Raw genomic sequence first — 57,305 nt, 5'->3', positions numbered from 1 at the left:
GATCTCCTGGCCCCGGAGCTCGCGCCAACGCGCGGGCGTCGCACTGCGCAGATCTTCACCGTTGAAACGCAATGTACCGTCGACTATGCGGCCCGGCTCGTCCAGCAAGCCCATCAGCGAAAAGCCGGTAATGCTCTTGCCCGATCCCGATTCGCCTACCAGTCCCAGGATCTCGCCCTGCGCCAACGTCAGGTCCACGCCATCCACCGCTTTCACCACGCCGTTACGCGTGAAGAAATGCGTCTTCAGGCCTTGCACCTCCAGGATGGGCGCCGAACTGGACGAGGACTTATCCACAGATGTCTGCATCGCGCCGGCCTCAGTTCGCATGGCGCGGGTTGAGCACATCGCGCAGGTGATCTCCCACCAGGTTGATGGCGATGATGGCCAGCGCCAGCGCAATGCCCGGGAAGAAGGAAATCCAGTATTGGCCGGACAACAGGTATTCGAAGCCGTTGTAGATCAGCATGCCAAGCGACGGCTCGGTCACGGGCACGCCCACGCCCAGGAACGACAATGTGGCCTCCAGCGCAATCGCGTGCGCCAGGTCAATGGTGGCGATGACGATCAAGGGCGGCATGCAATTGGGCAGCACGTGGCGAAACAGCACGCGCCCCCAGGAAAGCGACATGCAGCGCGCTGCTTCCACGTATTCCTTGCCGCGCTCGACCAGCGCGGCGCCGCGTGCGGCGCGCGCGAAATACGCCCACTGCACCACGATCAGCGCGATGATCACCTTATCCACACCTTTGCCCAGGATCGCCAGCAGCATCAATGCGACCAGGATGGCGGGAAACGACAACTGGATATCCACAACCCGCATCAGCAAGGCGTCGATCCGCCCGCCAAAATACGCCGCCACCAAACCCACCGTAGCCCCGATTCCGAACGCTGCCAACACCGACACACTGGCCACAAGCAGACTGGTGCGCATGCCATACAGAATGGCCGAAAACAGATCGCGTGCCAGGCCGTCCGTACCCAGCCAGTAGCGCATGCTGCCATCGCCGCTCTCGGTGCCCGGTTTGAGTTTGGAGTCCATGATGTCCAGCGTCGCCAGGTCGTAGGGATTCTGCGGCGCAATCCATGGCGCAAGCAGTGCCGCCCCCACTATCACGACCAGCATGACCAGGCCCAGCGTCGCCAGCTTGCTGGCGAAGAAGTCCGACAGAAAGCGGCGCCAAGGCGTCTGCTCCTTGGCCTGGACCGGCGGCGAGGCCGCAGTGGCAGGTGTGTTCATCGGCGGCTATCCAAGCGTACGCGGGGGTCCAGCACCGTGTAGATGATGTCCACCACCAGATTCAACATGACCAGGAAGAACACGATCAGCAGGAGATACGCCACCACCACCGGACGGTCCAGGTTGATGATGGAATCGATCAGCAGCTTGCCCATGCCTGGCCAGGAAAAAACCGTTTCGGTAACGACTGCGAAAGCCATCACCTGGCCGAACTCCAGCCCCGCCACCGTCACCACGGGAATCAGGATGTTCTTGAGCAGGTGCACGCCGAGCACGCGCTTTTCAGACAGGCCCTTGGCGCGCGCGAACTTGATGTAGTCCATCGGCAGGGCTTCCCGGGTGGCCGCCCGCGTCACGCGGATGATCATCGCGCACTTGGCGAACGCAATCGTCGCCGCGGGCAACGCCAGGCTGAGCCAGCCGTCGAAGGTCAGCACGCTGAGCTGCAGCGACCCGATACTGACGGTCTGTCCGCGTCCGCCCGCCGGCACCCAGCCCAGGATCACCGCGAACACCATGATGAGCATCAGGCCTACCCAGAAATTGGGCAGCGAGAATCCCAGCACCGAGCCCGTCATGATGGCCCGTGAACCGACCGCCTTGGGCTTGAGGCCTGCCAGGATGCCAAGCGGAACGCCGATCAGCACCGATAGCAGCATGGCCACACAGGCCAGCTCCACGGTAGCCGGCATGCGTTCCAGGATCAGCCTCATGGCCGGTTCGCCCGTCAGGAAGCTGTTGCCAAAATCCCCACGCACCGCCTGGCCCATGAAGATCAGGTACTGCCGCCACAATGGCAGGTCCAGCCCCAACGATTCGCGCACCGCTGCGCGCTGCGCTTCGGTCGCCTCGGGGCTCGCCAGCATAGAGACCGGATCGCCCACCATGTAGATACCGGCAAAGACCAACGCCGACATGACGAGCATGACGACGATGGTCTGCAGCAGCCTTCTTACGATCGTTGCAAGCACTAGAACCTTACTTCTTCAGCGTTGCAAACTGCGCAAGCGTGACCTGGTCGGGCCGGCCTTGATAGCGGATGTCGCTCTTCATAGCCCACACCGACAGTTCGAAATGCACGGGCAGCATGGCGTAGTCGTCCATGGCGATATTGCTGGCCTTGGACAACAGATCCGCGCGCTTGGCGTCATCCATGGTCGACGACGCTTCCTTCACCAGCGCGTCCATCTTGGGATTCGAATAGCGGCTGCGGTTGGTGGTGCCCAGACCCGCTTCCGGGTTACGCGTCACCAGCAGCGAAGTCAGCGCGTTGGACATCTCGCCGCTGGTCACGGACCAACCCGCCAGATAGGCCGAGAACGCGTAGCTGTCCCGGTTCTTGAAGAACACCGGGGGCGCCATCGCATCCACGCTGGTCTTCACGCCGATGCGGGTCCACATCGATGCAATCGCCTGCGCCACCTTCGAATCATTGACGTAACGTCCCGACGGCGAGCCCAGTGTGATGGAAAATCCGTTGGGATAGCCTGCCTCCTTCAGCAGCGCCTTGGCTTTCTCCACGTCGGCCTTGGGCGCCTTGGAATGTTCCTTGCTGGAACCGAACATCGGGTAGGGCAGCAGATTGCCCGCGGGCAGCGCCACGCCCCCCATCACACGCTCGACCAATGCATCGCGGTTGATGGCCAGGGACAGGGCCTCGCGCACCCGCTTGTCCTTCATCGGGTTTTTCTCCGTGCCCTGCACGCCGGGCGAGGGCTCGGCGAACTGGTCCAGCGCCACATACACGACGCGCACCGATGGCGTTTCCTCTACATATAGCTTCTTGTCGCCTTTCAGCTTGGGCAGGTCATCGGTCGGAGGATCCTCGATCATATCGACGTCCCCGGCAAGCAGGGCCGCCACGCGCGCGGCGGCATTACTGATCGGGCGGTAGACCACGCGATCCCATTCGGGCTTCTTGCCCCAATAGTTGTCATTGCGCGCCAGCACGAATTCAGCGCCACGCTTCCATGACACAAACTTATAAGGACCGGTGCCGATCAAACCGTCGCCGCTATTGAGTTCCGTGGTCGTCTTGCCTTCCGCGGCGGGGCCGGACGCAGCTTTCTTCGACATGATGGGCAATTGCGCCAGGTTGACCAGCAGATTAGGCGCCACGTCCTTCGTGGTGATGCGCACAGTGCTGGGATCCACGGCTTCGGTTTTCTCGACCGAACCCAAGTACAGCGTAAATGGCGAAGGGCTGTTCGGTACCTTCGGCACACGCGCATAAGTGAAGACCACGTCTTCCGCCGTGAACGGCGTGCCGTCGGAGAACTTCACATTGGGACGCAGCTTGAAAGTCCAGACCTTGCCGTCCACGGTCCAGGACTCGGCAAGCGCGGGCTGCGGTTTTAGCTGCGAATCCGTAGCGACCAGCGTGTCGAAAATGGTCTGGGAGATCTGCGTATTGGGCGTGAGCGCGTGATACTGCGGATCCATGGAGGACGGTTCGGTCTTCAAGGCGATCACCAGATCGCGGGCCATAGCCGAACTGAATGTGCCGAAGGCCAACATTACCGCGGCCGAGCCGCAGGCCAAGACACGCGAAAACCGAGATGCCATTGTGATCTCCCAGGATTGTTTCGGGTTTTGAACCTCCGGGCCACATTAACCAGCAAACAAGGGACGGCGCAACAGTTATATTCCCTTATTGTTCTCGCCTTGCCTTGCCCGAAATATGTCCGCCTACGCCCCCATTGCCGCCATTGCAACCGCCCCCGGAAGAGGCGGTATCGGCGTCGTTCGCATTTCCGGCGCGGACCTCTCCGAACTGGTGCGGCGCCTGTTCCAGCGGGAACTCACACCGCGCCATGCGCATTACCTGCCATTCAAATCGGGCGCTGGCGAATTGCTGGACGAAGGCATCGCCATTTACTTTCGCGCGCCGCATTCCTATACCGGCGAAGACGTGCTTGAACTGCAGGGACACGGCGGGCCCGCCGTGCTGCGCCGCGTGCTGGAAAGCTGTCTCGCCGCCGGCCGCGACCTCGGCATCCGGCTGGCCGAGCCCGGCGAATTCACGCGCCGCGCCTTTTTGAACGACCGCATGGACCTGGCCCAGGCCGAAGCCGTGGCCGACTTGATCGAGGCCTCGTCGACGGCCGCCGCGCGCGGCGCCATGGCGTCGCTGTCGGGGGAATTTTCGGCACGTGTCAATGATCTGTCGGATCGCATCATCCATTTGCGCATGCTGGTAGAGGCCACCCTGGATTTCCCTGAGGAAGAAATCGACTTCCTGGAAAAGTATCAGGCCCGCCCCACCCTGGAAGCGCTGACCGCGGATCTCTCCAAGCTGATCGCGCAAGCCCGTCAGGGCGTAATCCTGCGCGAAGGCCTGCACGTGGTTCTGGCCGGACAACCCAACGTGGGCAAGTCCAGCCTGCTCAACGCGCTGGCCGGCGACGACATTGCCATCGTCACTCCGATTGCGGGCACGACCCGCGACAAGGTCGTCCAGGAAATCCATATCGACGGCGTCCCCCTCCACATTGTCGACACGGCAGGTCTGCGGGAAACAGAGGACACCGTGGAGAGCATAGGTATCGCACGCACGTGGCAGGAAATCGAGCGCGCCGACGTTATCCTTCATTTGCAGGATGCCACCCAGCCAGGCGACGAGCTCGACGCCCAGATCACCGCGCGCCTGCCGCCGCGCACGCCGGTCCTGAAGGTTTTCAACAAGGTGGACTTGTTATCCACACCCTTCGCCGCCGGCCCTCAGGAACTCGGCATATCCGCCAAGCGCGGCGCAGGCCTGGACGCGTTGCGCGCCGAATTGCTGCGCATCGCCGGCTGGAACCCCGGGGGCGAATCTCCCTGGCTGGCGCGCGAGCGGCATCTGCATGCCTTGCAGGACGCGGCGGAACACCTCGAATTTGCCGGCGCGCACGCGCAACAAGACGACCGGGTACTGGATCTGTTTGCGGAAGAACTACGGCTGGCGCACGACAGCCTGTCGAGCATTACGGGCAAGTTCACCAGCGACGATCTGCTGGGGGAGATTTTCTCGAGCTTCTGTATCGGGAAATAGCGTGCAATGCAGCGTGCTGCGCCGCCGCAGCTGCATCTGGAAGTTCAAGGTTTGCGCGTCGCTTCCACCAGGCATTCAGACAAGCGGTCGAAATGCAGCAGCGCGGCCTGGCTGAGCTCCACCTGCTTGCGGCGCGCATCCTCGGTATCGACAAGCAACACCCAGCCTTTTTCCCGCATCGACTTCAGTCGGGCGTGCAGGGTCGCAGGCGAACCGATGCTATCGACTGCCATGACATCGCGCACGGACAGCCGGCGCTCTTCCTGTGACGCGCGTGCGATCAACGTAAGTATGCGTTCTTCCATGGGGTCGAGCGACGGCAAGGAAGGCAGGCCGCGCAGTGCGTCGGCCAGGCGCAAAAAGCGCATGTAAATGTCGGCGGGCCTCTTTTTTTCTTTCATGGATAATGGACGCAGCGACCGATAAGCGGCGGGATTAGAGGTATGGAGAACATTCTAGATCAGGGCAAATGGGCTCTGGTGACAGTGGTGCTGTTCCTTGGCAGTCTGGCAGTCAATGAGTGGGTGTTCACCAACCTGGAGTTTGTGCGCGGCATTAACTGGATCTATCTGCCGGCAGGCGTGCGCCTGATATGCACGTTGCTGTTCGGACTGCCTGCAGCGCTAGGGCTGTTGGCCGGTTCCTGGATCGCCTGCTTTTTCTATTACTTTCCCGACGACGTACTCCGTTCCGTGGCCGGCGGCATCATGGCGGCCACCGCGCCGTATCTCGCCTACCGTTGGGCCAGGTCGACACTGCGGCTGCAACCCGACCTTGGCAATCTCACGGCCTGGCGCCTTCTGATCTGCGCGCTGGTCTATGCGTTGATGAACTCCACGATTCATCATCTCTGGTTCTTTCTCCAGGGAGAAAGGGCAGCGCTGGCGGACGGCTTCATAGCTATGCTGACCGGAGACATTACGGGATCCTTGTTCGTGTTGTACACGCTCAAGATGATCGCTGCGTTGGGCCGTACGATGTTGCGACGACGGCCCGCCTGACGGCATGAGGTTCTCGCGTACGCGAACTCAGCCCGTCACGGCGGCAGAGCTGTCTTCAGACTCAGTGGTCTCCTGGGCGACAGCATGGGGTACCGAACCGGCGTTGACCAATACACGCTCGACACGCTCGGCCAGCGCGCGCATTTCCCTGGCTCTCTTGCCATGCAGCACCCTGCCAAATGCGTTCAGGTTGAGCGCCATGGTTCTCAACTCCGCCTGCTCGCTTTCCGACAAGGCGATACCGCCGTCGCGGCGCTGCTCTACCCGCGCAAGAACGCCCGAACATGCCTCATGGAATCTTGCGTACTCGGTCCATAAGTTTTCGGGCTCGCCATGGGCCGGAAACGACGTATTAGGTGCCATTGACACTCCTGGTATGGGATCACTCAGCCAGTTTCTTCGGTGATCGCTCATCATCTTCGGGGTATACACGCAAACGATTAGTTATAAATTTTATAACTAATTGATAAAACAATCTTGCCGCTCGCCCCGCGGCTTATATTCCGGTATTCCTTCCGGCGGTCACTTCCGCATCATTCAGGATTCGGCATGGTCCCAGACATACGCCTCGCCACCCCCGACGATCTGGCCGACATCGAGCGAATCGTCGCCCAAGCCTACGGACACTACGTCAAGCGCATCGGTGCAATACCCGGCCCGATGCGGGACGATTACGCCACCCGTGTCGCGCAAGGCGTGGTCCATGTGCTGCAGGCCCAAGGGGTGGTGCAGGCCGTCCTGGTGCTGATTCCCGAGGCAGATTACATGCTGCTCGACAATATCGCGGTTGCGCCTTCGGCGCAGGGCAAAGGCTACGGCCGAGACTTGCTGCGGTTCGCCGAAAGCGCGGCTCGCCTGGCGGGCTATGCCAGCATCCGCCTCTACACGCAGGAAAAAATGACCGAGAACATCGCTATCTACACGCGGTACGGATATGTGGAAACCCATCGAGCCGAAGAGATAGGCTTGAAGCGCGTCTTCATGAAAAAAGCCCTTTAAATAAGGGCTTTTTAATCATTCCGATAAGATGCGAGTATTTATTCACATAAATAGAACCTGATCACGGCTCGCGCGTCCCAGCCATCACGCGCTGCGCGCGGCGGTTGCTGGCCAGCGACTTCGCGTAGACGGAATCGGGCCGTATCCGATGCGCGATCACATAGCCTGTTATGCAAGCCAGCATCAACGGCAGCATGACTTCATAGCTGAGCGTCATCTCGAAAATCATCAGGATCGACATCAAGGGCGCATACGTGGTCGCAGCCAGCAACGCGCCCATGCCCACCACGGCGTAACTGGACACCGCTGACAGGTCGCCCGCTGGAAACAAGGCCTGCAAGCCCGTGCCGTACAGGGCTCCAAGTGCCGCCCCCACGAACAGCGTGGGCGTAAATACACCGCCGACCGCACCTGATCCCACACTTGCCGCGGTAGCCAACGTTTTCAAAAGCAGGATGGCGGCCACGGCCTGCCAGGCCCACTGCGTGTGCAACATGCTGTTGACTACGCTATACCCATTGCCCCAGACCTCGGGGTTCACCACCGACAAAGCGCCGACGATCAATCCGCCCAGTGCCATGCGGGCCCATAGCGGCGCGGGCACACGGGCGAATGCGGCCCGCGCCGTATCGAGAAAGCGCAGGAACTGTGGCGCCGCCAGGCCGGCGATCACACCGAGCCCCAGGTAATTGATGACCTCCCATCCCGACACGAACGTGAAAGGGGGCATGTGAAAAACGGCGTCGTAATGCAGGATCTGGCGCGTCACGATATTGGCGACGACCGACGATACAACCAACGGTACCAGCGTGGCCGATGCAATCGCTCCGTAGACGATCTCTGAAATGAACAAGGCGCCAGCGATGGGCGCGTTGTACGCGGCCGTGATTCCCGCAGTGGCACCGCAGGCAACCAATAAGCGCAAATGCCGGGGCGGCAGGACCAGATAGCGACCAGTCAGGGATGACAACATCGCCGCCAATTGCACCATGGGGCCTTCACGGCCGATGGAAGCGCCGGAGCCGATGGAAAAGATCGATGACAGGCTGCGCGCGACCGTCTGGCGAAAGCCGATGACTCCGCGCCCGACTGAAATTGCCTCCATATAGTCCGCTGCGCCGCGCCTGGGTAGCCACTTGGCCGCCATTTGGAGGATCACGCCGGCAATGGCGCCGCCGATGGCAGGCATCAAAAAGCGTTCCCAAGGATTCAGGCCTCGCGCCAGCGACACCATGCCGTGAGGCACGTCTTCTCCTCCCAGCAAAGTTTGCGTCCAGCCAAGCATTTCGCGGAAGACCACGGTGGCCAGCGCCCCCAACAAGCCCATCAGCGCCGCCGCGCAGAGCGTGGCCGGCAAATTGTCCGCCAGCAGACGGGTTCTGAGCCAGATCGCCCAGCCCGATTTCTTGATTCTGATTTCTGTCGCCATGGCGGGATTCTACGGCGGAAGCTGCTCACTTTTTGTTCAGTTCCCAGTCAAGAATCGCTGCGCACATCCCCTGGAATCCCCCTTTCCGCGAACGCCCTACAGGCCCTCTGAAGGCGTCCTGGAAGGCAAAAAAGCGGGTAGGCAGCAGGGCATTTTTCGGGGTAAAAGTGCCGGTTTTGGGACCGGTCAGGCAGAAAGGGCCTGTGGATAACTCCTAAGGAGACGCCTTGTGCACATTTTGTGGAGGCAAGTTGAACAAGCAGGGGTTTTGGCCAGGGTCCAAAATCTTGTCCAACTTCAGCTTTTTTCCCACACAGAGTTCTTGCACAGGCAAAAACGCTTCCAAGTGGATGAAAAAAAAGAGGTTTTCAAGGTTAAGGTAGTTATCCACAGGCCTTATTAATCATTAGTCTTTATATAAAGAGAAATTAAGGAAAAGCCAAACATGCTCTCCCATTCCGCCCAGCCATCCCCCCCCGGACTCCGTCCATGCGCATCCTCCTGATAGAAGACGAAGCCGAACTTGCTCGCTGGCTTTCAAGAAGCCTGGCCAGGCACGCGGGTTTCGTTGTTGAATGGGCTGATGACGGGCTGGTCGCCGAAAGACGGCTGGCAATGGAAGAATTCGACGCGGTCATCCTGGATCTCGGACTTCCGGGCATGGATGGCCATACTTTGCTCGCGAAGATTCGCGCGCGGGACGACCGTACGCCGGTCCTGGTCTTGACCGCGCGCGATTCGCTAGCCGAAAAAATCGGCACGTTGCATCAGGGAGCGGACGACTTCCTGCCAAAACCATTTGTTGTGGAAGAGTTGGAAGCGCGATTGATCGCACTCATCCGACGTAGCCGCGGACGGGAACATCCGCGGCTCACGCTGGGAAACCTGGTTTTCGAGACTTCTGCTCAAAAATTCACGGTTGGCGGACAGCCCTTGCAGTTATCCCCACGTGAACACTCGGTCCTGCGCGTACTGATCCAGAAAAGCGGCGAACCCATCAACAAGCAGCAGATCCTGGATCGCATCCTGACCGACGATGCGGACATAAACCTGGAAGCCATCGAGGTCGTAGTGCACCGGTTGCGCAAGAAATTGGCGGATACCGGTGTGCAAATCGTGACCATGCGGGGCATGGGCTACTGCCTGGAGAACCTTGTTGACAACTAGAAGTGCGGAAAAAAATGGATTTTTCGCGGCGAAAAGACGCAATCGCACCCTGAAAACCCAACTTCTCTGGTGGCTGATTCCGACGTTGGTTTTCGTGATGATGGGAGCCTTGTGGCTGTCGAACCATCAGTTGCGCAATCAGGTCGACACTGCCTATGACCGGTCGCTCGCTGGAGCGCTGCGCGCCATCGACCACAACATATCCACAGCCAGCGGTGGATTAGCCATGGAGCAGCCATACCTGATGCTGGAATTTTTCGAGCTGACGGCCAATGGCAGCGTGTTCTACCGAGTCGCTACCGAGGACGGGCTGGCGGAAATCGGCAGCCCGGGGCTGCCCATGCCCGCCGACCCGCTCGTTTCCGGTGAACCACGCTTTTTCTATGCCGACTACCAGGGAACGCCTGTGCGGGTCGCAGCACTGGCGCGGACCATGGATCCGCCGCTCTATGCAAATAAAGGGGGACGGGTGATTGTGCAGGTGGCCGAGGGCCTGGATACCCGTCAGGCCTTCCTGCACCAGGTGCTTGTTCGTTCCGTGGAGCGGGATCTTGCCGTGATCCTGATCAGCGTCCTGGTGATCATCCTGGGGGTTTTCATGGCCTTGCGCCCCCTGGCCAGGTTGCGCCAGGAGGTGGAAGGGCGTTCTGCGGACGATTTAAGCCCCGTAGGCGCTTCGGACATGCCAGGGGAGGTCCTACCCCTAGTTGCGGCCGTAAACCTCCACATGGCCCGTTTTGCGGCCCAGGCGAGGGTCCAGAGTCAGTTCCTGGACGACGCATCGCACCAGTTGCGCACCCCTTTGTCGGTTTTGCGGACCCAGACGGCCTACGCCTTGCGCGAAACAGACCCCCAGGAGGTCCGTACAGCCCTTCTGGCGATGCAAGAAGGGTTGGACAGGGCCGTACGCACCACCAACCAGATGCTCGCTCTGGCGCGCGCTAAAGACGCCTCCTTGGCCGAAGGCGGGTTCAACCCGGAACCTGTGGACCTGGTCGAGCTGGCCGACGCCGTCATCCGCAGCCTGCTTCCCACGGCCCGTGCCCGCCAGCTCGATGTCGGTCTGGAGGCCGAAACACGGCCTGTGGTCGTCCAAGGAGCGGAGTGGCTACTGAGGGAGGCTGTCAGCAATCTGGTCGACAATGCCATCCGTTACACATCCCCAGCGGGGGAAGTGACGGTGAAGGTCCTCATCGAGCCTGGGCTGGCGAGGCTGGTGGTCGAGGACAGCGGCCCCGGCATGTCGGCGGAAGACATCGCCCGCGCCTGCATTCGTTTTCGCCGGGGCGCCGCGGGCAAGAACAAGCCTGGCGCCGGCCTGGGGCTCGCCATCGTGGGGACCATCGCCGAGATCCTCGGGGCGCGGCTGGTACTGGAGAACCGCGTGCCCCTGCCGGGCTTGAGGGCGGCATTGGTGTTTACCCTGGAAAGCGGGTCCGATGCTGCGACGCACCAGGAAAACGGCGGTTTTTGAAAGCTTTTGGAAAGCTTGGGTTTTGTACGGTTGCGTCCACTGGGGGCGTTATTGCGCAAAGAACCGTCTTAGCAGAGCTTCCAGCCATACCTAGACCTATAAATCTCGGAGACGCAAAAAATGCAGACTCGTCTGAAACTTCGCCTGGCCGCCTTCGCGGCGCTGGGCGCGATTACCCTGAACCTGGGCGCCGCTCACGCGGCCGAAGAGCCGCGCCGCCCGGAATGCATCGCGCCTGCCCAGCCCGGCGGCGGTTTCGACCTGACCTGCCGTCTGGCCACCGAAGGCCTGAAGCAAAGCGGTGCGCTCAAGACCTCCATGCGCATCGTCTACATGCCCGGCGGGATCGGTGCCGTGGCCTACAACAACATCGTGGCGCAACACCCGAACGAGCCGGGCACCATCGTGGCCTTCTCGGGCGGTTCGCTGTTGAACCTGGCCCAGGGCAAGTTCGGCAAGTACAACGTCAATGACGTGCGCTGGCTGGCCGCGATCGGTACTGACTACGGCGTGGCAGTGGTCCGCAACGATTCTCCGTACACGGACCTGAAGAGCCTGATGGAAGCTTTTAAACAGGATCCGACCAAGATCGTTCTCGGCGCCGGTGGCACCGTGGGCAGCCAGGACTGGATGAAGGCCGCATTGACCGCGAAGGCTGCAGGCGTGGACTTCAAGAAGATGCGCTTCGTGGCCTTTGAAGGCGGCGGCGAGGCCGTGACGGCTTTGCGCGGCGGCCACATCCAGGCCTACATGGGCGATGCGGCGGAAGCGTTCACCATGCTGGAAGGCGGCGCCCCTATCCGCGTGCTGGCTGTGTTCAACGATCAGCGCCTGCCTGGCAAGCTGGGCACCGTGCCCACCGCGAAGGAGCAGGGTTACGACATCGTCTGGCCCATCATCCGCGGCTTCTATGTGGGCCCGAAGGTGTCGGACAGCGACTACCAGTTCTGGGTCGACGCTTTCAACAAGACCACGGCTTCGCCCGAGTTCGACAAGCTGCGCCAGCAGCAAGGCCTGTTTCCCTTCAACAAGACGGGTCCCGAGCTCGACGCCTACGTGAAGAACCAGGTCAAGGTCTACGGCGAACTGGCCGACTCCTTCGGCCTGGTCAAGAAGTAAGCCGCAAGGCGTTTCTCCCTGTTGCGCCAATCAGGATTCCCCGCCGCCGGCATTGCCGCGGCGGCAGGGGAGTGCTGCGCCGCGCGATACGACTACAACGGAAAAGTGATCATGAACGATCGAATACTGGGCGTGGCGGCGCTTGCGCTGGCCGCCTTCATGACCGCGGCGGGTTGGGGAATCGAAGCCCCCTTCGCCTATGAGCCGGTGGGCCCGCGCGCCTTTCCGCTGCTGCTGGCGCTGATCATCGGCCTGTGCGGCTTATGGCTCATCTACAAGGGCGGTCATCAGGTCGAGGCCAATCCTCCCGGCGCAAACGCCCGCATCGCGCTGATGATGGGGTTCGCCGTGGCGTATGCCTTCCTGTTCCAGTGGCTGGGTTTCGTGATCGCAACCACCCTGATGACGATATTCGTGGGCCGCCTGTTCGGAGGCGGCTGGATCAAATGCGCGATTGGCGGCGCCGTCATGAGCGTTTTGTTTTTCTTGCTGTTCGACAAGGTGCTGGACGTCGTCCTGCCTACCGGTTTGCTGGAGACCCTGATATGAGCGGCATCCTTGATCACTTGGCGATCGGTTTTGGCGTAGCCTTTTCGCTGACAAATATCCTGGTGGCATTGATCGGTTCGTTCATCGGAACCATGGTGGGCGTGCTGCCCGGCCTGGGACCGGTCAACGGCGTGGCCATGCTGATACCGATCGCCTTCGCCATGAACCTGCCGCCGGAGACTGCGCTGATTCTGTTGGCGGCCGTGTACGTAGGCGCTGAGTATGGCGGCCGCATCACCGCGATCCTGCTTAATGTGCCGGGCGAGGCCAGTGCCATCATGACGACACTGGACGGGTATCCGCTTGCGCGCCAGGGCCTGGCCAGCGTGGCACTGTCGCTGTCGGCATGGTCGGCCTTCTTCGGCGCCATCGTGTCGGTGTTGGGCATCATCCTGCTCGCGCCTTTGCTGGCCAAATGGGCGCTCGCCTTTGGCCCTGCCGAGTATTTCGTGCTGATGATTTTTGCGTTCTGCTGCCTGACCAGCCTGCTGGGCAAGCAGCCCGTCAAGGGTGTGCTGGCGGCGATGATCGGCCTGTCGATTTCGGTCGTGGGCGTGGACGCGAACTCGGGCGTGTATCGCTATACCTTCGAGTCTGTGCACCTGGCCGACGGTATCGAATTCGTGGTCGTGGTGATCGCGCTGTTTGCAGTCAGCGAAATGCTGGAAATGCTTGAGAAAGTGATGTCCGGCCACAGCGTCGAGGTCAAGCCCAGTGGTCGCAAACTTTTCAACCTGAAGGAAATGGCGCTCACCTGGTGGAGCGTGGTGCGCAGTTCGCTGGTGGGCTTTGGCGTGGGCGTATTGCCTGGCGCCGGCGCAAGCGTGGCTGCAGCCGTGGCGTATTCGCAGGAAAAGCGCATCATCGAGGCCAAGGATCCCGAAGCCAAGTTCGGCAAGGGCGATATGCGTGGTCTGGTGGCGCCGGAAGCTGCTGCTACCGCTTCGGCCATAGGTTCGTTCGTCCCGATGCTTACGCTGGGCGTACCGGGCTCGGGTACTACTGCCGTGATGATGGGCGCGCTGACGCTCTACAACATCACACCGGGCCCGGTCCTATTCGATTCCAAGCCCGAGCTCGTGTGGGGTTTGATCGCTTCGTTGTTCGTGGCGAACGTATTGTTGTTCATCATGAACGTGCCGCTCGTACGGTTCTTCTCCAAAGTGTTGTCGGTGCCGGGATGGCTGATGGTGCCTGGCATCCTCTGCATCAGCTATATCGGCGTTTACGCCATTAACGCGGGCACGTTCGACCTGCTGCTGGTGGCCGGCATCGGTGCCCTGGGATATTTCTTGCGCAAGTTCGGTGTCCCGATGGCACCGCTGGTGCTGGGCGTGGTGTTGGGCAACATGATGGAGCAGAACCTGCGTCGCGCCTTGTCCATGACCGACGGCGACGTGGCAGTGCTGTTTGCCAGCCCGGTGTCGATCGCGATGTGGGTGGGGGCGGCCGCTGTCGTGATCCTGCCGCAAATCATGCGCCGCGTGCGCGCAGCGAAAAAGCTTGCCGCTGGTCCGGTCTGATCCGATGGCGGCGCGGCTGTTGTAAAGGGCAGCAGTCGGCCGCGGGATCTGAACCGGATATTGCAAAGGGCGCCTTATGGGCGCCCTTTTTTTATTCATGAATCCATACGGATTGCCGAACTCTTAAATGCGAGTATTTATTCATGTTTTTGAATAAAACCCCTTGAATATAGGGGTGGCGAGATTTTTCAAGAATTCTAAAACTCTCAGACCCGGGCCAGCCGTTCCAGCGCGGCATCGAGCGTTGCATCCTTTTTGGCGAAGCAGAAACGCACGATGCGATGGTTGGATTCGGCCGCGTCGGGCTGACGGTAAAACGCGGACACCGGAATTACCGTGACGCCGTGATTCACCGTGAGGTCGCGCGCGAAGTCGGCTTCGTTCTGCCTGGATATCTGGCTGTAGTCGGCCAGCAGGAAGAACGTGCCAGGACTGGGCAAGGGCCGGAAGCGGGTCTTGGCGAGGCCTTGCGCCAGGCGGTCGCGCTTGGCTTCATAAAAAGCCGGTAAATCCAGGTAAGGCTTGGGATCACGCATGAACTCCGCCAGTGCAAACTGCATGGGCGAGGGTACGGTGAACACCATGAACTGATGCACTTTGCGCAGTTCGGCGCTCAGCTGGCGCGGCGCGCAGCAGTAGCCGATTTTCCAGCCTGTAGTGTGATAGGTCTTGCCGAAGGAAGAGATCACGAAGGCATGTTCGGCCAGCAGCGGGCGGCGCGCCACGCTGGCATGGGGTTTGCCGTCGAACACGATGTGTTCGTAGACCTCGTCTGACACCAGCAGCACGCCAGTGTCGCGGACAATGGCTTCGAGCGCGTCCAGGTCGCTGTCGTCAAGCACCGCGCCCGTTGGGTTGTGCGGAAAATTCAGCATCAGCAGGCGCGTCTTGGACGTGATGGCATCGCGTACGCGCTGCCAGTCGATGCGGTAGTAGGGATCGGCTTCGGTGGGCGCGCGCAGGGGCACTGGCACCGCCGTTCCGCCCGCGAGGCGGATTGCCGGCAGATAGGAGTCGTAGCAGGGCTCGATGACCACCACTTCGTCGCCGCTGCCCACGGCGGCCAGCACGGTTGCCATCAGCGCTTCGGTAGCGCCGCTGGTGACGGTGATCTCGGTTTCGGGATCGTAGGCGTGGCCGTAGAGTTCCCGCGTCTTGGCGGCAATGGCCTCGCGCAGCGGCGCGACGCCGGGCATATAGGGATACTGGTTGTGGCCGTCGGCCATCGCTTTGGATACCAGCGCGCACAAGGCGGGATCGGGGTCGAAGTCGGGGAAGCCCTGGCCCAGGTTGATGGCTTTGTGCTCGATGGCCAAGCGGCTCATCACGGTAAAGATGGTGGTGCCAACGTCGGGAAGTTTGGATCGGATCATGGTGGACGCGAGAGGAAACGTTGCTAGCAGAGAGAGTTTCCGTAAGTATCCCACTAACTCATAATTCGGTTTTCTCATGAGCTTAAGGCACGGCGGTATCGTGGTTCAGAACATGTTGTGGAGGGTTTTGGGCGGTCTGGCGATCGCATTGGCAGGGGCGTTGCTGGCCGTTTGGGCGCATATTCCGCTGCCTTGGATGCTGGGGGCATTGCTCGTGACCGCGGCGACACGCATCGCTGGCTTGGGCACTGCCTGCCCCCGGCCCGCGCGCAATGCCGGCCAATGGGTGATCGGCACGTCCTTGGGTCTGTATTTCACGCCACAGGTTATCGGCCACATTGGCAGCAATGCAGGACCCATCGTCGCCGGCATGTTGTTCGCGCTAGGCCTGGCGTTCATGGGCACAGCGATTCTTCGTCGCTACACGGACGCGGATTTCAAGACGGCGTGGTTTTCGTCGGCCATAGGCGGGGCCAGCGAGATGGCGAACCTGGCCGAGCGCCATGGGGCGCGCATCGATCGCGTGGCCACGGCGCACAGTGTGCGCGTACTCATGGTGGTGGTGACGGTGCCCTTCATCTTCCAATGGTGGGGCGTTGCGGGCCTGGATCCCACCGTACCCGGACCCAAGGTCGTCCATGGCTGGGGGCTGGCGGCGCTGGTCGGCCTGACCTGCATCGGCGGCATGGCCTTCATGAAACTGCGCCTGCCCAATCCCTGGGTGCTGGGCCCGATGTTGGCCGCCATGGTGCTTACCGCCAATGGCATCGAGTTGTCGGCACTGCCGGATTACGTACCGAAGGTGGGCCAGCTGCTGATTGGCTGGTCGCTGGGGGATCGCTATCGCCCGGATTTCTTTCGGGCCGCTCCGCGGTTCATCGCTGCGGTGGCCGGCTTCACGGTGGCCGCCCTGGCCCTGGCTTTCGGACTGGGCGCGTTGCTGTCACTGTGGTCTGCAGCCCCCATTCCAACCCTGATTCTCGGCACCACGCCGGGCGGTATTGCCGAGATGGCCATCACGGCCAAAGTGCTCCAGCTAGGGGTGCCGGTAGTCACCGCATTCCACGTCACGCGCATGGTTTTCGTGGTGATAGTGACGGGGCCGATCTACGCTTTTCTGGCGTCGCGGCAGAGGGATGCGGCCTAGCGAAACGAGATCCAGTATTAAAAATACGACATTGGGGTAAACAACTATATGAGTCTGTAATGTGTGCTGAGTATGCTGATTACGCAGTTGATTCAAGCAGCGCGCGGACTCGTTCTGCAGCTAGGCGGCAGGCGGGAACGCAGCAGCAACGCAGGTACTACTACCGGTCGTTCAGTTCTCACGGCGTCCTTGATTCATTGCATTTCGAGTTAATTACAGGACGCTAGAAAAAATGGCTCAGAAGGGCAAAGTTAAGTGGTTTAACGCTGACAAGGGTTACGGTTTCATCACGCCGGACGTTGGTGGCACCGATGTTTTCGCACACTTTTCCGCCATCCAGGGCCGCGGCTATCGCAGCCTGAACGAAGGCCAGGAAGTCGAATTCGAAGTCAAGGATGGTCCGAAAGGACCTCAAGCGGCCGAAATTCGCCCGCTCTAAATCGGGAAATCCCAATTTCCCGTCCGCCAGGTTCGACCTGGCTACAACGCCCCAAGACTCCACAGTCTGGGGCGTTGTTTCATTTGGCGGCGGTAGCGTTTCCTGCACCGCCGGATGAATAGTTAGTATCCACTAACATGTTTTTCAGCCGTGGATAAGTTTGTGGATAATTATTCCTCGGCATGAGTATTTTAATGCTCAGCAATGAAGCAATTTGCGCATCCGGGCTGGGTTTTGCACAGTTATCCCACCTTCATTGGAACGGTTTCCGAATAGGGTCGTCGGCCTTCCATTCACCTTTCCCTTCAAGACCGGTTGTGCTCAAAGATGCCCTTTCCCCAGGGAATACAGGCATTTAACGGGGTTTTCGAGCGCTTGTAGCTCCGAGTCTGAGGCCGGTCTTGATTATTCGCTTCGGTAGCTTCGGCCTTATTGGGGCCCTAAGACCCGTGGTTGTTCACAAAGATATCCCCATACCGGTTATGCACAGAATTACGCCGTTTGGCGCCCAATTCGACCCCGCCAGCCTGTGGATAGAAATGGGGATAGGCTCGGAAGGATGGGGTGCTTGGGCGGGATTGCCGGTTTGAGGTCCACTTGCCGGAGGGAAGCGCGCGGTGCCCTCCACAACATAAGGCTTGTCTTTAGCTCGGCGCGGATGCGGATCTCGGCGGGCAAGTTGTCCACAGATGGCCTGATGGGACGCGGGCGATCTCACCCATAAGGATGATGGCGTGGTTTCCCGTGGCGGAGCAAGATAGTTGTCCGGTCAAATAATCCATGCAGCGGTACGCGGGATGTGCGTAGGGGCGGCCCGCAAGACGAACATGCGTGGATAGCTCTGTGGACAATTCACCGGTTTAATATTTAGCCGCGATTTGATCCTATTTGGTCGCTAGAGTTCCCGGCCCGTTTCAGAATGGCCGCGCCGTGTCAGCCCGTTTTAAATACTCCACGTAAACCAGCGCAGATCTTATCCACAAAGTTTTCCACGGTCTGTGGCGATGGTTTTAGCGGAACACCGTAGCGCGGAGCTTCCCGTTGTGGCCAGCTTGCCAGATAGCTGTAATCGATCGGCGCCATAGGGAAGCTTGTTGTGCAATTGTGGTTTTTCATGAATCTTTGCATTCAACATGCCAGCCGGGGTTGCGCTGCTTTTCTCGCCCATGTTGTGCGGCGCTAATCAACTTATCCCCAGAGTTGTTCCACGTGAAACGCCTGGCTACGAAGTGGGGTGTAGGCCAGCGATGCTTGTTGATAACGCTGTGCAGAATTCGAGTGGCTCCAACCGGACGAAAGTTGATGGCGTTTGGTGGCTTGCTCTCTAGCGGCACTCCGCCTTCCTTCTCCTTATTTAGACCCCTCGGGTCGTTTGTCGCCACGCTGTCCGCGCAAGGGGATAACAGTGTTTTTGAGATGCGTTGAGGTTGACGATTTCAGGTTTCCGCCAGTTTTGTGAACATTGGCCAAGCAGAGATAGCTGTCTCACCCGTCGGCTTTTGCGGAATTTTGGCAATCTCCGGGTGCGCTTGGGTTTCTGCTCCGGAACACTTATTTGATTGTTTCCCGGCCACCTCCCGATGCTCGTCATACCGCCTGTTTCACGTGAAACTCAAAAAGAGCTCTTGTGTTGGGTAAGGGGTAAGGTAGGGGCGTGAAAATCGTTTTTTTTGTGGATGAATCTTCATAAAACTGCAATTCCGTGTTTCGCGGACGAGTAGGTGGGCAGCATAGTCCAGTCAAGTTTCGCGTCGGGATATGTCGCGGGAATCCTTCGCCTCGCTGCTGCTCGCGCGATATTTCCGAATCTTCGTGCCCCCGTGCCGCGGTGTTCCACGTGAAACATGATTGTCGCGGGGGCAACGTGAGTGTGAAATCGCCGCGTTTCTAAGTACAGGATGTTCCACGTGAAACGTGCGGAAGGCAGACATGCTCGATGTTTCACGTGGAACATTGCAAGCGAAGTCAGATCCACCTGGGATGGGCATTAACAGGACCCACTAATTCCTCACGTCCGCGAGAGGAGTATGGCCCTTGCAGGACTTCGTAGCGGTGGCAGGGCGGAAGATTCACGTGGTGGTTCAGCATATTGATGCTGGTTATTCCCGGCATTCCCTCCGAGTAGCGAAGGTTGCCGCTGACCAAACCTTTACCTCTCGCGATGAGCACGAACTGCTTTTGGGGGCATATCAGGCATCAGGGTGCGCAGTTTCCACGTGGTAGTCGGGGCTGCGAGTGATCGTAGGAATCGGTGGGGGATGTTTCACGTGAAACACCGCGTGGGCTCTGTGCAGGGCGCTGCGGAGAGCCTGCGAGGGAATGCACGGGATATTGGCCTACCGTGGGAACTCGCCCTCGGGCGGTTCCCAAGGGGTTAAAGGAAGCGGTCTTCAAGCGATGTTCCACGTGAAACATGCAATCGAAAGCGGGGGCAATTGCCGACATATTCACGGGTAGGGAGCGTTTAGCCTCAGGGATATGCGGCAAATCGGACCTTTCCCGCTTTCATGTTGCGCCGAAGCATGTTTCACGTGAAACATGGCAGGCCTGCCTCTATAATGAGCACCGAACGCTCTCTTACCTCCCCCCATCATGGACTATCCCCGCGAATTCGATGTCATCGTCGTCGGTGGCGGCCACGCCGGCACCGAAGCAGCGTTGGCTGCTGCCCGCACTGGCGCGCAGACGCTGCTGTTGACGCACAACATCGAAACCCTAGGCCAAATGTCTTGCAATCCCTCGATCGGTGGGATTGGCAAGGGCCATCTTGTCAAAGAAGTCGACGCTCTGGGCGGCGCCATGGCTTTGGCTACGGATGAAGCGGGTATCCAATTCCGCATCCTGAACGGCTCCAAGGGGCCTGCGGTCCGTGCTACCCGCGCCCAAGCGGATCGAGTGCTGTACCGCAAGGCGATCCGCGGCCGCCTGGAAAATCAACCGAACCTCTTGTTGTTCCAACAGGCAGTCGAAGATCTGATGGTGGAAGGTGACCGCGTGGTCGGCGCGGTAACCCAGATTGGTCTGAAGTTTCGCGCGAAGTCCGTGGTACTTACCGCTGGCACGTTCTTGAATGGCCTGATTCACGTGGGGCTGCAGAACTATTCGGGCGGCCGTGCGGGCGATCCTCCCGCCGTCTCACTAGGCCAGCGCCTGAAGGAGCTCAAGCTGCCGCAGGGGCGTCTGAAGACAGGAACGCCACCGCGGATCGATGGCCGTTCGATCAACTACAGCATCCTCGAAGAGCAGCCTGGCGACCTCGATCCGATCCCCGTGTTTTCGTATATGGGCAACGTGGGGATGCACCCGCGCCAGCTGCCCTGCTGGATTACGCACACAAACGCCCGGACCCACGACATCATTCGCGGCGGGCTGGACCGTTCGCCGATGTACAGCGGTGTGATCGAAGGAGTGGGGCCGCGCTACTGTCCGTCCATCGAAGACAAGATCCATCGCTTTGCCGACAAAGAATCGCATCAAGTGTTCCTGGAGCCCGAAGGGCTGGACACCCATGAGGTCTACCCAAACGGCGTGTCCACCAGCCTGCCGTTCGATGTGCAGCTGGCCCTGATCCATTCTTTGCCTGGCCTGGAAAATGCGCACATCTTGCGCCCTGGGTACGCCATTGAATATGACTACTTCGATCCACGTGGATTGAAGAGCACGCTCGAAACCAAGGCCATCGCTGGCTTGTATTTCGCGGGACAGATCAACGGCACCACAGGCTATGAAGAAGCGGCTGCTCAAGGATTGCTGGCCGGTGTCAATGCCGCGTTGTTTTCCCAAGACCGCGAGCAGTGGACGCCGCGTCGTGACGAAGCTTATCTGGGGGTGCTGGTAGACGACCTGGTTACGCGAGGCGTGACCGAGCCGTACCGGATGTTTACTTCGCGGGCTGAATACCGGTTGAGCCTGCGCGAAGATAATGCAGATCTGCGTCTGACAGAGATCGGCCGTCGGCTGGGAATCGTCGACGATGCACGGTGGGACGCTTTCAACCGCAAGCGCGACGCCGTGGCTGCTGAAGTCGAACGCCTGAAATCATCCTGGGTCAATCCGCGTGTGCTACCCGCGGAAGTTGCTGAACCTCTGTTGGGCAAGGCGATTGAACGTGAGTACTCACTTGCAGATCTGCTCAAACGCCCGAATGTTTCGTATGAAGCCTTGATGGCTGCGCGTAACACCGACGGTTCGCTGCTGGCCGGTCCCGGTGTCGTGCAAGATGACGTGCTGGCCGAGCAGGTCGAGATCCAGGTGAAGTACGCGGGCTACATCGACCGCCAACAGGTCGAAGTGCAGAAGCAGATAGCGCATGAACAGCAGGCGATTCCCACCGATGTCGATTACGACGCGGTGACCAGCCTGTCGTTCGAAGTCCGCCAGAAGCTCAAAGCGCACCGCCCGGAAACCATCGGCCAGGCCGCGCGTATCTCGGGCGTAACCCCCGCTGCAATTTCATTGCTGCTGATCCATCTGAAGCGCCTGCACTACGGCTCGCGCAAACAAGCGGCATGAGCGCGCTCACCGACACGGCCGGCGCGGACATGGCCGGCCGCCTGTCTCGCGCATGCGAGCAATTGGGGCTGGAGGCCGATGCCGCCGCGCTGGCCAAGCTGCTGAATTATCTGGCCCAGATGCAGCGTTGGAACCGGACCTACAACCTCACCGCCATCCGCGATCCTCAACAGATGCTGATCCAGCACCTGTTCGACAGCATGGCCGCCGTAGGACCGTTCAGCGAGGCGCTGGGCGCGTCCGAGATGCCAGCCAAGGTCTACGACGTCGGATCGGGTGGCGGGCTGCCTGGCGTCGTCCTGGCGATCATGCGGCCGCATTGGTCCGTGACCTGCGTGGACGCGGTCGAAAAGAAGACAGCATTCGTGCGGCAGATGAGCGGCGTACTGGCTTTGCCCAACCTGCAGGCCTGCCACGCCCGTATCGAAACGCTCGCGCCCGCGGACTGCAATATTGTGACATCGCGCGCCTTTGCATCCTTGGACGATTTTGCGCAACTCGCAGGTCGCCATGTACGCAACGATGGTACCCTCGTCGCCATGAAGGGCAAGGTCCCCGAGGACGAAATTCAGGCGCTGCATGCGCGCGGAGAATGGCAAGTCGATCACATCCAGCCGTTGCGCGTGCCTGAATTGCAGGCCGAGCGCTGCCTTATCTGGATGCGCCGTAGTCAAGGAACCCTATGAAGAACATACCCCCCAGCACCACCGCCCGCATTTTCTGCATTGCCAACCAGAAGGGCGGTGTGGGCAAGACGACGACCGCCATCAACCTGGCGGCGGGCCTTGCCACGCACAACCAACGTGTGCTGCTGGTGGATCTGGACCCGCAAGGCAATGCGACGATGGGTAGCGGCATCGACAAGAACTCGCTGGAGTCGAACCTGTACCAGGTGCTGATCGGCGAATCCAGCATCGAGCAGGCCCGTGTCAAATCCGAATCGGGCGGTTACGACGTGCTGCCCGCCAACCGCGAACTGTCCGGCGCCGAGATCGATCTGGTGCAGATGGAGCAGCGCGAGCGGCAATTGAAGGCCGCGATCGACACCGTCGCTACCCAGTACGACTTCGTGCTGATCGATTGCCCGCCCACGCTGTCTTTGCTGACCTTGAACGGCCTGGCCGCTGCCCACGGCGTCATCATTCCGATGCAGTGCGAATACTTCGCGCTGGAAGGCCTGTCCGACCTGGTCAACACCATCAAGCGCGTGCACCGCAACATCAATGATGACCTCCGCGTCATCGGCCTGCTGCGCGTGATGTTCGATCCGCGCATGACCTTGCAACAGCAGGTGTCCGCGCAGCTCGAGGCGCACTTCGGCGACAAGGTCTTCAAGACCGTCGTGCCGCGTAACGTGCGCCTGGCCGAAGCGCCCAGCTATGGCATGCCTGGCGTGGTGTACGACCGGGGCTCGCGCGGCGCGCAGGCCTATATCTCGTTTGGCGCCGAAATGATCGAACGCGTGAAGAAGGACCTGAAGTAGGCCTCGACCATGTCCGTTGTCACGCTCTTTTCCCAGACTGAACCGCAAGCCTCCGGCACGCCGCGCGTTGATGCGCGCGACAGCCTGCGCGCGCGTCTGGAAGAAGCAGCGCTGAACGCGACGGCGGTCGCCTCGCAGGTGCTCTATGATGGTTGGCTGGTGCGGTTCGCGCCTTCGCTGGCCAAGCGCGTGCGCAGTATCAATGTGCTGGGGTTATCCACACGTCCTTTGGACGAGCGGCTGGCGTATTGTTCATCGTTGTATGCGCGTCATGGCTTGCCCATGGTGTTGCGCATTACCTCCATCGGCCCCGATTTTTCCCTCGACGCCGAACTGGAGTCCCGCGGTTATATCCTTACCGGCGAGACCCGAGTCATGTTTACGCCGCTCGCTCCCAGGCCCGGCGCCCGGAGCGATCTGCTTTTCAATATTGTCGATACCGCGCGCTTTGCGGCGGCGGTCGGGGCGATGCGCAACTCGGAATCCGGGCACATCGCCGAACATGGGGCGCGCCTGCAAGGCCTGGCTGTGGATATCTCGCCGGTGCTGGCAACGGACGCGATGGGGCAGTGCGTCGCTGCGGGCCTGGCCGTCCGCGACGGCGACCTGCTGGGCCTGTTCGACATCGTTACGGATCCAGGGCAGCGGCGTAAAGGCTACGCCGCCGCGCTGATTGAACACTTGTTGGCAATAGGCGCCGCCGGTGGCGCCACGACCGCCTATTTGCAGGTGGAGCCGGAGAACACAGCCGCGCGCGCCTTGTATGGCCGCTACGGTTTCAAAGACTGTTACGCGTATTGGTATCGCCTGCCCGCCGAGCAGACGGACGCCGCCTGAGCCTGGCTCGGGATACAAAAACAGAAGGAAAGAGGATTTAACTATGGCCACCAAGAAACCCAAGGGATTGGGCCGCGGACTGGACGCCTTGCTCGGCGCGGACGCGCCTGCCATCGATAACATCGGCAAGGCCACCGCCAAGCCCGAGGGTCCGCCGTCCACCTTGCCCGTCTCGAAGATGCGCGCAGGCAAATATCAGCCGCGCACGCGCATGGACGAGGGCGCATTGGGCGAATTGGCCGAATCGATCCGCACGCAAGGCATCATGCAACCCATTCTTGTGCGGGCACTGGGCGAAGCCGCGCCCGGCCACTATGAAATCATCGCCGGTGAACGGCGCTTTCGCGCGGCCCAGCTGGCTGGCTTGAAGGAAGTGCCGGTGCTGGTGCGTGAAGTGGCCGACGAGAACGCAGCCATCATGGCGCTGATCGAGAACATCCAGCGCGAAGACTTGAATCCGCTTGAAGAGGCGCAGGGCGTGCGCCGTCTGCTGGACGAATTCGGTTTGACGCACGAGCAGGCCGCGCAGGCGATCGGGCGCTCGCGCTCGGCCACCAGTAACCTATTGCGCCTCTTGAACCTGGCCGCGGCCGTGCAGACCATGTTGTTGGCGGGCGATGTAGACATGGGCCATGCGCGCGCACTGCTCGCCGTGGATGCCGCCACGCAGATCCAGCTGGCCAACCAGATCATCGCGCGCCGCCTGTCGGTGCGCGAAGCCGAAAAGCTGGTCGCCAAGACCGCCAAGGAAGTGGAGTCCTCCGCGGTCTCCAAAAAGAAGACCAATGGGGTCTCGCGCGATCTGACACGCCTGGAAGAAGCCCTGTCCGACCACCTGGGCACGCGCGTCGCGCTGAAGGTGGGTGCGAAGGAAAAGGGCCAGATCGTCATTGATTTCCACGGCTGGGAACACCTGAATTCCCTGCTTGAGCGCCAGGGCCTGTCCGGGGTGGTGGATGCCTGACCGCGCGCTGCCTGTCATCGCGGTACTGGCGACGGGCGGCACGATTGCCGGCGCCCAGGCCAACGCGACTGCCGCTGGCTACAAGGCAGGTTCATTCTCGGTCAACGACTTGCTGGACGCCGTGCCGCAACTGGCCGGCCTTGCCGAGATCCGAGCCGAACAGGTCGCCAACGTCGGCAGCCAGAATATGACGCATGCCGTGTGGCGCGCGTTGGCGCAACGCGTGGACGCGTTGTGCCGAGACGCTTCGGTGGCCGGCATTGTCATTACCCATGGCACCGATACGCTTGAGGAAACGGCGTACTTCCTGAGCCTGGTGATACCCCATGACAAGCCCGTGGTGCTTGTGGGCGCCATGCGTCCCGCCACGGCGCTGGGCGCCGAGGGGCCTGCCAATCTGTACAACGCCGTGGCGCTGGCGCGCCACCCCGACGCGCGGGGCCGCGGACCGCTTGTCGTCATGAACGAAGACGTGCATTACGCCCGCGAGATCCAGAAAATCGCCAGCGCGGGGCTGTGCGCCTTCGCATCGCCCAATCGGGGCCGCGCGGGCGTCATGCATGGCGGAGTTCCGTTCTTCTATTCGCGCAACACCACTACGCACACCGACAAAAGCGAGTTTTCACTCGCATTGCTGGAAAAGGCCGGCTGGCCCCGCGTCGATATCGTCTATGCGTACGCCAATCTGCAGGCCGACCTGATTGATTTCCTCGCCGATACCGCGGACGGCATCGTGCTTGCCGGAGTGGGCGACGGCAATGCCACCGATCTCGCCATTGAAGGCCTTGGCCGCGCCGCGGCCAACGGCGTGGCAGTCGTGCGCTCCAGCCGCACTGGCAGCGGGTTTGTGGCGCGCGACGTCGAGCTGGACGACGCCCGTCTGGGATTCGTCGCCGCACGCGACTTGAACCCCCAGAAAGCCCGCATCCTGTTGATGCTGGGCTTGTCGCTTACCCGCGATCCGGCTGCCCTGCAGGATCTGTTCGACCGCTATTGATGCGCGGCGGCTGAATCGCCCCCGCCTTGCTGGGCCAGCCCGAGGCTGGTCCTGAGCATGTCATAGACCTGGCGCGTCAGCGGATTGATCAGGTCAGGTCTTATCCACAGGAAGTACGTCACGTCGGGCAGCGGCGGCAATCCTTCTTTCTCGCCCAGTACCCGCATCTCCGGCCCCAGCAACTCCACGCTGCGCGCCGTCACCCCCAAACCCGCGCGTAAGGCGGCTTTGATTCCCACCAGCGTCGGCGCCACGTAATTGGTGTGCCAGCGCACGCGCGCCTGTTCCAGGGCCGTGAGCGCCAGGCGGCGGAAGATACTCGGTTCGTCGGCCAGCACGAGCGGCACCGGCGCATGCATGTCGTGCACATAGTCCGCGGATGCCAGCCAGACCGTGGGCGAGGTGCGCAGCGCCACGCCTTCGAAGTCCTGGTCGAACCGGGTGGATATCGTGAGATCGAGTTCTCCCGCGCGCAGGGCATCCATCAGGAAGGGGCTGCGGTCCGTGCGGATTTCGAGTTTCACGCGCGGTGCCGACCGCGCGATGTGCGTAAGCAGGGTAGGCAGGATGGAGTCCGCCACGTCCAGCGGTGCGCCCAGCCTCAGGTCGCCCTCCAGCGGCCCGTCCTGCAGGGCGCGCAACGCTTCGTCGTTGATGGCCAGCATATGCCGCGCGTACTCGACCAGTCGGCGTCCGTGCGACGACAGCACCTTGTTGCGGCCCTGCTTTTCGAACAGCGGCTGGCCGATCAGGGATTCCAGCCGCTGCATCTGCTGCGTCACCGCCGACTGCGTCTTGTGGAGACGGTTGGCGGCTTCGGAGAACGTCTCGTGCCGCGCGATGGCGGTGAGGGTGCGAAGCAGGTCCAGATCCAGGTTGCGCATGAGGGTGTGGAAAACATTAGCGATGCTAATGGAATTTTAAGGCAATTTAAATTGTTCCCGGCGAGCGGGGCGGATACATTCAATCCCATATGTCATGAAAATAGGGAAAATTCAAAGTGACCACTACGCATCCCCATCAGGCCGGTATCGCCCAGGCCATCGGAAATATTAAAAAAACTGTAGGAAATAAGGGCCTGAACCGAGACAGCCTCAAGGCCGTGCTGGACGAACTGATAGGCTTGGCCAGCCACACCGATTGGTGGGCGGCGGATCGCTACCCGGCGCCGGAAGACGGAGAGCGCCAGGCGCGCTACCTGATCGCCGAAGATGCCGACAAAAGCTACGCCCTCTATCTGAACGTGATGCGTCCCGGCAAGCAGATCGTCCCCCACAATCACACGACCTGGGCCTGTATCGCGGCCGTTGAAGGCGTGGAATACAACTACGTCTACGACCGTAGCGACGATGGTTCCGTGCCTGGCGTGGGCCGGCTGGAAAAGACCGGCACCGTGGTGGTCGGCCCCGGCACGGGTATTGCGCTCATGCCGGACGATATCCATGCGGTTGAAATTCAGGGCGACAGCGTCATCCGCCACCTGCACATGTATGGTCGCGCGCTGGAAACGCTGACCGAACGTCTGGCATTCGATCTGGACGCCGGCACCTGCAAAGTCATGCCGATCGGCGTGCAGACGCGCCGCTGATCATGGACAAGCCCTATCGGTCCGCGACGCGCCTGTTGCGCGCAGGTCGCCCGCAACGCGGCTGGGTGAACACCCCCGTGACGCGCGCCAGCACTTACGTTTTTGATAGCGTGCAGGATTGGCGTGACACGCGCAGCCGGCGCGACCAGGAACGCCTGCCGTCCTACGGCGCGCGCGGCACCGATAGCACGCACGCGCTGGAAGACGCGTTGGTAGAACTGGAAGCTGGCTATCGCGCCAAGCTCTATCCAACCGGACAAGCGGCCATCGCCACTGTGTTGTTGGCATATCTCGGCGCGGGCGACCACGTGCTGATCACGGACGCCGTGTACGAGCCCGTGCGGCGTTTCTGCGCGGAGCATCTCTCGCGCTTGGGCATCGCGTACACATACTATCGGCCGGACGGCGTGGGCATCGAGGCGCTTATCAGGCCTGAAACCCGCATGATCTACGCGGAATCTCCGGGCTCACTCACTTACGAGATGCCCGATCTGCCGGCATTGGCCGAACTGGCGCGCACGCATGATTGCTGGCTGGCTGTGGACAACACCTGGGCGTCCGGGTTGCTGTACAAGCCGCTCACGCTGGGCGCGGACATTTCCATTCTGGCCGCCACCAAGTACCTGGGCGGTCATGCCGATGTGATGATGGGCGCCGTGATCACCAACTCGCGTGCATGGAATGCCGTGGAACGCGCCACCGTGGACCTGGGCCAGACCGTCGGCGCCGATGACGCCTATCTCGTCTTGCGCGGCGTCCGCACGCTGCCGCTGCGCTTGGCCCAGCACGCCCGGGCGGCCTTGCGCGTGGCCGATTTCCTGCTGGGCCGTCCGGAAGTCGCGCGCGTTCTGTGTCCGGCCTTGCCCGGCGATCCTTCCCATACCTTGTGGCAACGCGATTGCAGCGGCGCCAACGGCCTCTTGACCGTTGAGTTCGTCAGCTCGGTCAGCGTGGACGATGCCGAGCGGCTTATCGACAGCCTGCGGCTCTTCGGCATCGGCGCATCGTGGGGCGGGTTCGAAAGCCTGGTGATCCCCGTGCGCCTGGCTGCCGCGCGTTCCCTGCCGGACCCTGTGCCGCGCGGCGCCATGCTGCGTCTGCATGTCGGCCTGGAGGATCCCGATGATCTCATCGCCGATCTCGAACAGGCGTTTGCCAAACTCTCCCCGTCTTCCCGTTCCCTTTGAGTTCCATGATGCACCCCATCCAAGACCATTCCGTTGCCGACATCGATCCTCACACGCTCAAGCAATGGCTGCACGACGGCGCCGAGATCGCGCTGCTGGACGTGCGCGAACATGGCCTGTATGGCGAAGGGCACCTGTTCTACGCCGCACCCGTGCCGTATAGCCGGCTGGAAGTGGATATCGTGCGTCTGGCGCCGCGGCGGGATGTGCGGGTAGCGGTCTACGACGACGGCGGCGCCGACGACACGGCGTATCGCGCCGCGCATGCGCTGGCCGCGCTCGGATACCGCAACGTGCACCGTTTGGCCGGCGGCATCGCGCAATGGCAGCGCGACGGCTACGCCGTCTTTGCCGGCGTGAACGTGCCCAGCAAAACCTTCGGGGAGCTGGCCGAAGAAGTTTTCCACACCCCCCGCATCGGCGCGCGTGAACTTGCCGAGCGCCAACGCCGCGGCGACGATCTGATCGTGCTGGACGGCAGGCCGTTTGCCGAATACCAGAAGATGAGCATCCCCGGCGGCGTTTGTTGCCCCAATGGAGAGCTGGCGCTGCGCGCCCATACGCTGGCACGCAACCCCCGCACCACTATCGTGGTGAACTGCGCCGGCCGCACGCGCAGCATCATCGGCGCGCAAACGCTCATCAACCTGGGCGTGCCCAATCCTGTCTATGCATTGGAGAACGGCACTCAAGGCTGGTATCTCGAAGACCTGCAACTCGAACACGGCGCGCGTCGCCGCTACGAAGACAATATCGCGCCCCAGGACCTGCCGGCGCTGACCCAGCGGTCATTGAAGCTGGCCGAGAGCCATGGCGTGCCCATGGTGGATGCGGACGAAGTGCAGGCCTGGTTGCGCGATACGGCTCGCAGCACCTTCCTGTGCGATGTGCGCAGCGCCGAAGAGTACGCGCAAGGTTCCTTGCCCGGCGCGCAACACGCACCCGGCGGCCAGTTGATCCAGGCCACGGACCAATACGTGGCCGTGCGGGGCGCGCGCATCGTCGTGTTTGACGCTGAAGGCGTACGCGCGCCTGTGGTCGCCAGCTGGCTGCGGCAGATGGGCTGGGACGCCAGCGTGCTGCGTGAAGGCGTTCAAGCCCGCCTGGACAACCCTGTGGAAAAGGTGCTGGCGCCGCCAGTGCCACTGCTGAGCGACGCACAGCTTGCCGCCGCGCTTGCGCAAGACGCGCAACTGGTCGACCTTCGTCCCAGCATGCGCTATCGCGCCAACCATATCGTGGGCGCGCGCTGGTCCATCCGCCCGCGTCTGGCCGGCTTGCGCCTGGACAGAACGCGTCCCGTGGTGCTGCTCGCCGAAGACGCCGCCCTGGCCGCCTGGGCAGCGCAGGATCTCCGGGCGTCGGGCGTGCATGACATCCAGGTCAACACCGGCGATCCCTCGGGCTGGGCCGCGCAAGGAATCGCATTGGCGTCCACGCCTGCCGAGCCTGCCGACGCCGAGTGCATCGACTATCTGTTTTTCGTGCATGACCGCCACGACGGCAATAAGGCGGCCGCGCGCCAGTACCTGGCCTGGGAGACCAATCTGGTCAAGCAGATCGACGAACGCGAATTGGCGGGCTATCGCTTTCCGGCCCGCTGATACCGGAACCGCCGTGCAGGCCTGACCCGGCCTCGCGACACAGAAGACGCATCAATCCGAAAAGTACGCCCCGGCCTTCATGGCCGGGGTGCGGACGGTTCTTGCCGAACCGAAATGCAAAGGACGGCCGAGTATCCGGTCGCCAACCACAAGGGGAAACCAGATGAAGCACCATGCATTGCACGTAAGCAAGGCCGCTGCCGCGGCCATGGCCGGTTTGCTGTGGGCGGGCGCAGTCCACGCACAGGCGCCCGCGCCCTTGCCGGACTATCCCAAGCAGGCCATCACGGTCGTCTCGCCATTTCCGCCGGGGGGCGGCAATGACGGCGTTGCGCGGCTGCTCGCACAGGAGCTGGGCGCCATCACGGGCCAAAGCGTGGTGGTCGAAAATCGCTCCGGCGCGGGTGGCAACCTGGGCACGGCGCAGGTCGCGCGAGCCAAGCCCGACGGCTACACCCTGGTGATGTCGCAAACCAGTGTGATGGCGGTCAACCCGCGCTTGTACAAGAACGTGGGCTTCGACCCGGTCAAGGACTTCACGCCGATCTCGCAGATCACGTCCGCGCCGCTCGTGCTGGTGGCGCGCAGCGAAAGCCCGTACCGGACGCTGAACGACTATCTGGAGGCCGCGCGCAAGCAACCCGGCGTCATTACCTACGCAACGCCCGGCAACGGCACCATGAGCCATTTGATGGGCGCGCTGTTGTCGCAGAAGGCAGACGTGAAGCTCGTGCATGTGCCGTACCGCGGGGCAGCGCCCGCCATTACCGACCTGATGGGCGGCACGGTGGACATGTTGATAACTTCGCCCGCGTCGGCCGAGCCCATGGTCGCCGCCGGAAAGCTGCGCATTCTCGCGCTCAGCCACGAGAACAGCATCGGCATCTTCAAGGGGGCGCCCACGCTCAAGCAGGCGGGCATGGAGGGCATCACCGCCGACGATTGGTACGGCTTGTTCGCACCCGCGGGGACGCCGCCCGAGCGCATCGCCTATCTGGCGCAAGCCGTGGCGCAGGCAATGAAATCGCCAGCAGTGATCGCCAAGATAAACAGCGGCGGCAGCTGGGCGGTTGGCAGCCAGCCCGCCGCATTCAAGACGCGGCTGCAGGAAGACACTGTGTATTGGGCCGATATGGTGAAGACTGCCGGCGTATCGCTGGACTGACGCTGCGGCCCCGCCTGCGCTACACCGCCACGACTTTGCCAACCGCGGATTTCAAGGCGGCGTAGGCGGGCGACTTCTGCGCGCTGGTGTTGGTGACCAGATGGTCGATGCGGTCCGCGCTGCAATACGACACGCGGCTGCACAGGCCGATCTTGCTGAAGTCGGCCAACAGCACCAGCTGCTTGGCATTGGCCGCCATCGCTCGCGCCACCTCCGCCTCGCGCAGATCGTAGTTGGTGGCACCGAACTCGGCGTCCACGCCCACCGGCGACAGCAGCGCAAGGTCCGCGCGATAACGGTGGATCTCGGCGATCGTGATGTCGCCAGCCGTGGCGCAGACCGGCCCGCCCACGGATCCACCCAGCATGATCAGCTGGTTCGCGCCATTGCCGGCCGTGCCTACTTTCAAGGCTACGTCGAACGAGTTGGTGATGACGGTCAGGCCCGACAGCTTGGCCAGCTCGTCGGCCAGCACGCTGGTGGTGCTGCCCGCATCCAGGAACAATGTTTGCCCGCTGGAAACCAGGCCGGCGGCTGCGCGCGCGATGGCGCGCTTGTACTTGACGCGCGTATGCACGCGTTCCGCGATGGGCGGCTCGCTGTGCACCGGCACGGCGCCGCCATGTACGCGCCGCAGTTCCCCCATTGCCTCCAGCTCCAGCAGGTCACGCCTGACCGTTTCCCGCGAGACCCCTAGTTCGCCGACGATACGGTCGGTCGATACCTGCTGCAATGAAGACAGCAGGGCGCGGATTCTCTGATACCGCTCTTCTTGCCACATGTCCGATGCTTCCTAATCTATGTCCGGCGCCTCGCGGCTGCGGCGATCAGCGCGCGCAATGCCAGCAGGGAACCTCCCACGACCAGCATGATAAGGGTTGAATAGGCTGCGGCCTGCGAAACGAACCCGGCTTCGTCCAGGCGCAGGACGGAGACCGGCGCCACGCTGACCGAGGGCGTGACCAGGAAGATTACTGCCGACAGAGTCACCATGGACCGCATGAACAGGAAGAAGAACACGCCCAGCACGGTCGGGCCGATCAAGGGCAACACCGCGTCGCGCAGCACCCGCAGCGTGCCGCCGCCCAGGCAACTGACAGCCTCCTCCAGGGCCTGCGGCACGGCGCGCATACCGGTCATCATCGTCAGGAAGCCTTGCGTGTGATAGTGGTAGAAGTTGCACAAGGCGATCAGCGCGGCGCTGCCATAAAGCGCGTACAGGGGCGTGCCGGGGGCGTTGAAGGCGAAGATGTATGACAAGCCCAGCACCAGGCCAGGAACGCCTACCGGCAGTACCGACACCAGATACACCAGCTTGGCCCACGCCCTGGGGATGCGGCAAACCCCGAAACTCAGGAAGAACAGCAACAGCACGCCACCGCTCGCTGCCGCCAGGGAGATGTACAGGGACGTCCATAGCGGCGCATAACCGCCACTTACCGTGATGTCGTAGTGCTTCAGCGTCCATTCCATGCGGTACGGCCACAGCCGCATGAAGCTCGCGAATACGACCGTGGCCACCGTCAGGATGATTGTGCCGCTGGCCAGCAGCACGCCGGCGGTAAACGCCGCATCGCGTCCCCGGGCCCGTTGCGGCGTGACTCTCTGGCCGCTGGGCGAGGCCGAGCCGAACTGCCGTTGGGAGGCGACACGCTCGATCTGCACCGATATCAGCGAAGGCAGCAACAGCAGGATGCCCACCACGGAGCCCATGCCGAAGTTCATCTGCCCGGATACCTGGCTGTAGATCTCGGTGGCCAGAACCCGGTAGTTGCCGCCGATCACCGCGGCGTTGCCGAAGTCGGTAATGGTGATGACGAATACCACGAAGGCGGCGCTCAGCAGGCCGAACTTGCAGTTGGGCAGGGTTATGTCGAAGAATTGGCGCGCACTGGAAGCGCCCATGACCTCGGCTGCGTCGTAGTAACGCGCGTCCATGTTGCGCAAGGCCGCCTGCAGGATCAGCACGGCCTGGGGCAGGGCGTAGAACACGTTCGAGATCAGCAGGCCCCAGAAGCCGTAGATATCGATTTCCCAGCCAGTCCAGCGGTGCACCAGCCCATTGCGACCCAACAGGAAGATGAGCCCCAGGCCCTGCACCAGCGACGGCGCCAGCAGGGGCAGCACCAATGCCAGCCGCACGGCGGCCTTGCCGCGCATGCAGCTGCGGTCCAGCCCATAGGCGATGGCAAAGCCCAGTGCCACGCTGACCACCGTGGTGGCGGCACTCATGACCAGGCTGTTCAGGGTGGCGGTGAGCACCCCGCGGGTGGCGAATACCTCGGCGTAGTTGCCCAGGCCGACCGAGCCGTCCTTCTCCACCAGGCTGCGCCAGGCCACGGTCGCCAGCGGATAAAGAAAGAACAGCGCCAGGCCCGCCAGGGGTATGCCAACGCAGCTCCATAGCAGTACACGGTCCGCCGACCAGGGCGCGCGGCCGGCTGGCGCCGCGATGGCCGTGCTGGCGTGGGCGGCGCTCAAGCGGCGGCTCCGGCAGGCAAGGTGTGACCCGTCATACGCTTACCCAGGCGCACTGGCCGGGCTCCATGTCCAGCCGCACGGGGGCGCCGCGTGACAGCCCGGCCGCGCCATGCTGTTCCACCAGCAGTTCGCGTCCCTGCCAGGCCACCCGCAAGCGAGTGAGATTGCCCATGAAAGTCATGTCCTGCACCCGGCCAGGTCCGTGCTCGTCCGCGGCGATACGCAGGTTTTCCGGCCGCAGGCAGGCCTCGTAGCGCTCGCTGGCGCCCTCGGGGCGCGTCGCCAGCAACTGGGGCATGGCCTCGCGCACCCAGTCGGTGGGCAGCAGATTGCTCAGTCCCACGAAATTTGCCACGAAGCGCGTGCGCGGCCGCAGGTACAAATCGGAAGGCGAGCCCACCTGCTCAATGCGCCCGTCGTTCATGCAGACGATCTTGTCGGCAAGCGTGAGCGCTTCTTCCTGATCGTGCGTCACCATCACCGTGGGAATCTTCAACCGGCGCTGGACGTCGTGGATCTCGGCGCGCATATCGGTGCGCACGCGCGCGTCCAGCGCGGACAGGGGTTCGTCCAGCAAGATCAGCGCGGGGTCCACGGCCAGCGCGCGAGCCAGAGCCACGCGCTGTTGCTGGCCGCCGGACAGCTGGTGCGGATAGCGTTCGGCGTGGTCGGGCAGCTTGATCAGCGTCAGCAATTCCTTCACGCGCGCCGCAATGCGTTCACGCGATTCGCCGCGGATGCGCAGGCCGTAACCCACGTTCTCCGCGACGGTCATGTTGGGGAACAGGGAGTACGACTGAAACACGATGCCGAAGCCGCGCTTGCGCGCAGGCAGCGCGCTCAAGTCGCGCCCGCCCAGTGTGATCGTCCCGCGGTCGAAGGGCAGCAAGCCCGCCACGATACGCAGCAAGGTGGTCTTGCCGCAGCCGCTGGGGCCGAGCAGGCAGACGAATTCGTGCTCGCCCACGGACAGGTCGATGTCTTCCAGTGCTACCGAGGCATCGAACGTCTTGCGTATTCCGCGCAATTCCAGATACATGGCGTCTCCAGGACAGGCGGCGGCCGGCTTGTCGCCGGCCGCCTGGCCGTCAACGCTTGATGGTGTCCTGCCAGGTCTTGATGGTGGCGTCCCGTTCCGCGGCGGATTTGGGGAAGTCCACGGGGTACAGCACGGCGGTCAGGTCCTTGGGCAGGCCGGCGGCTTCAGCGGCTTTGTTGGGCGTGGCGCCAGGTATCGTCACCAGTTCCTTGTACTTGCTGTACAGGCTGCCGGCTTGCGCAGACAGCGTCCAGTCGAGAAAGCGCTTGGCGTCGGTGGGGTTCTTGGCCGTCTTCATCAGCCCCGAGGCTTCCAGCTCGTAGCCGACCCATTTGGAGGGGATCACCATCTTGATGGGAAAGCCCTCTTCGATGGATTGCATGGCGGGGAAAGCGAAGGACACGCCGATGGCATATTCCCCGGCGCGGGCCATTTTGCACGGACGCGAGCCCGACGGGGTGTACTGCGCCACGTTCTTGTCCAGGTCCTTGAGCAGCGCCCAACCTTTTTCCTTGCCCATGCCCTGTAGCAACGCGACGATCTGCAGATAGCCAGTGCCGGAGGCCGCCGGGCTGGGGATAACTATTTCGCCCTTGTAGACCGGCTTGGTCAGGTCTTCCCAGGATGTGGGCATGGGCAGGTTCTTGGACTTGAGCCTGTCGGTGTTCACACAGAAGGCGGCCACATAGCCCGTGGCTGCGAACCACTTCTGGTCGGCGCCTTTGTATTGGGCGGGCAGGGCGTCCATGCCTTTGGCGGCATACGGTTCCAGCAGGTTCTGCAGGCGCGCGTCCAGCATATTGCTGACGGCAAAGCCCCAGATCACGTCTTGCTGCGGGTTGGAAGCCTCAGCGATCAGGCGGGCGCCGAGATCGCCGGTGGACAAGCGCAGCACATTGACCTTCACATCCGGCATGGCGGCGTTGGCGGCTTTCAGATAGGCCGCAATTTCGTCTTCTTCTAGGGCGGTATAGACGGTGATGGCGCCGGCGTGGGCCTGCGTCCAACCTAGGGAAATTACTGCAACCACAAGGCTAAGCTTCTTCATACATTGCATGATGGGACTCCGGTTGGAATACACGGCAACGGTGGCGAGCTACGTAGGTGGACAGCCTTCTGCAACAAGTCCGGCGGGTTGCAGTTTTATGTATGTTTGCAAATTTGTGGCAACGTGTCTAGACTGGAAAAACCAGTATTCAAGGGTTTTTTTGGCGTAGGCGCATCTCCCCGCGCCACGCCTGGAGCTCATCGATGCAAACTTCACCGCCGTTATCCGAGCAGCAGCTGGCCGCGTACTCCTCGTTCGCCCAGGCGCTGGCGGACCGTGTGCGTCCCTTGTCGCGCACGTGGTTCCGGCATCCGCTGGCCGTCGACACCAAAGCCGACGAGAGCCCCGTCACGCAGGCGGATCGGGAGGTAGAGGCCGCCTTGCGTGAGGCTATCGGCCAGCAGTATCCGGACCACGGCATCTTCGGCGAAGAATTCGGCGTCTCGCATGCCGAGGCCGAGCTGGTGTGGTCGCTGGATCCCATCGACGGCACCCGGGCTTTCATTTCCGGCAATCCGCTGTGGGGCACGCTATTGGCGTTGTTGCATCGGGGCAGACCCGTGCTCGGCGTGATCGACGTGCCCATGCTGGACGAGCGCTGGGTTGGCGTGGCCGGCGCCTCGGCCCAGTTGAACGGCGCAAGCTGTCGCGCAAGCACGTGCACGGAACTGCGCCAGGCCATTCTGTATGCCACCTCGCCGGACATTTTTGCCGGCGCGGAGTTGGCCGCCTTCGACGCGTTGACACAGGCTGCGCGCATGCGCCGTTACGGTGGCGATTGCTACAGCTACGGCCTGCTGGCCAGCGGGCATGTCGATCTGGTGGTCGAGTCCGGGCTGCAGCCGTATGACTATCTGGCGCTGATGCCCGTGATCGAAGGGGCTGGTGGCGTCATTACTGATTGGTCGGGGCAGCCGCTAGGCCTCGAATCGCAGGGCCGCGTCGTCGCGGCCGCCACGCCGCAGTTGCATCGCCAGGCGATGCGGGTGCTGGGGGCGGCCATGACCTGAACGCCGCGCCGCCCGCCCGCAGGTCAACGCAACGCTTCAGTCACAGGGTGAACGAGCATGCATGCACTAGGGGTAGCAACGGTGGAAGACGCGGAGCGGCTGGTGCAAGCCAGCCAGCTCTCGCACATCAAAGTAGGCTTGTCCGACGTCGATGGCGTCATGTTGGGCAAATACTTGCGGCGCGACAAATTCCTGGGCGCGCTGCGTTCAGGGCTGGCGTTCTGCGACGTGGTGTTCGGCTGGGACCTGGACGACCAGCTTTACGACAACACGAAGTACACGGGCTGGCACACCGCTTATCCCGATGCCAAGCTCAGGATCATTCCGCAAAGTGGCCGCCGATTGCCGCTGGAGCAGGGGCCGGGCGGCGAGGACATGCTGCTGTTCCTCGCGGAATTTGAAGGCGATGCGGGCGCCATCTGTCCGCGCCGGCTGCTGCACCGAACCCTGGATCGCGCCGCCGGCATGGGCTACGACGTCTACGCTGCGCTTGAATACGAGTTCTTCATGTTCCGCGAAACGCCGCATTCCGTGCGTGCCAAGAACTATCGCAACATGGAGAACTGGACGCCGGGAAACTTCGGCTACTCCGTGCTGCGCAGCACGGTAGAAGGTGATTTCTACCGCAAGCTGCTGGACATGTGCGAACGCATGGACATGCCCATCGAAGGCCTGCACACCGAGACGGGGCCCGGCGTGCTGGAAGCCGCCCTGGCGGTGGACCTGGCTGCTGCTGCGGGCGACAAGGCTTTCCTCTTCAAGACCTTCACCAAGGCGCTGGCGCAGCAGAACGGGCTGATGGCGACCTTCATGGCGAAATGGTCGCACGACCATCCCGGCCAGAGCGGGCACATCCACCTTTCTTTGCGTGACCGGAAGACCAATCGTTCTGCCTTTTACGACGAGTCGCAGCCGCATGGAATGAGCGCGATCCAAGCCTCCTTCATGGCCGGCGTGCAGCGCTATCTGCCCGAGTTCATGGCCATGTATGCGCAGACCATCAACAGCTATTCGCGCCTCGTGCCTGGGTATTGGGCGCCGCTTGATGCCACCTGGGGCATGGAAAACCGCACCACCGCCTTGAGGTTGATTCCCGGCAGCGACAAATCGCAACGCGTGGAAGTGCGGATCGGCTCGGCCGATGCCAATCCCTATCTGGCTTTGTCCGCCGCACTGGCTTCCGGGCTGTACGGCATCGAACAAGGTCTGGCGCCCGAACCCATGGTGCAAGGAAATGCCTACACGCAGCAGTTTCCGGCGCATTTGCGCTTGCCCAACACGTTGTGGGAATCGGCGCAGCGGCTGCGCGAGTCCGAGGCCGCGCGCCATTTGTTCGGCAATGCTTTCGTCGAACATTTCGCGGCCACGCGCGAGTGGGAAGAGCGGCAATTCCGGCGGCACGTGACCGACTGGGAACTGGCGCGCTATTTCGAAATCATCTGAACCCGATCCACTACGCTTGCGCAGGACAGACATGACCCAGGAACTCATCACCATCAGTCCCATCGACGGGCGCGAGGTCGTGCGCCGCCCCTATGCCAGCGAGGCGCAGATCGCGCAGGCGCTCGCCGACGCCCAGGCCGCGCAGCCCGCGTGGCAGGCGTTGGGCGTCGAGGAGCGAGGTCGCATCGTGTCCGCGGCGGTGGACCGCTTCGTCGCCGCGAAGGATGAGATTGCGCGCGCCATCACCATCCAGATGGGCCGACCATTGCGCTACACGCCCGGCGAGGTCGGGGGCTTCGAGACGCGTGCGCGCCACATGATTGGGATCGCGGCAGAGGCGCTGGCTCCCATCCAGGTACCGGCCCAGGCAGGATTCACACGCTTCATCAGCCGCGAACCGATCGGCGTCGCCCTGACGATAGCGCCGTGGAACTATCCCTTGTTGACCGCGGTGAACAGTATCGTGCCGGCGCTGATGGCTGGAAATGCCGTCATCCTAAAACATTCCGACCAGACCCCTCTTTGCGCCGAACTCATCGAACGCGCGTTTCGGGAAGCGGGGGCGCCCAAGGGCGTATTCCAGTATCTGCACGCCAACCATGGGATCGTGCATCGCCTGATACGCGCGCCCGAGATCGGCTACGTCTCGTTCACCGGCTCCGTGCGCGCAGGCCATGCCGTGGAAGAAAGCGCGGCAGGACGCTTCATCGGCGCGGGCCTGGAGCTCGGCGGCAACGACCCCGCTTATGTGCGGGAGGACGCCAAGATCGATCATGCGGTCGAAACCCTGGTGGATGGGGCATTCTTCAATTCGGGCCAATCCTGCTGCGGCATCCAGCGCATCTACGTGGCGCGCGTCCGGTATGACGAGTTTGTCGAGCGTGCCGCGGAACTGACGCGCAGCTACGTTCTGGGAAACCCACTGAACGCAGAGACCACGCTGGGTCCCGTCGTGCGGGCCAAGGCCGCCGCCGAAATTCGCGGAATCGTCGACGAAGCGCTTTCGGCCGGCGCCAGAAATATGATTGATCCATCATATTTCAAAGAAGCGAGCAAAGGCTCGCCTTATGTAGCCCCTGCGTTGTTGACGGATGTCGATCACCGCATGCGCATCATGAGCGACGAGTGCTTTGGACCCGTCGTTGGCATCATGGCCGTCGATAGCGACGAGGAAGCCATAGGCCTGATGAACGATAGCCCCTACGGCTTGACGGCGGCAGCGTTTACCCAGGACGAGGAAGCGGCGTTGCACATTGGCCGGCAGGTTCGTACCGGCACGTTTTTCATGAATCGCTGCGACTATCTCGATCCCGCGCTGGCCTGGACCGGCGTGAAGAATTCCGGCCGCGGCGTGTCGCTGTCCGTGGTCGGCTACGAACAGCTTACGCAAGCCAAATCCTTTCATCTGCGCAGCGTCTGACACGACGCCTTCAGGAAACGAACCATGACTGTGCCCAGCGTCAATTGGAACTACCCCACCGCCATCAAGGCCGGCCCCGGCCGCATCAAGGAACTGCCCGAACTCTGCCGCGGCCTCGGCATGGCGCGTCCATTGCTTGTGACGGATCCGGGGCTGGCGGCCTTGCCCATGGTGGCGGGTGCGGTGCAGGCATGTCGGGATGCAGGCCAGGAATGCGGCATATTTCACGAGATCAAAGGCAATCCTACGGGCCGTAATGTCGAAGACGGCGTGGCGGCGTACCGCCAGGGTCGGCATGATGGCGTGATCGCCTTCGGCGGCGGCTCTGCGCTGGACGCCGCCAAAGCCATCGCGCTGATGGCGGGACAATCGCGGCCCCTGTGGGATTTCGAGGATATCGGCGACAACTACCTGCGGGTCGACGTGGCCGGCATGGCGCCGGTGGTGGCGGTGCCAACCACTGCGGGCACGGGCTCCGAGGTGGGGCGCGCCTCCGTCATCACCGACGAGGCCGCCGAGGTCAAGCGCATCATCTTTCACGCACGCATGTTGCCCGCCGTCGTGATCCTGGACCCAGAACTGACGGTGGGCCTGCCGCCGAAGATCACCGCCGCGACTGGCATGGACGCGCTGTCGCACAATCTGGAGGCCTATTGTTCGCCGTTCTTCCATCCCATGGCGGCGGGCATTGCGATCGAAGGCATGCGCCTGGTAAAGGAATATCTGCCTCAAGCGGTGGTCAACGGCGGCGATCTGCAGGCGCGGCTTCAGATGCTGGTGGCGTCCAGCATGGGCGCGACCGCATTCCAGCGCGGGTTGGGTGCCATGCACGCGTTGGCGCATCCATTGGGGGCGCTGTACGACGCGCATCACGGCACGCTGAACGCCATCCTCATGCCCTATGTCCTGAAGGCCAATCAGCATGCGGTAGCGCCGAGACTGGAGGCGCTGGCGCGCTATCTGGACCTGCCGGAACCCGGGCCGGCCGCGGTACTGGATTGGGTGTTGCGCCTGCGTGAGACGCTGGGCATCCCCCACACACTGGCGGAAATCGGCATCGATGATGCGCAGGCCGAGCGGGTAGGGCGCATGGCTGCCGAGGATCCATCCGCCGGCAGCAACCCCGTCAACTACACGCCGGAGCAGTATTCCAATCTTTTCCGTGCAGCAATTCGCGGAAACCTGTAAGCTTCGCCCCCTCTGCGTGGAAACGCAGCGGTGGTTGAAGAAGAATTTTGAATATTTCGTCCGAAGCGTTTGACAGCGGATTTGAAAGTGTTCATAATCTCGAATTCTCCGCTGGAGGAGTGCCCGAGTGGTTAAAGGGGGCAGACTGTAAATCTGTTGGCCTTGCGCCTACGTTGGTTCGAATCCAACCTCCTCCACCAGAGACCCATACCTAAATCCAGGCGCGGTTGGCCTGGATTTACAATGTGAAGCTCAAAGCGCTGAGCAACCTTCGCAAAGAAGGCCGTAATGTGCTCAAGGCTTCAGGTTGAAAAAGGTTTGGGAAAGAGAAGGTGAAAGGGTATGCCGCGGGTGTAGCTCAATGGTAGAGCAGAAGCCTTCCAAGCTTACGACGAGGGTTCGATTCCCTTCACCCGCTCCAAGATTTATTTGCCCATGTGGCTCAGTGGTAGAGCACTCCCTTGGTAAGGGAGAGGTCGCGCGTTCGATCCGCGCCATGGGCACCACTAATTTCTCTTTTCTTCAGTCAGAAGCGCAATCCAGGTCAGGAGTCAGCCATGGCAAAAGGCAAGTTTGAACGTACCAAGCCGCACGTGAACGTGGGTACGATTGGTCACGTTGACCACGGCAAAACGACGTTGACGGCGGCCATCACGACCGTTCTGTCGACCAAGTTCGGCGGCGAAGCCAAGGGCTACGACCAGATCGATGCAGCTCCTGAAGAAAAGGCACGCGGCATCACCATCAACACCGCGCACGTCGAGTACGAAACGGAAACGCGTCACTACGCGCACGTTGACTGCCCGGGCCACGCTGACTACGTCAAGAACATGATCACGGGCGCCGCCCAGATGGACGGCGCGATCCTGGTCGTGTCGGCCGCTGACGGTCCGATGCCGCAAACCCGCGAACACATCCTGCTGTCGCGCCAGGTTGGCGTGCCGTACATCATCGTCTTCCTGAACAAGGCTGACATGGTTGACGACGCCGAGCTGCTCGAGCTGGTGGAAATGGAAGTTCGCGAACTGCTGTCGAAGTACGACTTCCCGGGCGACGACACCCCGATCGTGAAGGGTTCGGCCAAGCTGGCGCTGGAAGGCGACAAGGGCGAACTGGGCGAACAGGCCATCCTGTCGCTGGCCCAAGCTCTGGACACCTACATCCCGACGCCTGAGCGCGCGGTTGACGGCGCGTTCCTGATGCCCGTCGAAGACGTGTTCTCGATCTCGGGTCGCGGCACCGTGGTGACCGGCCGTATCGAACGCGGCGTGATCAAGGTCGGCGAAGAAATCGAAATCGTCGGTATCGCTCCGACGGTCAAGACGACCTGCACCGGCGTGGAAATGTTCCGCAAGCTGCTGGACCAAGGTCAAGCCGGCGACAACGTGGGCATCCTGCTGCGCGGCACCAAGCGTGAAGACGTCCAGCGCGGCCAAGTTCTGGCCAAGCCGGGCTCGATCACCCCGCACACGGACTTCACGTCCGAGGTGTACATCCTGTCCAAGGAAGAAGGCGGCCGCCACACCCCGTTCTTCAACGGCTATCGTCCCCAGTTCTACTTCCGCACGACGGACGTGACGGGCACGATCGACCTGCCGGCCGACAAGGAAATGGTTCTGCCGGGCGACAACGTGACGATGACCGTCAAGCTGCTGGCCCCCATCGCCATGGAAGAAGGTCTGCGTTTCGCCATCCGTGAAGGCGGTCGTACCGTCGGCGCCGGCGTCGTCGCCAAGATCCTGAAGTAAGCAATACCCGGATGGGTAGAGTGGACTTTAAAGTCCCTCTATCCATCTTTGTCGTAAAAGTAGTATGATGTATGGTTCCGCGAGTTGTTGCATGTCGCGCGGAAGCAGCTGTGTAGTGCAAGTGTAGTGTTTTAGGGGCATAGCTCAATTGGCAGAGCGTCGGTCTCCAAAACCGAAGGTTGTAGGTTCGATTCCTACTGCCCCTGCCACCGCCAGGATAAACCCGCGGGAGATCATCGCGAGTTACGCATTCACGGCGGCTCGCGTCGCAATATGTCTAATACCAGCGTAGAAACCGTAACCAGTACCGCCGACCGGGTGAAGCTCGGGCTGGCGGTTCTTGTCGTTATTGCTGGCATCGTCGGGTTCTCCGTGCTCAGCGCGCAACCGATGCCTGCACGTATCGGCGTATTCGTCGGCGGCCTTGTGATCGCAGCCGTGATCGCCTGGTTCAGCGAACCTGGCCGCCGCACCCTGAGCTTCGCCAGCGAGTCCTACAACGAAGTCAAGCGTGTCTCTTGGCCCACGCGCAAGGAAACGACCCAGATGACGGGTATCGTTTTCGCGTTTGTGGCGGTCATGGGCATTTTCATGTGGGTGCTCGACAAGGGCATCGAATGGATTCTCTACGGCCTGTTGTTGGGCTGGAAATAAGGACGGCGAATGAGTAAGCGTTGGTATGTCGTCCATGTGTACTCCGGCATGGAAAAAAGCGTACACAAGGCCCTGAACGAGCGCATCGAGCGCGCAGGCCTGCAAACGTCTTTTGGCCGCATTCTTGTGCCCTCCGAGGAAGTCGTCGAGGTCAAGGGCGGTCAGAAGTCGATCACCGAGCGCCGCATTTTCCCCGGTTATGTCCTGGTTGAAATGGACCTGACCGACGAAACGTGGCACCTGGTCAAGAACACCAACCGCGTCACCGGTTTTTTGGGTGGCTCGGGCAACCGTCCGACCCCGATTTCCGAAAAGGAAGTCGAGAAGATCCTCTCCCAGATGGAAGAGGGTGTCGAGAAACCCCGCCCCAAGATCCTGTTCGAAGTGGGCGAGATGGTTCGGGTCAAGGAAGGTCCGTTTGCAGACTTCAACGGCAACGTCGAAGAAGTCAACTACGAAAAGAGCAAGGTGCGCGTGTCTGTCACCATTTTTGGTCGCGCCACGCCCGTCGAACTCGATTTCAGTCAGGTCGAAAAGACCTAATTTCAACCCCGGGGAGCTCCCAGGCCTGAACGCCCAGGAGCGATATAACCCGCAAGGAGCAAAGCATGGCGAAGAAGATCGTCGGCTTTATCAAGCTGCAAGTGCCGGCTGGTAAGGCTAACCCCTCCCCCCCGATTGGCCCGGCCCTGGGTCAGCGTGGCCTGAACATCATGGAATTCTGCAAGGCGTTCAACGCCAAGACCCAAGGCATGGAGCCTGGTCTGCCGATTCCGGTGGTGATCACCGCCTTCGCCGACAAGAGCTTCACCTTCGTGATGAAGACCCCGCCCGCGACGGTCCTGATCAAGAAGGCCGCCGGCGTGCAAAAGGGTTCGTCCAAGCCGCATACCGACAAGGTCGGCACGCTGACCCGCGCTCAAGCTGAAGAGATCGCCAAGGCCAAGGGCCCCGATCTGACCGCCGCCGATCTGGACGCCGCTGTGCGTACGATCGCTGGTAGCGCCCGCAGCATGGGCATCACGGTTGAGGGGATCTAATCATGGCAAAACTGTCCAAGCGCGCCGCCGCCATTGCTCAGAAGATCGACCGCACCAAGCTGTACCCGGTCGCCGAAGCCCTGACCCTGGTCAAGGAAACCGCTGTTGCCAAGTTCGATGAATCCATCGACGTGGCCGTGCAGCTCGGCATCGACCCGAAGAAGTCGGACCAACTGGTCCGCGGTTCGGTCGTGCTGCCCGCCGGCACCGGCAAGACGGTCCGCGTGGCTGTGTTCGCCCAAGGCGACAAGGCTGAAGCCGCCAAGGCCGCTGGCGCCGACATCGTCGGTCTGGACGACCTGGCTGACCAGATCAAGGCCGGTCAGATGGACTTCGACGTGGTCATCGCCTCGCCCGACACGATGCGTGTCGTGGGTGCCCTGGGTCAGATCCTGGGTCCGCGTGGCCTGATGCCGAACCCGAAGGTCGGCACCGTGACGCCTGACGTCGCCACCGCTGTCAAGAACGCCAAGGCCGGTCAGGTTCAGTACCGTACCGACAAGGCTGGCATCATCCACGCAACGATCGGCCGCGCGTCGTTCGGCGTGGAACAGCTGCAAAACAACCTGGCCGCTCTGGTCGACGCCCTGCAAAAGGCTCGTCCCGCAGCTGCCAAGGGCATTTACCTGCGCAAGCTGGCCGTTTCGTCCACGATGGGCGGCGGTGCTCGCGTGGAAATTGCCTCGCTGTCGGCCAACTAAGCCGATAGCTGTAAACGTACTTTGGGCTGCATCCGGATTCCTCCGGATGTTGCTGTCAAAGACCGCTGGAGCAGGGTGGTTCAAGCTGTATCGAGCCACTCCGCTTAATCCCGAAGCCCGTAAGGTTCGGATCCAGCGTAGACGGCGTCCCCAGGAAGATTTCTTTATACGAAGAACTCGACCAGGCGCCGCATTCGGTTGACGCGCAAGGCTCAGGCCCCAGGCGTCTTTTGATGGAGTGTTCAAACCGTGAGTCTCAATCGTCAAGAGAAAGCGGTGGTGATCGAGGAAGTCTCGGCAGAAGTTGCCAAGGCCCAATCGATTGTTATCGCTGAGTACCGTGGTCTGGACGTCGCCTCTGTCACCGTACTGCGCAAAACTGCGCGTGAATCGGGCGTGTATCTGCGTGTTCTGAAGAACTCGCTGGCCCGTCGTGCTGTTGCCGGCACGGCTTTCGAGCCGTTGGCCGAGCAACTGACTGGTCCGCTGATCTATGGTATCAGCGCTGATCCGGTCGCGGCGGCCAAGGTCCTCGCAGGTTTCGCGAAGAGCAACGACAAGCTGGTCATCAAGGCGGGCTCGCTGCCCAACAGCCTGTTGACCCAAGACGGCGTGAAGGCCCTGGCCACCATGCCCTCGCGCGAAGAGTTGCTGTCGAAACTGCTGGGCACCATGCAAGCCCCCATCGCGCAATTCGTGCGTACGCTCAACGAAGTTCCGACCAAGTTCGCCCGTGGCCTCGCCGCCGTGCGCGACCAGAAGGCCGCGGCTTAATCGCCTGCCTTCACGGAATTCGCTGAACGACCGAGCGACACCCAAACCCTGGCATTACCAAAATATTTGGAGTTCTGAAAAATGGCACTTAACAAAGCTGAAATCCTTGACGCCATCGCTGGCATGACCGTGCTCGAGCTGTCCGAGCTGATCAAGGAAATGGAAGAGAAGTTCGGCGTGTCGGCTGCTGCCGCCGCTGTCGCTGTCGCTGCTCCCGCCGCTGGTGGCGCTGCCGCCGCCGCTGAAGAGCAAACCGAGTTCACCGTCGTCCTGACCGACGCCGGCGCGAACAAGGTTAGCGTCATCAAGGCCGTGCGCGAGCTGACCGGTCTGGGTCTGAAGGAAGCCAAGGACCTGGTCGACGGCGCTCCGAAGCCCGTCAAGGAAGCTGTGGCCAAGGCTGACGCCGAAGCCGCCAAGAAGAAGCTGGAAGAAGCTGGCGCCAAGGTCGAAGTCAAGTAAGACCTGCGTCAACTTGCCCGGGGACAGCGCGGTTTGCAGTCCCCGGGCTTTTGCGTTTCCAGGAAACCCCTACTGGGGGCATGCCCTTTCACAGGGGGGTTTCCTGGAGTCGTATCACCTGGGGCCGTGGTTGACGGCCCATGCAACCTCGAGTCGGAGTGCTCATGCCTTACTCGTACACCGAAAAAAAGCGCATCCGCAAAAGCTTCGCCAAGCGTGAAGACGTTCAAAACGTTCCCTTCCTGTTGGCGACACAGCTTCAATCCTACCTAACTTTCCTGCAGGCGGATACCGCCCCGTCCGATCGCGTAGCCGACGGTTTGCAGGCGGCGTTCTCGTCGATTTTCCCGATCGTTAGTCACAACGGTATGGCGCGCTTGGAGTTCGTGAGCTATGTGCTCGGCGAACCGGTGTTCGATGTCAAGGAATGTCAGCAACGTGGCTTGACCTATGCCTCGCCCCTGCGAGCCAAGGTCCGCCTGGTGCTGCTTGACCGCGAAGTCAGCAAGCCCACCGTGAAGGAAGTGAAGGAACAGGAAGTCTACATGGGCGAGATTCCGCTCATGACCGGCACCGGTTCCTTTGTCATCAACGGCACCGAACGTGTCATCGTTTCGCAGCTGCACCGCTCGCCTGGCGTGTTCTTCGAGCACGACCGCGGCAAGACCCACAGCTCCGGCAAGCTCCTGTTCTCGGCCCGCGTGATTCCTTACCGCGGCTCGTGGCTGGACTTCGAATTCGACCCGAAGGACATCCTGTTCTTCCGCGTCGACCGTCGCCGCAAGATGCCCGTCACGATCCTGTGCAAGGCCATCGGCATGACGCCCGAATCGATCCTCGCCAACTTCTTCGACTTCGATAACTTCGAATTGAAGAGCGAAGGCGCGATGATGGAATTCGTGCCGGAGCGCTGGAAGGGCGAAATGGCCCGTTTCGACATCACCGACCGCAGCGGCAAGGTCGTCGTCGAGAAGGACAAGCGCATCAACGCCAAGCATCTGCGCGACCTGGCTGCCGGTGGCATCCAGCGCATCTCCGTGCCGGAAGACTTCCTGTACGGCCGCGTGCTGGCCAAGAACATCGTCGACCCGGACACCGGTGAAGTCATCGCCAACGCGAACGACGAAATCACGGAAAGCGTGCTGGGCGCCCTGCGCGCCGCCAACGTGCACGACATCCAGGCCCTCTACACGAACGACCTGGACCGCGGCCCGTACATCTCGCAGACGCTGCGCACCGACGAAACCGCCGACCAGATGGCCGCTCGCGTCGCCATCTACCGCATGATGCGCCCCGGCGAGCCGCCCACCGAAGAAGCGGTGGAAGCGCTGTTCCAGCGTCTCTTCTACAGCGAAGAAACGTACGATCTGTCGCGCGTCGGCCGCATGAAGGTCAACAGCCGTCTGGGCCGTGGTGAAGACATCACCGGCCCGATGACGCTGACCAACGAAGACATCCTTGAAACCATCAAGGTGTTGGTCGAGCTGCGTAACGGCCGTGGCCAGATCGACGACATCGATCACCTGGGCAACCGCCGCGTGCGTTGCGTCGGCGAACTGGCCGAGAACCAGTTCCGCGCCGGCCTCGTGCGCGTGGAGCGCGCCGTCAAGGAACGTCTGGGCCAGGCCGAGACCGAAAACCTGATGCCGCACGACCTGATCAACTCCAAGCCGATTTCGGCTGCGATCAAGGAGTTCTTCGGTTCGAGCCAGCTGTCGCAGTTCATGGACCAGACCAACCCGCTGTCGGAAATCACGCACAAGCGCCGTGTTTCCGCACTGGGCCCGGGCGGTCTGACCCGCGAGCGCGCAGGCTTCGAAGTCCGTGACGTGCACCCGACCCACTATGGCCGCGTCTGCCCGATCGAAACGCCGGAAGGCCCGAACATCGGCCTGATCAACTCCATGGCGCTGTACGCTCGCCTGAACGAGTACGGCTTCCTGGAAACGCCTTACCGCAAGATCATCGACGGCAAGGTCAGCGAGCAGATCGACTATCTGTCGGCCATCGAAGAAAGCCACTACGTCATCGCGCAGGCCAACGCCGCGCTCGACGACGAAGGCCGCTTCGTGGACGACCTGGTTGCTTGCCGTGAAGCCGGCGAAACCATGCTGACCGCCCCGGCCAACGTGCACTACATGGACGTTGCTCCGTCGCAGATCGTGTCGGTCGCTGCTTCGCTGATTCCGTTCCTGGAGCACGATGACGCGAACCGCGCACTGATGGGCGCCAACATGCAACGTCAGGCCGTGCCTTGCCTGCGTCCGGAAAAGCCGGTCGTGGGTACGGGCATCGAGCGCACCGTGGCTGTTGACTCGGGTACGACCGTGCAGGCGCTGCGTGGCGGCCTGGTCGACCACGTCGACGCCGAGCGTGTCGTGATCCGCGTGAACGATGAAGAAAACGTCGCCGGCGAAGTCGGTGTCGACATCTACAACCTGATCAAGTACACGCGTTCCAACCAGAACACGAACATCAACCAGCGTCCCATCGTCAAGCGTGGCGACCGCGTCGCCAAGGGCGACGTGCTGGCTGACGGCGCATCGACCGACCTGGGCGAACTCGCCCTGGGTCAGAACATGCTGATCGCGTTCATGCCCTGGAACGGCTACAACTTCGAAGACTCGATCCTGATCTCCGAAAAGGTTGTGGCGGATGACCGCTATACCTCGGTCCACATCGAGGAACTGACGGTCGTCGCTCGCGATACCAAGCTGGGTCCGGAAGAAATCACCCGCGACATCAGCAACCTGGCCGAGACGCAACTGAACCGTCTGGACGATTCGGGCATCACGTACATTGGCGCCGAAGTCAGCGCCGACGACGTGCTGGTCGGCAAGGTCACGCCCAAGGGCGAAACCCAGCTGACGCCGGAAGAAAAGCTGCTGCGCGCCATCTTCGGTGAAAAGGCGTCCGACGTTAAGGACACCTCGCTGCGCGTGCCCTCGGGCATGACCGGCACCGTGATCGACGTGCAGGTGTTCACGCGCGAAGGCATCGTGCGCGACAAGCGCGCCCAGTCCATCATCGACGATGAACTGCGCCGCTATCGCCAAGACCTGAACGACCAGCTGCGTATCGTTGAAAACGACCAGTTCGATCGTATCGAAAAGATGCTGATCAACAAGACGGTCAACGGCGGTCCGCGCAAGCTGGCCAAGGGCGCCACGATCACCAAGGCCTACCTGGCCGATCTGGACCGCTGGCAGTGGTTCGACATTCGCCTGGCCGACGAACCGCACGCTGTCGTGCTGGAGCAGGCCAAGGAATCGCTCGAGCAGAAGCGCCACCAGTTCGACCTGGCCTTCGAAGAGAAGCGCAAGAAGCTGACGCAAGGCGACGAGCTGCCCCCGGGCGTGCTGAAGATGATCAAGGTCTACCTGGCCGTGAAGCGTCGTCTGCAGCCTGGCGACAAGATGGCAGGCCGTCACGGCAACAAGGGCGTGGTCTCGCGCATCACCCCGGTGGAAGACATGCCGCACATGGCTGACGGCACGCCGGCCGACATCGTTCTGAACCCGCTGGGCGTGCCCTCGCGGATGAACGTCGGTCAGGTGCTCGAAGTGCACTTGGGCTGGGCTGCCAAGGGCGTGGGCCACCGCATTGCCGATATGCTGCGTGACGAGCGCACCGCGCAGGTCAAGAACGTCCGCGCCTACCTGGACAAGGTCTACAACACGACCGGCACCGGCGCGCGCATCGACGAGCTGACCGACGACGAAGTCATGGAAATGGCCCAGAACCTCAAGAACGGCGTGCCGTTCGCGACGCCCGTCTTCGACGGCGCGACCGAAGAGGAAATCACCAAGATGCTGGAACTGGCCTACCCGGACGAAGTCGCCAAGCGCATGGCGCTGACGCCGTCGCGTACCCAGGCCTGGCTGTATGACGGCCGCACCGGCGAGCAGTTCGAGCGTCCCGTCACGGTCGGCTACATGCACTACCTGAAGCTGCACCACTTGGTCGACGACAAGATGCACGCGCGTTCGACCGGCCCGTACTCGCTGGTTACCCAGCAGCCTCTGGGCGGCAAGGCGCAGTTCGGCGGTCAGCGTTTCGGGGAAATGGAAGTGTGGGCGCTGGAAGCCTATGGCGCCGCTTACACCCTGCAGGAAATGCTGACGGTGAAGTCCGACGACATCACCGGCCGTACCAAGGTATACGAAAACATCGTCAAGGGCGATCACGTCATCGATGCCGGCATGCCGGAATCGTTCAACGTGCTGGTCAAGGAAATCCGCTCGTTGGCCCTGGACATGGATTTGGAGCGTAACTAATGAAAGCGCTACTCGACCTCTTTAAGCAAGTCTCGCAAGACGAGCAGTTCGATGCCATCAAGATCGGCATCGCCTCGCCGGAGAAGATCCGTTCGTGGTCTTACGGCGAAGTTCGCAAGCCCGAGACCATCAACTACCGCACGTTCAAGCCTGAGCGCGACGGTCTGTTCTGCTCCAAGATCTTTGGCCCGATCAAAGACTACGAATGCTTGTGCGGCAAGTACAAGCGCCTGAAGCATCGTGGCGTGATCTGCGAAAAGTGCGGCGTGGAAGTCACCGTCGCCAAGGTTCGCCGTGAACGCATGGGCCACATCGAGCTGGCCAGCCCCGTCGCGCACATCTGGTTCCTGAAGAGCCTGCCGTCGCGTCTGGGCATGGTGCTCGACATGACCCTGCGTGACATCGAACGCGTGCTGTACTTCGAAGCCTGGTGCGTGATCGAACCCGGCATGACGCCGCTCAAGCGCGGCCAGATCATGTCGGACGATGATTTCCTCGCCAAGACCGAAGAGTACGGCGACGACTTCCGTGCCCTGATGGGTGCGGAGGCCGTGCGCGAACTGCTGCGCACCATCGACATCGACCGCGAAGTGGAAACGCTGCGCGGCGAACTGAAGGCCACCAGCTCGGAAGCCAAGATCAAGAAGATCTCCAAGCGCCTGAAGGTGCTGGAAGGCTTCCAGAAGTCCGGCATCAAGGCCGAGTGGATGGTCATGGAAGTGCTGCCCGTGCTGCCGCCGGACCTGCGTCCGCTGGTGCCGCTGGACGGCGGCCGCTTCGCGACCTCCGACCTGAACGACCTCTACCGTCGCGTCATCAACCGCAACAACCGCTTGAAGCGTCTGTTGGAGTTGAAGGCTCCGGAGATCATCCTGCGCAACGAAAAGCGCATGCTGCAGGAAGCCGTCGACTCGCTGCTGGACAACGGTCGTCGCGGCAAGGCCATGACGGGCGCCAACAAGCGCCAGCTCAAGTCGCTGGCCGACATGATCAAGGGCAAGAGCGGTCGTTTCCGTCAGAACCTGCTGGGCAAGCGCGTCGACTACTCGGGCCGTTCGGTCATCGTGGTGGGTCCGCAGCTCAAGCTGCACCAGTGCGGCCTGCCCAAGCTGATGGCCCTGGAACTGTTCAAGCCGTTCATCTTCAATCGTCTGGAGATGATGGGCCTGGCCACGACCATCAAGGCTGCCAAGAAGCTCGTGGAAAGCCAGGAGCCGGTGGTCTGGGACATCCTGGAAGAAGTCATCCGCGAACACCCGGTCATGCTGAACCGTGCGCCCACGCTGCACCGTTTGGGCATCCAGGCGTTCGAGCCGGTCCTGATCGAAGGCAAGGCCATCCAGCTGCACCCGCTGGTTTGCGCGGCGTTCAACGCCGACTTCGACGGTGACCAGATGGCTGTCCACGTGCCGCTGTCGCTGGAAGCCCAGCTGGAAGCCCGCACGCTGATGCTGGCCTCCAACAACGTGCTGTTCCCCGCCAACGGCGAACCGTCGATCGTGCCGTCCCAGGACATCGTGCTGGGTCTGTACTACACGACGCGCGAGCGTATCAACGGCCGCGGCGAAGGCATCTTCTTCATGGACGTGGCCGAGGTGCAGCGCGCCTACGACAACGGTGAAGTCGAGCTGCAATCGCGCATCACCGTGCGCCTGAAGGAGCACGAGCGCGACGAGAACGGCGAATGGCAGCCGGTGATCCGTCGTCACGAGACGACGGTCGGCCGCGCGCTGCTGTCCGAAATCCTGCCCAAAGGCCTGCCCTTCACGGTGCTGAACAAGGCGCTGAAGAAGAAGGAAATCTCGCGCCTGATCAACCAGTCGTTCCGCCGTTGCGGCCTGCGCGACACGGTGATCTTCGCCGACAAGCTGATGCAGTCGGGCTTCCGCCTGGCCACGCGCGGCGGTATCTCCATCGCCATGGGCGACATGCTGATCCCGACCGCCAAGGAAGGCATCCTGGCCGAAGCCAGCCGCGAAGTGAAGGAAATCGACAAGCAGTACTCGTCGGGTCTGGTCACGTCCCAGGAACGCTACAACAACGTGGTGGACATTTGGGGCAAGGCCGGCGACAAGGTCGGCAAGGCGATGATGGAACAACTGGCCACCGAGCCCGTGACCAACCGTCACGGCGAGGAAGTGCGCCAGGAATCGTTCAACTCCATCTACATGATGGCTGACTCGGGCGCCCGCGGTTCGGCCGCCCAGATCCGCCAGCTGGCCGGTATGCGCGGCCTGATGGCCAAGCCGGACGGCTCCATTATCGAAACGCCGATTACCGCGAACTTCCGTGAAGGCCTGAACGTACTCCAGTACTTCATCTCGACTCACGGCGCGCGTAAGGGTCTGGCCGACACGGCACTGAAGACCGCCAACTCGGGTTACCTGACCCGCCGTCTGGTCGACGTGACGCAAGACTTGGTGATCACCGAGGACGATTGCGGCACTTCGCAGGGCTACAACATGAAGGCCCTGGTTGAAGGCGGTGAAGTCATCGAACCGTTGCGCGACCGTATCCTTGGCCGCGTGGCTGCCGTGGATATCGTCAATCCGGACACGCAGGAAACGGCCATCGTCGCCGGCACCCTGCTGGACGAAGACATGGTCGACACCATCGACCGCATCGGCGTGGACGAAGTCAAGGTCCGTACCCCGCTGACTTGCGAAACCCGCCACGGTCTGTGCGCGCATTGCTATGGTCGTGACCTCGGCCGCGGCACGCCGGTCAACCAGGGCGAAGCGGTCGGCGTCATCGCCGCCCAGTCCATCGGTGAACCGGGCACGCAGCTCACGATGCGTACGTTCCACATCGGTGGCGCGGCGTCGCGTTCGGCCTTGGCCAGCGCGGTGGAAACCAAGTCCAGCGGTACCGTCGGCTTTGCCAGCACGATGCGCTACGTCACCAACTCCAAGGGTGAACGTGTTGCGATTTCGCGCTCGGGCGAACTGGCGATCTTCGACGACAACGGTCGCGAACGCGAACGCCACAAGATCCCGTACGGTGCGACCGTGCTGGTGGGCGATGGCGAAGCCGTGAAGGCTGGCGCGCGCCTGGCGACGTGGGATCCGCTGACCCGTCCGATCGTGTCGGAATACGGTGGCGCCGTCCGCTTCGAGAACATCGAAGAAGGCGTGACCGTGGCCAAGCAGGTCGACGAAGTCACCGGCCTGTCGACGCTCGTCGTCATCACGCCGAAGACCCGTGGCGGCAAGATCGTCATGCGTCCGCAGATCAAGCTGGTCAACGAGAACGGCGAAGACGTCAAGATCGCCGGCACCGATCACTCGGTGAACATTTCGTTCCCGGTGGGCGCGCTGATCACGGTGCGCGACGGCCAGCAGGTTGCCGTGGGTGAAGTTCTGGCGCGTATTCCGCAAGAATCGCAAAAGACCCGCGACATTACCGGTGGTCTGCCGCGCGTGGCCGAGCTGTTCGAAGCCCGTTCGCCGAAGGATGCCGGCATGCTCGCCGACGTCACCGGCACGGTGTCGTTCGGCAAGGACACCAAGGGCAAGCAGCGTCTGGTGATTACTGACCTGGAAGGCGTGAGCCACGAGTTCCTGATTCCGAAGGAAAAGCAGGTTCTGGTGCACGACGGCCAAGTGGTGAACAAGGGCGAAATGATCGTGGACGGTCCGGCCGATCCCCACGACATCCTGCGCCTGCAAGGCATCGAGAAGCTCGCGACCTACATCGTCGACGAAGTGCAGGACGTTTACCGTCTGCAGGGCGTGAAGATCAACGACAAGCACATTGAAGTGATCGTCCGCCAGATGCTGCGCCGCGTGAACATCGTCGACGCCGGCGATACCGAGTTCATCCCGGGCGAGCAGGTCGAGCGCTCCGAGCTGTTGAACGAGAATGACCGCGTCACGGCTGAGGATCGCCGTCCGGCTTCCTACGAAAACGTGCTGCTGGGCATCACCAAGGCCTCGCTGTCGACCGATTCGTTCATCTCGGCCGCTTCGTTCCAGGAAACCACTCGGGTCCTGACCGAAGCCGCCATCATGGGCAAGCGCGACGACCTGCGCGGCTTGAAGGAAAACGTCATCGTCGGCCGCCTGATTCCGGCGGGTACCGGCTTGGCGTACCACCATGCCCGCAAGGACAAGGAAGCGCTGGAGGCTGCGGAACGCGAAGCCGCCCGCCAGCTGGCCAACCCGTTCGAAGACGCACCGGTCACGGTGGGTTCGGACGCGGAAACGCCGGCATCCGACACCGGTACCGAGGATTCCGCCGAATAAGCGGAAACCCCTGGCAGGCATACCGCGCGCAGTCTGGCGCGGCATGCCTGGAAGCAAAAAGGCCGCTGATGCGAATCAGCGGCCTTTTTTTTTGAGGAAGAGACTGGGCTTACTTTGTGGCCTGAGCCCGGGCCCTCTGGAAGACGGGGCCCCAGACGGGATGGCCGGCTTCATTGGGCGCCAGCTCGAAGGTGGGGTCCAGGGCCAGGATGCGCGCGAAGCTGTCTTCGCACAGCTGGGGATACTTGCTTACGCAATAGCTGAACGCCTGCAGTTTGTAGGCTTCGATGCGCACGGCCTTGCTGGAGGTCGCCAGGGCGTCCGAGATTGCCACGCCGCGGATGACTTCACCGTAGCGGCCGGCGCTGTACTTGTCGCGTACCTGTTGCAACTGATCCAGGGCTTCCGCGGTCGGCGGCGCTTCCGGCTGCTTGGACGTAATGCCGGCGCAACCCGCCAGGAGGGCCAGTAAGCCGAGCAGACTACTCAGAACGCGAATTTTCATGGCTTCCAAAGGTGTAGAGTGGTTAAGCGGTACGCTATCGTGCCACAGCCTGATGCGCTCGGACATTTTCCGCAATGTCCTTGCGGTGCGGATTGGATAATATTCGCCTTATTCCATCGTTAATTCAGCTGTCTGGCGACAGCGCCAGTTCCCATCATGTCTTCTTCCGCCGGCCTGTTGACGCCGCGTGGCCCGTTTTCCGGCGCCGCGCCGCTCGCACTGCGCCCGTTGAGCGCCATCGCCGCCAGTACGGCGGGGGGCGTGCCGGAAGCCCGCATCAAGCGGCTTCTATCCGATCTGCTGCCATCGTTGATGGCGCTGCATGCGCAGGGTGAAATCTGCGGCGATATTTCGCTGGACACCGTGGGCATGGACGAAAACGCCCGCGCCCATCTGGTGCCGGAGTTGGTTGTGGCGCGTTCGCGCCGCGCCACCCGTACGCCTACCCCCGGGTTTGCGCCGTTCGAGCTCTATACCGATTCGGTGGAGTGGCCGCGCGGCCCCTGGAGCGATATTTACGCCTTGTGCGCGGTGATGCACGCACTGGTAATTGGCAGCAAGCCCGCGCCGGCGCCGGAGCGCCGCGCGCAGGATACCTACGAACCGCTCGCTTCCCTGGGGCTGGCGAAGTACAGCGAGGACTTCCTGTCGGTGATCGATGCCGGCCTGGCCATGGCGCCCGCGGACCGACCACAAACGTTGGCGGACCTGGCGGGCATGCTCGGGATCGCGGCGCAGGTCGAGACGGCTCCGGACCCTGTCGCCCCGGCGCCGGCTACCCGCGCCGCGCCAGCGGCAACCGCTGCGGCGGCGCGCCAGCCCGCGCGCGGACGCCATCCCCTGCTGTTGCTGTTGCTCGTTGTGGCGTTGATCGGCGCGGGCGTCTATGCCTGGTTCGAATCGGGGATGGGCGCGCCCAATGCACTGATCACGCGGTCCGAAGTTGTCCAGCCCAACCCGCCTGCTGTGCATCCCTTGCCGCCGTCCCCGCCGGCGCCCGGTCCCGCGCCCGTCGTGCCGCCATCGGCCACCGAGCCCGGAACCCCGCAGGAACCCACACCCCAGCCTCCGGCGTCGGGGAGCGGGACGTCCCAGGGTGAAACCCGGACGCCGACGGCGCCGCCCGCCGAGGCGCCTGCTGCACCGCAAACACCCCCTGCGGCCGCACCCGCCGAAGTGCCGGCCGTCCCGGCCGAAGAAGCCGTCAAGCCAAAGCCGGTTCCCGTGTTGGTGCGGCTGGACATCCGTCCGTGGGGTGAGGTCTGGGTCAATGGCGTTGCGCGCGGTATCAGTCCTCCCGTCAAGGAATTGAGGCTGATTCCCGGCAAGTACCAGGTGGTTCTGCGCAATGCCGACCTGCCGCCGTACCGCACGACGCTGGAGGTCAAGGCGGGCAAGCCTACCGTGATTTCACACGTCTTCCAGTAAGGGCTGCCGCGGC

50 protein-coding genes and 4 tRNA genes (2 of these 54 running past the window's edge) are annotated in these 57,305 nt (G+C 62.2%); 38 read left to right on the top strand and 16 right to left on the bottom strand.

Features of this window, described 5'->3' with window-relative positions:
- The 4 genes in view from VCS63_RS02985 to VCS63_RS02970 are tightly spaced (at most 10 nt apart) and all read right to left on the bottom strand, a layout consistent with a single transcriptional unit that may run on beyond the window.
- Positions 1-309 carry the 5' end (the start) of an ABC transporter ATP-binding protein gene (locus VCS63_RS02985; protein WP_323878333.1) on the bottom strand. Its footprint begins 699 nt before the window's first position, so the window shows 309 of its 1,008 coding nt (coding positions 1-309); it begins with the start codon at positions 307-309; its stop codon lies beyond the left edge, outside the window.
- Positions 310-319: 10 nt separating this feature from the next.
- Positions 320-1,240, bottom strand: a complete 921-nt coding sequence (locus tag VCS63_RS02980; protein ID WP_323878330.1) for an ABC transporter permease — start codon at positions 1,238-1,240, stop codon at positions 320-322.
- Complete coding sequence (locus tag VCS63_RS02975) at positions 1,237-2,211, bottom strand: ABC transporter permease (protein WP_323878327.1); 975 nt, start codon at positions 2,209-2,211, stop codon at positions 1,237-1,239. The genes VCS63_RS02980 and VCS63_RS02975 overlap by 4 nt, the downstream gene beginning before the upstream one ends.
- Positions 2,212-2,218: 7 nt before the next feature.
- Positions 2,219-3,805 carry an ABC transporter substrate-binding protein gene (locus VCS63_RS02970; RefSeq protein ID WP_042795862.1) on the bottom strand — a complete coding sequence of 529 codons (1,587 nt, stop codon included), beginning with the start codon at positions 3,803-3,805 and terminating at the stop codon, positions 2,219-2,221.
- 115 nt (positions 3,806-3,920) lie between these two features.
- On the opposite strand from VCS63_RS02970, the gene mnmE reads away from it, so the two are divergent.
- Positions 3,921-5,273: a tRNA uridine-5-carboxymethylaminomethyl(34) synthesis GTPase MnmE gene (gene mnmE, locus VCS63_RS02965; RefSeq protein ID WP_063961621.1), complete on the top strand. Its 1,353-nt coding sequence runs from the start codon at positions 3,921-3,923 to the stop codon at positions 5,271-5,273.
- Positions 5,274-5,317: 44 nt separating this feature from the next.
- Here the strand turns inward: mnmE and VCS63_RS02960 are convergent, their stop codons facing one another.
- On the bottom strand, positions 5,318-5,674 hold the full coding sequence (locus VCS63_RS02960) for a hypothetical protein (RefSeq protein WP_063639113.1): 357 nt from the start codon (positions 5,672-5,674) through the stop codon (positions 5,318-5,320).
- A 42-nt stretch (positions 5,675-5,716) separates the two neighbouring features.
- Here VCS63_RS02960 and VCS63_RS02955 point away from each other — a divergent pair, with 42 nt between their 5' ends.
- Entirely contained in the window at positions 5,717-6,274 is a 558-nt protein-coding gene (locus tag VCS63_RS02955; RefSeq protein WP_042795865.1) for a hypothetical protein, read from the top strand.
- A gap of 27 nt (positions 6,275-6,301) precedes the next feature.
- Here the strand turns inward: VCS63_RS02955 and VCS63_RS02950 are convergent, their stop codons facing one another.
- Positions 6,302-6,637: a hypothetical protein gene (locus VCS63_RS02950; RefSeq protein ID WP_323878323.1), complete on the bottom strand. Its 336-nt coding sequence runs from the start codon at positions 6,635-6,637 to the stop codon at positions 6,302-6,304.
- 186 nt (positions 6,638-6,823) lie between these two features.
- On the opposite strand from VCS63_RS02950, the gene VCS63_RS02945 reads away from it, so the two are divergent.
- The gene (locus tag VCS63_RS02945; protein WP_323878321.1) at positions 6,824-7,273 is read left to right on the top strand and encodes a GNAT family N-acetyltransferase; all 450 of its coding nucleotides are present in this window, start codon (positions 6,824-6,826) and stop codon (positions 7,271-7,273) included.
- 61 nt (positions 7,274-7,334) lie between these two features.
- On the opposite strand, the gene VCS63_RS02940 is transcribed toward VCS63_RS02945, so the two are convergent.
- On the bottom strand, positions 7,335-8,702 hold the full coding sequence (locus VCS63_RS02940) for a ClcB-like voltage-gated chloride channel protein (RefSeq protein WP_112966803.1): 1,368 nt from the start codon (positions 8,700-8,702) through the stop codon (positions 7,335-7,337).
- Positions 8,703-9,191: 489 nt separating this feature from the next.
- Here VCS63_RS02940 and VCS63_RS02935 point away from each other — a divergent pair, with 489 nt between their 5' ends.
- From VCS63_RS02935 to VCS63_RS02915, 5 genes are all read left to right on the top strand, one after another.
- Entirely contained in the window at positions 9,192-9,869 is a 678-nt protein-coding gene (locus tag VCS63_RS02935) for a response regulator (RefSeq protein ID WP_076816846.1), read from the top strand.
- On the top strand, positions 9,859-11,343 hold the full coding sequence (locus VCS63_RS02930; RefSeq protein ID WP_377836510.1) for a sensor histidine kinase: 1,485 nt from the start codon (positions 9,859-9,861) through the stop codon (positions 11,341-11,343). The genes VCS63_RS02935 and VCS63_RS02930 overlap by 11 nt, the downstream gene beginning before the upstream one ends.
- 120 nt (positions 11,344-11,463) lie before the next feature.
- Positions 11,464-12,462, top strand: coding sequence for a Bug family tripartite tricarboxylate transporter substrate binding protein (locus VCS63_RS02925; RefSeq protein WP_042795870.1), 999 nt, complete (start codon positions 11,464-11,466; stop codon positions 12,460-12,462).
- A gap of 111 nt (positions 12,463-12,573) precedes the next feature.
- Positions 12,574-13,011 carry a tripartite tricarboxylate transporter TctB family protein gene (locus VCS63_RS02920; protein WP_042795871.1) on the top strand — a complete coding sequence of 146 codons (438 nt, stop codon included), beginning with the start codon at positions 12,574-12,576 and terminating at the stop codon, positions 13,009-13,011.
- Complete coding sequence (locus tag VCS63_RS02915; RefSeq protein WP_042795872.1) at positions 13,008-14,534, top strand: tripartite tricarboxylate transporter permease; 1,527 nt, start codon at positions 13,008-13,010, stop codon at positions 14,532-14,534. Before VCS63_RS02920 ends, VCS63_RS02915 begins: the two co-directional genes overlap by 4 nt.
- Before the next feature lie 206 nt (positions 14,535-14,740).
- Here VCS63_RS02915 and VCS63_RS02910 read toward each other — a convergent pair whose 3' ends face one another.
- On the bottom strand, positions 14,741-15,907 hold the full coding sequence (locus tag VCS63_RS02910; RefSeq protein WP_042795873.1) for a pyridoxal phosphate-dependent aminotransferase: 1,167 nt from the start codon (positions 15,905-15,907) through the stop codon (positions 14,741-14,743).
- A 112-nt stretch (positions 15,908-16,019) separates the two neighbouring features.
- Between VCS63_RS02910 and VCS63_RS02905 the strand changes: the two genes are divergently transcribed.
- Both VCS63_RS02905 and VCS63_RS02900 read left to right on the top strand, forming a co-directional pair.
- Entirely contained in the window at positions 16,020-17,054 is a 1,035-nt protein-coding gene (locus tag VCS63_RS02905) for an AbrB family transcriptional regulator (RefSeq protein WP_238913162.1), read from the top strand.
- A 232-nt stretch (positions 17,055-17,286) separates the two neighbouring features.
- On the top strand, positions 17,287-17,493 hold the full coding sequence (locus VCS63_RS02900; RefSeq protein ID WP_006216596.1) for a cold-shock protein: 207 nt from the start codon (positions 17,287-17,289) through the stop codon (positions 17,491-17,493).
- Between the two features lie 933 nt (positions 17,494-18,426).
- On the opposite strand, the gene VCS63_RS02895 is transcribed toward VCS63_RS02900, so the two are convergent.
- Positions 18,427-18,609, bottom strand: coding sequence for a hypothetical protein (locus VCS63_RS02895; RefSeq protein WP_126389684.1), 183 nt, complete (start codon positions 18,607-18,609; stop codon positions 18,427-18,429).
- Between the two features lie 1,476 nt (positions 18,610-20,085).
- On the opposite strand from VCS63_RS02895, the gene mnmG reads away from it, so the two are divergent.
- Genes mnmG through VCS63_RS02865 form a run of 6 tightly spaced genes read left to right on the top strand, consistent with a single transcriptional unit; the run spans position 20,086 to position 26,286 of the window.
- Complete coding sequence (gene mnmG / locus VCS63_RS02890) at positions 20,086-22,005, top strand: tRNA uridine-5-carboxymethylaminomethyl(34) synthesis enzyme MnmG (protein WP_063639105.1); 1,920 nt, start codon at positions 20,086-20,088, stop codon at positions 22,003-22,005.
- Positions 22,002-22,691, top strand: a complete 690-nt coding sequence (gene rsmG, locus VCS63_RS02885) for a 16S rRNA (guanine(527)-N(7))-methyltransferase RsmG (protein ID WP_042795876.1) — start codon at positions 22,002-22,004, stop codon at positions 22,689-22,691. Before mnmG ends, rsmG begins: the two co-directional genes overlap by 4 nt.
- Complete coding sequence (locus VCS63_RS02880; RefSeq protein WP_042795877.1) at positions 22,688-23,488, top strand: ParA family protein; 801 nt, start codon at positions 22,688-22,690, stop codon at positions 23,486-23,488. The genes rsmG and VCS63_RS02880 overlap by 4 nt, the downstream gene beginning before the upstream one ends.
- A 9-nt stretch (positions 23,489-23,497) precedes the next feature.
- Positions 23,498-24,325, top strand: a complete 828-nt coding sequence (locus VCS63_RS02875) for a GNAT family N-acetyltransferase (RefSeq protein WP_323878315.1) — start codon at positions 23,498-23,500, stop codon at positions 24,323-24,325.
- 43 nt (positions 24,326-24,368) lie between these two features.
- Entirely contained in the window at positions 24,369-25,289 is a 921-nt protein-coding gene (locus tag VCS63_RS02870; RefSeq protein WP_042795879.1) for a ParB/RepB/Spo0J family partition protein, read from the top strand.
- Positions 25,282-26,286, top strand: a complete 1,005-nt coding sequence (locus VCS63_RS02865; RefSeq protein WP_164794308.1) for an asparaginase — start codon at positions 25,282-25,284, stop codon at positions 26,284-26,286. Before VCS63_RS02870 ends, VCS63_RS02865 begins: the two co-directional genes overlap by 8 nt.
- Here the strand turns inward: VCS63_RS02865 and VCS63_RS02860 are convergent.
- Positions 26,280-27,170 carry a LysR substrate-binding domain-containing protein gene (locus VCS63_RS02860; protein ID WP_042795881.1) on the bottom strand — a complete coding sequence of 297 codons (891 nt, stop codon included), beginning with the start codon at positions 27,168-27,170 and terminating at the stop codon, positions 26,280-26,282. The genes VCS63_RS02865 and VCS63_RS02860 overlap by 7 nt on opposite strands.
- A gap of 116 nt (positions 27,171-27,286) precedes the next feature.
- Between VCS63_RS02860 and VCS63_RS02855 the strand changes: the two genes are divergently transcribed.
- The 4 genes from VCS63_RS02855 to VCS63_RS02840 all read left to right on the top strand — a co-directional run bounded on the left by VCS63_RS02855 (position 27,287) and on the right by VCS63_RS02840 (position 31,830).
- Positions 27,287-27,874, top strand: a complete 588-nt coding sequence (locus tag VCS63_RS02855; RefSeq protein WP_164794309.1) for a cysteine dioxygenase family protein — start codon at positions 27,287-27,289, stop codon at positions 27,872-27,874.
- A gap of 2 nt (positions 27,875-27,876) precedes the next feature.
- Positions 27,877-29,061 (top strand): cystathionine beta-lyase, encoded by a 1,185-nt coding sequence (gene metC / locus VCS63_RS02850; protein ID WP_164794310.1) that lies wholly within the window; start codon positions 27,877-27,879, stop codon positions 29,059-29,061.
- A 5-nt stretch (positions 29,062-29,066) separates the two neighbouring features.
- Complete coding sequence (locus VCS63_RS02845) at positions 29,067-30,665, top strand: rhodanese-like domain-containing protein (protein WP_149065376.1); 1,599 nt, start codon at positions 29,067-29,069, stop codon at positions 30,663-30,665.
- Positions 30,666-30,828: 163 nt separating this feature from the next.
- A complete protein-coding gene (locus VCS63_RS02840; protein ID WP_063639099.1) occupies positions 30,829-31,830 on the top strand; it encodes a Bug family tripartite tricarboxylate transporter substrate binding protein in 1,002 nt (333 codons plus the stop codon).
- 19 nt (positions 31,831-31,849) lie between these two features.
- Here the strand turns inward: VCS63_RS02840 and VCS63_RS02835 are convergent, their stop codons facing one another.
- From VCS63_RS02835 to VCS63_RS02820, 4 genes are read right to left on the bottom strand one after another with little or no spacing between them, the layout of a single operon-like run.
- Positions 31,850-32,611 (bottom strand): DeoR/GlpR family DNA-binding transcription regulator, encoded by a 762-nt coding sequence (locus VCS63_RS02835; protein ID WP_013397042.1) that lies wholly within the window; start codon positions 32,609-32,611, stop codon positions 31,850-31,852.
- Between the two features lie 17 nt (positions 32,612-32,628).
- Complete coding sequence (locus tag VCS63_RS02830) at positions 32,629-34,311, bottom strand: ABC transporter permease subunit (RefSeq protein ID WP_149065373.1); 1,683 nt, start codon at positions 34,309-34,311, stop codon at positions 32,629-32,631.
- Positions 34,312-34,342: 31 nt separating this feature from the next.
- Positions 34,343-35,350 carry an ABC transporter ATP-binding protein gene (locus VCS63_RS02825; RefSeq protein ID WP_149065372.1) on the bottom strand — a complete coding sequence of 336 codons (1,008 nt, stop codon included), beginning with the start codon at positions 35,348-35,350 and terminating at the stop codon, positions 34,343-34,345.
- Positions 35,351-35,399: 49 nt separating this feature from the next.
- Positions 35,400-36,407, bottom strand: coding sequence for an ABC transporter substrate-binding protein (locus VCS63_RS02820; RefSeq protein ID WP_323878305.1), 1,008 nt, complete (start codon positions 36,405-36,407; stop codon positions 35,400-35,402).
- A 194-nt stretch (positions 36,408-36,601) separates the two neighbouring features.
- Here VCS63_RS02820 and hisN point away from each other — a divergent pair, with 194 nt between their 5' ends.
- The 17 genes from hisN to rpoC all read left to right on the top strand — a co-directional run bounded on the left by hisN (position 36,602) and on the right by rpoC (position 55,359).
- A complete protein-coding gene (gene hisN / locus VCS63_RS02815; RefSeq protein ID WP_323878303.1) occupies positions 36,602-37,408 on the top strand; it encodes a histidinol-phosphatase in 807 nt (268 codons plus the stop codon).
- 57 nt (positions 37,409-37,465) lie between these two features.
- Positions 37,466-38,851 carry a glutamine synthetase gene (locus VCS63_RS02810; protein WP_323878300.1) on the top strand — a complete coding sequence of 462 codons (1,386 nt, stop codon included), beginning with the start codon at positions 37,466-37,468 and terminating at the stop codon, positions 38,849-38,851.
- A gap of 31 nt (positions 38,852-38,882) precedes the next feature.
- Positions 38,883-40,271: an aldehyde dehydrogenase family protein gene (locus tag VCS63_RS02805; RefSeq protein ID WP_301879892.1), complete on the top strand. Its 1,389-nt coding sequence runs from the start codon at positions 38,883-38,885 to the stop codon at positions 40,269-40,271.
- 24 nt (positions 40,272-40,295) lie between these two features.
- Entirely contained in the window at positions 40,296-41,459 is a 1,164-nt protein-coding gene (locus VCS63_RS02800) for an iron-containing alcohol dehydrogenase (protein ID WP_063961632.1), read from the top strand.
- 113 nt (positions 41,460-41,572) lie between these two features.
- Positions 41,573-41,659: transfer RNA gene (locus VCS63_RS02795), tRNA-Tyr, on the top strand.
- Positions 41,660-41,806: 147 nt separating this feature from the next.
- Positions 41,807-41,880, top strand: a tRNA-Gly gene (locus tag VCS63_RS02790).
- Positions 41,881-41,890: 10 nt separating this feature from the next.
- Positions 41,891-41,965 (top strand) — tRNA-Thr (locus VCS63_RS02785).
- Positions 41,966-42,016: 51 nt separating this feature from the next.
- Positions 42,017-43,207: an elongation factor Tu gene (gene tuf / locus VCS63_RS02780; RefSeq protein ID WP_042795889.1), complete on the top strand. Its 1,191-nt coding sequence runs from the start codon at positions 42,017-42,019 to the stop codon at positions 43,205-43,207.
- 133 nt (positions 43,208-43,340) lie between these two features.
- Positions 43,341-43,416, top strand: a tRNA-Trp gene (locus tag VCS63_RS02775).
- Between the two features lie 64 nt (positions 43,417-43,480).
- A complete protein-coding gene (gene secE / locus VCS63_RS02770) occupies positions 43,481-43,861 on the top strand; it encodes a preprotein translocase subunit SecE (RefSeq protein WP_006389585.1) in 381 nt (126 codons plus the stop codon).
- A 9-nt stretch (positions 43,862-43,870) separates the two neighbouring features.
- Positions 43,871-44,404 carry a transcription termination/antitermination protein NusG gene (gene nusG, locus VCS63_RS02765; RefSeq protein ID WP_006389586.1) on the top strand — a complete coding sequence of 178 codons (534 nt, stop codon included), beginning with the start codon at positions 43,871-43,873 and terminating at the stop codon, positions 44,402-44,404.
- Between the two features lie 65 nt (positions 44,405-44,469).
- Positions 44,470-44,901, top strand: a complete 432-nt coding sequence (rplK, locus tag VCS63_RS02760; protein WP_042795890.1) for a 50S ribosomal protein L11 — start codon at positions 44,470-44,472, stop codon at positions 44,899-44,901.
- A gap of 2 nt (positions 44,902-44,903) precedes the next feature.
- Positions 44,904-45,602 (top strand): 50S ribosomal protein L1, encoded by a 699-nt coding sequence (rplA, locus tag VCS63_RS02755; protein ID WP_042795891.1) that lies wholly within the window; start codon positions 44,904-44,906, stop codon positions 45,600-45,602.
- A 249-nt stretch (positions 45,603-45,851) separates the two neighbouring features.
- Positions 45,852-46,376 carry a 50S ribosomal protein L10 gene (gene rplJ / locus VCS63_RS02750; RefSeq protein WP_063640506.1) on the top strand — a complete coding sequence of 175 codons (525 nt, stop codon included), beginning with the start codon at positions 45,852-45,854 and terminating at the stop codon, positions 46,374-46,376.
- 81 nt (positions 46,377-46,457) lie between these two features.
- Positions 46,458-46,838, top strand: coding sequence for a 50S ribosomal protein L7/L12 (gene rplL, locus VCS63_RS02745; RefSeq protein ID WP_042795892.1), 381 nt, complete (start codon positions 46,458-46,460; stop codon positions 46,836-46,838).
- Positions 46,839-47,002: 164 nt separating this feature from the next.
- Positions 47,003-51,115 carry a DNA-directed RNA polymerase subunit beta gene (gene rpoB / locus VCS63_RS02740; protein WP_042795894.1) on the top strand — a complete coding sequence of 1,371 codons (4,113 nt, stop codon included), beginning with the start codon at positions 47,003-47,005 and terminating at the stop codon, positions 51,113-51,115.
- Positions 51,115-55,359, top strand: coding sequence for a DNA-directed RNA polymerase subunit beta' (gene rpoC, locus VCS63_RS02735; protein ID WP_042795895.1), 4,245 nt, complete (start codon positions 51,115-51,117; stop codon positions 55,357-55,359). The genes rpoB and rpoC overlap by 1 nt, the downstream gene beginning before the upstream one ends.
- A gap of 109 nt (positions 55,360-55,468) precedes the next feature.
- Here the strand turns inward: rpoC and VCS63_RS02730 are convergent, their stop codons facing one another.
- Positions 55,469-55,864 carry a TssQ family T6SS-associated lipoprotein gene (locus VCS63_RS02730; RefSeq protein WP_323878294.1) on the bottom strand — a complete coding sequence of 132 codons (396 nt, stop codon included), beginning with the start codon at positions 55,862-55,864 and terminating at the stop codon, positions 55,469-55,471.
- 156 nt (positions 55,865-56,020) lie between these two features.
- Here VCS63_RS02730 and VCS63_RS02725 point away from each other — a divergent pair, with 156 nt between their 5' ends.
- The gene (locus VCS63_RS02725) at positions 56,021-57,292 is read left to right on the top strand and encodes a serine/threonine protein kinase (RefSeq protein WP_112966790.1); all 1,272 of its coding nucleotides are present in this window, start codon (positions 56,021-56,023) and stop codon (positions 57,290-57,292) included.
- Positions 57,293-57,304: 12 nt separating this feature from the next.
- Here VCS63_RS02725 and VCS63_RS02720 read toward each other — a convergent pair whose 3' ends face one another.
- A protein-coding gene (locus VCS63_RS02720) for a CHASE2 domain-containing protein (protein ID WP_104653927.1) crosses the window boundary here: on the bottom strand, position 57,305 shows a 1-nt sliver of it. It continues 2,324 nt past the right edge of the window; a 1-nt sliver of its 2,325-nt coding sequence is all that appears in the window; the start codon falls outside the window, past its right edge; its stop codon straddles the right edge of the window (only 1 of its three bases is visible, at position 57,305).

It is taken from the genome of Achromobacter sp. D10 (assembly GCF_035282245.1).
GTDB lineage: Bacteria > Pseudomonadota > Gammaproteobacteria > Burkholderiales > Burkholderiaceae_B > Achromobacter > Achromobacter insolitus.
This window is presented reverse-complemented; position numbering and strand designations above follow the sequence as displayed.

Coding starts and splice junctions, on each gene's coding strand:
- VCS63_RS02980 (WP_323878330.1), bottom strand. CDS start 1,240: ATGAACACACCTGCCACTGCGGCCTCGCCGCCGGTCCAGGCCAAGGAG.
- VCS63_RS02970 (WP_042795862.1), bottom strand. CDS start 3,805: ATGGCATCTCGGTTTTCGCGTGTCTTGGCCTGCGGCTCGGCCGCGGTA.
- mnmE (WP_063961621.1), top strand. CDS start 3,921: ATGTCCGCCTACGCCCCCATTGCCGCCATTGCAACCGCCCCCGGAAGA.
- VCS63_RS02960 (WP_063639113.1), bottom strand. CDS start 5,674: ATGAAAGAAAAAAAGAGGCCCGCCGACATTTACATGCGCTTTTTGCGC.
- VCS63_RS02955 (WP_042795865.1), top strand. CDS start 5,717: ATGGAGAACATTCTAGATCAGGGCAAATGGGCTCTGGTGACAGTGGTG.
- VCS63_RS02950 (WP_323878323.1), bottom strand. CDS start 6,637: ATGGCACCTAATACGTCGTTTCCGGCCCATGGCGAGCCCGAAAACTTA.
- VCS63_RS02945 (WP_323878321.1), top strand. CDS start 6,824: ATGGTCCCAGACATACGCCTCGCCACCCCCGACGATCTGGCCGACATC.
- VCS63_RS02940 (WP_112966803.1), bottom strand. CDS start 8,702: ATGGCGACAGAAATCAGAATCAAGAAATCGGGCTGGGCGATCTGGCTC.
- VCS63_RS02935 (WP_076816846.1), top strand. CDS start 9,192: ATGCGCATCCTCCTGATAGAAGACGAAGCCGAACTTGCTCGCTGGCTT.
- VCS63_RS02925 (WP_042795870.1), top strand. CDS start 11,464: ATGCAGACTCGTCTGAAACTTCGCCTGGCCGCCTTCGCGGCGCTGGGC.
- VCS63_RS02920 (WP_042795871.1), top strand. CDS start 12,574: ATGAACGATCGAATACTGGGCGTGGCGGCGCTTGCGCTGGCCGCCTTC.
- VCS63_RS02915 (WP_042795872.1), top strand. CDS start 13,008: ATGAGCGGCATCCTTGATCACTTGGCGATCGGTTTTGGCGTAGCCTTT.
- VCS63_RS02910 (WP_042795873.1), bottom strand. CDS start 15,907: ATGATCCGATCCAAACTTCCCGACGTTGGCACCACCATCTTTACCGTG.
- VCS63_RS02905 (WP_238913162.1), top strand. CDS start 16,020: ATGTTGTGGAGGGTTTTGGGCGGTCTGGCGATCGCATTGGCAGGGGCG.
- VCS63_RS02900 (WP_006216596.1), top strand. CDS start 17,287: ATGGCTCAGAAGGGCAAAGTTAAGTGGTTTAACGCTGACAAGGGTTAC.
- VCS63_RS02895 (WP_126389684.1), bottom strand. CDS start 18,609: ATGAAAAACCACAATTGCACAACAAGCTTCCCTATGGCGCCGATCGAT.
- mnmG (WP_063639105.1), top strand. CDS start 20,086: ATGGACTATCCCCGCGAATTCGATGTCATCGTCGTCGGTGGCGGCCAC.
- rsmG (WP_042795876.1), top strand. CDS start 22,002: ATGAGCGCGCTCACCGACACGGCCGGCGCGGACATGGCCGGCCGCCTG.
- VCS63_RS02880 (WP_042795877.1), top strand. CDS start 22,688: ATGAAGAACATACCCCCCAGCACCACCGCCCGCATTTTCTGCATTGCC.
- VCS63_RS02875 (WP_323878315.1), top strand. CDS start 23,498: ATGTCCGTTGTCACGCTCTTTTCCCAGACTGAACCGCAAGCCTCCGGC.
- VCS63_RS02870 (WP_042795879.1), top strand. CDS start 24,369: ATGGCCACCAAGAAACCCAAGGGATTGGGCCGCGGACTGGACGCCTTG.
- VCS63_RS02865 (WP_164794308.1), top strand. CDS start 25,282: ATGCCTGACCGCGCGCTGCCTGTCATCGCGGTACTGGCGACGGGCGGC.
- VCS63_RS02860 (WP_042795881.1), bottom strand. CDS start 27,170: ATGCGCAACCTGGATCTGGACCTGCTTCGCACCCTCACCGCCATCGCG.
- metC (WP_164794310.1), top strand. CDS start 27,877: ATGGACAAGCCCTATCGGTCCGCGACGCGCCTGTTGCGCGCAGGTCGC.
- VCS63_RS02845 (WP_149065376.1), top strand. CDS start 29,067: ATGATGCACCCCATCCAAGACCATTCCGTTGCCGACATCGATCCTCAC.
- VCS63_RS02840 (WP_063639099.1), top strand. CDS start 30,829: ATGAAGCACCATGCATTGCACGTAAGCAAGGCCGCTGCCGCGGCCATG.
- VCS63_RS02835 (WP_013397042.1), bottom strand. CDS start 32,611: ATGTGGCAAGAAGAGCGGTATCAGAGAATCCGCGCCCTGCTGTCTTCA.
- VCS63_RS02825 (WP_149065372.1), bottom strand. CDS start 35,350: ATGTATCTGGAATTGCGCGGAATACGCAAGACGTTCGATGCCTCGGTA.
- VCS63_RS02820 (WP_323878305.1), bottom strand. CDS start 36,407: ATGCAATGTATGAAGAAGCTTAGCCTTGTGGTTGCAGTAATTTCCCTA.
- hisN (WP_323878303.1), top strand. CDS start 36,602: ATGCAAACTTCACCGCCGTTATCCGAGCAGCAGCTGGCCGCGTACTCC.
- VCS63_RS02810 (WP_323878300.1), top strand. CDS start 37,466: ATGCATGCACTAGGGGTAGCAACGGTGGAAGACGCGGAGCGGCTGGTG.
- VCS63_RS02805 (WP_301879892.1), top strand. CDS start 38,883: ATGACCCAGGAACTCATCACCATCAGTCCCATCGACGGGCGCGAGGTC.
- VCS63_RS02800 (WP_063961632.1), top strand. CDS start 40,296: ATGACTGTGCCCAGCGTCAATTGGAACTACCCCACCGCCATCAAGGCC.
- tuf (WP_042795889.1), top strand. CDS start 42,017: ATGGCAAAAGGCAAGTTTGAACGTACCAAGCCGCACGTGAACGTGGGT.
- secE (WP_006389585.1), top strand. CDS start 43,481: ATGTCTAATACCAGCGTAGAAACCGTAACCAGTACCGCCGACCGGGTG.
- nusG (WP_006389586.1), top strand. CDS start 43,871: ATGAGTAAGCGTTGGTATGTCGTCCATGTGTACTCCGGCATGGAAAAA.
- rplK (WP_042795890.1), top strand. CDS start 44,470: ATGGCGAAGAAGATCGTCGGCTTTATCAAGCTGCAAGTGCCGGCTGGT.
- rplA (WP_042795891.1), top strand. CDS start 44,904: ATGGCAAAACTGTCCAAGCGCGCCGCCGCCATTGCTCAGAAGATCGAC.
- rplL (WP_042795892.1), top strand. CDS start 46,458: ATGGCACTTAACAAAGCTGAAATCCTTGACGCCATCGCTGGCATGACC.
- rpoB (WP_042795894.1), top strand. CDS start 47,003: ATGCCTTACTCGTACACCGAAAAAAAGCGCATCCGCAAAAGCTTCGCC.
- rpoC (WP_042795895.1), top strand. CDS start 51,115: ATGAAAGCGCTACTCGACCTCTTTAAGCAAGTCTCGCAAGACGAGCAG.
- VCS63_RS02730 (WP_323878294.1), bottom strand. CDS start 55,864: ATGAAAATTCGCGTTCTGAGTAGTCTGCTCGGCTTACTGGCCCTCCTG.
- VCS63_RS02725 (WP_112966790.1), top strand. CDS start 56,021: ATGTCTTCTTCCGCCGGCCTGTTGACGCCGCGTGGCCCGTTTTCCGGC.